We start from the raw sequence: 57,671 nt of genomic DNA on the forward strand, positions 1-57,671 counted from the left end.
TCCAATTTCAACACCAGGATTGACAATAACGCCAGCACCTAACCACACCCGGTCGCCAATCTTAATCGCCTGTGCATATTCCAGACCTCGCCCTCGCACCGCTGCATCAATCGGATGTGTCGCTGTAATCAAGCTTACACGTGGACCAAACATAACATCATCTCCAATGGATATCGGAGCAACATCCAAAAAGATACAATCTAAATTGGCATAAAAATTTTCACCAATCTTTGTATTAAAACCATAATCAACATAAAGCGGGGGATTGACATAAATCTGCTCACCAGTCTTGCCAAATAATTTCTTTTCTAGTTGAACGATCTTTTCTTTTTCAAGACTATGGAGTTGGTTAATTTCTTGTGCTAGAGCTCTTGATTTATCCGGACGATAAGCTGCTTCAATCTTTTCAGCACTATAGAGTTGCCCCGATATCATTTTGTGGTATTCACTCATCTTGTTGACCTCCCAAATTTCTATTCCACTTCATAAGCAAAAGCTTCCCAAGGTTTGAGTTCAATTTGTGAAATTTCTTGCCGTACTTTGTCATTTGTGATTACTGATTTGTAGGGGACAAAACCGGTGGTGAAGGGATTGACCTGATCTGATAAATTGACCACAACCAAGTATTTCTTGCCTTGATACTTACGTAAGTAAGCAAAAACTTCATCAGCAGAGTTCAATAACTCAAAGTCACCATAAATAATCCAGTCATTATGCTTACGTAAGTTAATTAGCGCCTTGTAAGTATTGAATACCGAGTCAGGGTTATTGATGGCATCTTCAGCATTAATATTCTGATAATTAGGATTGACTGCAAGCCAAGGCTTTCCTGTCGTGAAGCCCGCATGAGGCCGTACATTCCATTGCATGGGGGTTCTCGCATTATCACGACCAACACGACGGATAGCATCTAAAATTTCCGTCTCACTGTAGCCCTGCTCAAGACGCTCCACACGCATATTTCGAGATTCTACATCGTTCACTTCTTCAATTGTCTGAAAAGGGTAGTTCGTCATCCCCAATTCTTCTCCTTGATAAATATAAGGTGTCCCTTTCATCAAATGAAGTAAAATGGCAAAGGCCTTAGCAGAATGTACTCGGTATGTCTTATCATTTCCCCAAATAGATACAATTCGGGGCAAATCATGATTATTCCAAAACAGTGAATTCCAGCCTTTTTCAAGTCCTTGCCACTTTGCAAAAATTTCCTTTAGTAAGGGCACCGAAAAATTCTTTTTATCCCATTTTTCCCCTTCATCCAGATAAGTGTTTGTCACATGCTCAAATTGGAAAACCATCGAGAGCTCTTCGCGCTCGGGTGCCGAATAAAGCTCTGCTATCTCAGGCGTAGCTCCCCACGTTTCACCAACGGTCAGTAAATCTTTGTCACCAAAGGTTGCGCGATTCATCTCATGGAGGTACTCATGAAGTCTGGGGCCATTACCTGTTAACTCTTGGTCAATATCCTTTCCTATCAAATCAATGACATCCATACGAAAGCCACCAATCCCCTTATCAATCCAAAAATTCATCATGTCATACACTTCTTGATGGACTTTGGGATTCTCCCAATTAAGATCGGGTTGCCGTTTACTAAACAAATGCAAGTAATATTGACCCGTTCCTTCATCAAGTTGCCATGCTGACCCAGAAAAGATTGATTTTAAGCCGTTTGGTTTATCCCGCCATATATAATAATCACGATAAGGATTATTTTTTGATTGTCTTGCTTCAACAAACCAAGCGTGCTCATCAGAAGTATGGTTAACCACTAAATCCATAACAATTTCAATATCTCGTCGATGTGCCTCAGCTAATAGCTCATCCATATCAGCCATTGTGCCAAATTCTTCAGAAATTGCTTGATAATCAGAAATATCATAACCATTATCATCCATAGGTGATTGATAAACCGGACTCAGCCAAATCGCACCAATGCCCAGTTCTTGTAAATAGTCTAACTTAGAAATAATTCCTTGCAAATCTCCAATACCATCGCCATTAGCATCCATAAAAGAGCGTGGATAGATTTGGTAAACCACCGTTTTTTGCCACCATTTTTTATTCATCACTTTACTCCAATACTTGACTGACCAAACGGTCAGTTTCAAAAATACAGGCTGTCAGTAAAAATTTTACTGACAGCATCCTATTTATTTATAAACTACGAATCCAAAAGGCAAAATCGTTTCATCTTCCACTAAATTTGAGAAAATAATCTCATCCGCCTCAAATTTGACTGCATTTTCTCCAATATTAAAGCATCCTTTTAGTTCACCACGCTGGATTTCCACGACACCTTTTTTGCCATCCACTTCTTGCCAAACTACGGCTGCGTCGCTCAAAACTTCTTGATAAGCATGGCGTAGCGCGATGAGTTCTTTAAAGAACTCAAACATCTCCACATCTTGTTCTTCTTTTATCCAAGGCATACACTTCCGACATTCAGGATCCATTCCGCCTGTTAAAGCATACTCATCACCATAATAGATACAGGGTACTCCGGGCTGTAAGAAGGTGAACGTCTCTACCAATTTCATCAACGCTTTATTTTCGTTAGCAACAGTTAAAATGCGCGGCGTATCATGTGAATCTAAAACATTAAACATCACTTGATTGACTTGTTTTCTATAAAGTGTCAATTGAGTGTTAATATTCGATACCATCTGAGGTAAAGAAATTTTCTTGGTAATCAACCCATCTTTGATGGCATCCGTATAAGCATAGTTCATCACAGCAGTAAATTCATCACCAACCAGCCAAGGCTGTGCAGAATGCCAAACCTCTCCTAAAATGTAAAAATCTTTTTTAGCCGCATCACACGTTGCACGGAATTTTTTCCAAAAAGTATGGTCCACTTCATCTGCAACATCCAAACGCCAAGCGTCAATGTCAAATTCACGTATCCAATAATCCGCAATTTCCAAGAGGTAAGCTTCCACCTCAGGATTTGCTGTGTTTAATTTGGGCATGTGTGGCGTAAAAGCAAATGTATCATAAGTCGCATTTTCAGCGTTCTCAAAATCATCAGTTGGTGTATAAGTTGCAGGCCAACTATTCACATGGAACCAATCCGCATATTTGGACTTTTCTTGATGCTTTAGAACATCTTGCCATTGTGGTGAAGTATCACCGATATGATTAAAGACCGCGTCAAGCATCACTTTGATGCCACGCGCGTGAGCTTCTTCGACCAAATGCTTGAATAACGCTTTATCACCAAAGTTTTTATCTATAGCTAAATAGTCTTCTGTGTCATATTTATGATTGGAGTAGGCTTGAAAAATAGGAGTAAAATATATCCCGTTTACACCAAGTTCCGTCAAATGATCCAAATGATCAAGCACCCCTTGCAAATCCCCACCGTAAAAATCTTGCCGATCTGGCACATCTAATGCATTCCAGGCTTTTGTACCCTCAGGATCATTTTGAGTGTCCCCATTAGCAAACCGCTCAGGAAAAATCTGATACCAAACTGTTTCTTTAACCCACCCAGGTGTTTTAAAACGATCCGTCTCATGAAAATACGGCAAACGAAATGCTCCATATTTTTTGGTAATCAGCGTTTCATCATAGTCTAACAATCCTTGATCAGTATAAACCACCTTCTCACCATCTAACCCAGTCACTACGAAAAGATAATCGACACGTTTTGTTGCTACCGTGATTTCTGCTTCGAAAAAATCACTTCTATTAGTAGAAAGAACTTTTTTCATCTCTACTTGAGCACTTTTCCAAGTTTGGTGCTCTGGGTCTTCAACTCCCTCCCAAAGATAAGGATCGCCATAGAAAAGCTCAACTTTTTCAATATCATCTTTTTGAGCTTGAAGTCGGACCTGCATCGTATCACGCGTATAGAGATATGCAAATTCTGATTCGGGACGATGGTAAAGAGCTGCTTTGTTCATAAAATAGAACCTCCAAATTTTTTTGATGGCTGTACTAGTGTCATTTCCACCACATCTGGAGAACATAAATCTCACATTGGTATCATTTTATCATAACGCTTTCAAAAGCGCAATCGTTTGCATATTTTGTTGCGTTTTCTATTTTTTTACAAGTCTATTTCTTAATTTATTAGGAGAAAATAAGCTAGTTTATAAAGCAATACACTCCGTCATCAAAATGTAATATGATTTTTCTTGACAAAAAGCAAACGTTTGCGTAAAATAAGAATCATAGAAAATAAAACCGTTTTCATTAGGAGGAAACAAAATGAAATCTTGGAAAAAAGTAGCCTTGGGCGGAGCTTCTGTTCTCGCAGTCACAACGCTTGCAGCTTGTGGCAATTCTACAAGTGGTAGTAAAACCTCTTCAAGCTCTTCTGACATCAAAGGGACAGTCCGTGTCTATGTAGATACCCAGCAAAAAGCAACTTACGAATCTATCGCTAAAGGAATGTCAGCTAAATACCCTGACCTTACTGTAAAAGTTATCGCCAACGCTTCTGGCTCTGCCAATGCTAAAACAGATATCGCTAAAGATCCTTCTAAATATGCTGATGTCTTCGCTGTACCAAATGACCAATTGGGAGATATGGCTGATAAAGGATTCATCAGCCCAATTCAATCCAAAATGGCAAGTGAAGTCAAATCTGACAGCACCGATACAGCTTACGCGGGAATGTCTTATAAAGATAAACTTTATGCTTTCCCAGGTTCTACTGAAGCCCAAGTCCTTTTCTATAACAAATCTAAATTAACAGCTGATGATGTTAAAACATGGGATACAATGACTTCTAAAGCGGTTTTCGCTACTGATTTCACTAATGCTTATAACTTCTATCCTGTCTTCTTCACAGCTGGAACTACTCTTTTTGGAACTTCTGGTGAGGACGTATCTGGCACAGATGTCGCTTCTGAAAATGGCGTAAAGGCGATGCAATGGTTTGCAGATCAAAAATCCAATAAAAATGTTATGCAAACTTCTAACGCTTTGAACCAACTTCAATCCGGTAAAGCCTCAGCTATCGTTGATGGACCTTGGGACACTGCAAACATTAAGAAGATTTTAGGGGATAACTATGCTGTTGCTCCTTACCCAACTATTACTATTGGTGGTGAACAAAAACAATTACAAGCCTTCCAAGGTGTTAAAGGCTTTGCAATTAATTCTGAAACTAAAAACCAAGCCGCAGCCCAAACAGTTGCTCAATATTTGACAAGCGAAGATGCACAAATCAAACTCTTCAAAGCTTTAGGTAACGTCCCAACAAACAAGGATGCTCAAGAAAATGAAGCGGTGAAAAACGATGATGCAACGAAAGCAGTAATTACCATGTCTCAAAAAGGCTACTCTGTTGTAATGCCTAAGCTTCCACAAATGGCAACATTCTGGAACAACTCTGCTCCTTTGATTAATGGTGCATACACTGGATCAATCAAACCTGCTGATTTCTCTGCTCAACTGCAAAAATTCCAAGATAGTATCTCTAAATAAGAGATCCACTTATGTTAATACGTGAATAAGAGGTTGGGCTCCTTCAGCCTGACCTTTTAATTTATTAAAGGAAATATTATGACTAAAAGAAAAAAAAGAAGACTCACAGAGAGTTCTATTTCTCCAGAAGAAAAGTCCATAAGTATCCGCGAAGTTTTTTCTAAAGGAGACGCCGTAACAAAGCTAACTTTCTTTGTGATGGGCTTAAATCAAATCAGAAATAAACAGTGGGTAAAGGGATTTACATTTCTAATACTTGAAATTGCATTTATTGGTTGGCTCTTGTTTTCTGGGCTTAGCGCCTTTTCACTCTTGAGTAGTTTAGGTCCCAACAAAACTTTACGCGAAACGACAGATGCTAATGGTTTCCCTGTTATCGTGCAACCTGACCATTCAGTCCTCATTTTATTATGGGGGATCATCGCCTGTTTAATCGTCATTTTGTTCGTTTTGCTTTATTGGTTTAACTATCGCTCGAACAAACATCTTTATTACCTGAAACGTGAAGGAAAAGCTATCCCATCTAATAAAGAAGAACTTGCCTCTTTGCTTGACGAACGTTTATATGCGACGTTGATGGCTATACCATTATTAGGAATTTTAGCATTTACTGTTCTGCCAACTGTCTACATGATTTCAATGGCATTTACTAACTATGATCGTCTACATGCGACTGCCTTTTCTTGGACTGGGTTTCAAGCTTTTGGTAACGTGTTGACAGGCGACTTAGCAGGTACTTTCTTTCCAGTCCTAGGTTGGACTTTAGTATGGGCTGTAGTTGCCACCGCAACAACTTTTTTAGGTGGTGTTCTTCTAGCTTTACTGATTGAATCAACTGGAATCAAATTTAAAGGTTTTTGGCGGACAATTTTTGTTATTGTATTTGCTGTTCCACAATTTGTAACTTTGTTGATGATGGCGCAATTTTTAGATCAGCAGGGAGCTTTTAATGGCATATTAATGAATCTTCATCTCATTTCTCACCCTATTAATTTTATTGGTGCAGCGTCAGATCCAATGGTAGCTCGAATCACTGTTATTTTTGTTAATATGTGGATTGGTATACCCGTTTCGATGCTGGTGTCCACAGCCATTATCCAAAACCTTCCGCAAGATCAAATCGAAGCAGCACGTATCGATGGAGCAAATACATTTAACATTTTCCGCTCCATCACTTTTCCTCAAATCCTCTTTGTAATGACACCTGCTCTTATTCAACAGTTCATTGGTAACATTAATAATTTCAATGTGATTTACCTTTTAACTAAGGGCTGGCCAATGAATCCTGATTATCAGGGCGCAGGATCAACTGACTTACTTGTTACTTGGCTTTATAACTTGGTCTTCGGTCAAACACAGCGCTACAATGCGGCAGCCGTACTTGGTATCTTAATATTTATTGTTAATGCCTCTATTTCCCTTGTCGCATATCGCCGTACAAATGCATTTAAGGAGGGATAATTGAAATGAAATCATATAAAACTCAACGTCGCGTATCACTGACGCTTCGATATATCCTGCTTGGGCTTTTAGCATTAATCTGGATTTTCCCGATTATTTGGATTGTTCTTGCAAGTCTTACTCAAAATAACACTGGATTTGTCTCAACGATTATCCCTAAAAGTTTTACTTTGACTAATTATATCCAGCTTTTTCAAAATAAGAGTGGGAGTTTCCCATTTGTGGCTTGGATTGGTAACACCTTCCTTGTAGCCATCGTTTCAGCGACACTTTCTACTTTTATTACCATCATTATGTCTTATACCCTTTCACGTCTACGCTTTGCATTTCGTAAACCTTTCTTACAAATCGCTCTCGTTTTAGGGATGTTCCCTGGTTTCATGTCAATGATAGCCTTGTATTATATCTTGAAAGCCATTAATATGCTGAATATTGGTGGGCTGGTCTTAGTATATGTCGGTGGTGCTGGACTAGGATTTTATATTGCTAAAGGATTCTTCGATACTATTCCACACTCTATTGATGAGGCAGCAACGATTGATGGTGCAAACAAATGGCAAATCTTCACACACATCACTCTTCCGCTCTCTCGTCCCATCATTGTTTATACAGCTTTGATGGCCTTCATTGCACCCTGGACCGACTTCATCTTCTCAGGGATTATCTTAGGAAATAACCAAGCACATCCTGAAACGTTCACCATCGCCTACGGGCTTTATTCAATGGTCAACAGTCAAAAAGGGGCTGCTACTGCATTCTTCACACAATTTATCGCTGGTTGTGTCATCATTGCAATTCCAATTACAATCCTCTTTGTCATCATGCAAAAATTTTATGTCAATGGGATCACTGCTGGTGCAGACAAAGGCTAATAACCTAGTAATACATCATTACTTTTTCATTTGAGGGTATACTAAAAGTAAAAAAACTTACTGACCAGCTGGTCAGTAAGTTTTTTATTGTCCAAGAAGACTTTGTGCTTTGGTTCTGTATTTTGACATATCAATCAATAAACCTAGACCGCCATATTTATCATAAGCATTTGTCCAGTCATTGTCAGCTGGGATAGTCGTGGAATCAAGTCCACCTGCACTACTAAACAGAGTTCTTACGCCCGTTGTCAAAAAGAAGCTGTTGGGGATGTTTGTCATCGTTACAGCACGCGCCGTCCCTAAAGCGCTCGCACCAGTAAATAACATCAAAGGATTTTTAAGTTGCGACATCACTGTGGACATTACTTGTTGCTGGCGAGCTACCCGGCCCGCGTCTCCTTGATCATCGTGACGAAAACGCGCGTAATTGAGCAACGTCCGTCCGTCCATCTTTTGTTTGCCTTGTTTAATCATCATGAAGGTACCGCCTCCGTCAGGGTAGCCTAACTCAGCAGCTTGCTCAGCGGTCAACACCTTGTCAGAACTTGCCATCCCTTGCGTCTCTGACAAATCATCAGGCACAGGTACTTCATCCATTGTTTGGCCATTAATTGTAGAGAATTTTGCATCTATCTCCACTCCGTTTGGAAACAGTGAGTCGATAACCGTTGAAAAGCTTGAAAAATCAACGACCGCATAATATTGGATATTTATTCCAAAATTTTTCTTCAATGTATCACTTAATAAATTTATTCCCTGCCCATTATAATTTTCACCAATGGTAAAGGAGGCATTGATTTTGACATTCGGCTCACCAGTATCAGAGGTCACGCCAGGAACCAGAACGAGTGTATCCCGCATGAAACTCACAAGGCGTACTGTTTTTTTATCTTTACTAATGTGCAAAACCATGATCGAATCTGTATGAGCCACATCACTTGACTGGCCTGGGCGCTTATCTGCTCCAAGTACTAAAATGTTAGTAGAGCCATCAGAATTTTTGGTACCCGTAAAAGATTCATTTTTTATCGTTCCACCTTCTTGTTTCACACCACGGTTGTAACCATATACAAAGAACCCTGCCATGACAATAATAATCAGAATAATAAAAGCAAGTATGCCTCTTAGCCAACGTCTTTTCTTGCGAGGCTTATCCTTTTTAGGCTTTTTAGGCTTTTTAGGAAGCTTTATATTTGTATTTCTGGGTGAAGGTGATGCACTTGCATGATTTCTGGACGCTCTTCGAGAAGAGCCGCCCTCACTATTTGAGGCACCACTATAAGCGTAGTCAGGTTCTTGCCAATGTTCTTGTGAATCTTCATAAGCGTCTGCTTCAACTTCCTCTTGCATGTCATCGTCAGAATAACCATCATAACGTTTCAACTCATTGAGGAGCTCATAGTACTCTTGGCGCTCTCGGATACTGAGATAATCAATATTATGTCTCAAATATTCCAAGCGTTTATATTTTTTTTCATTCATTTCTTCACTATTATACCAAAGTTTGTATTTTACTGCAAAGCTGGCTCTCTTCTTGATTACTGACAGCTCTGTCAGTAAAAAAAAGACTTTAAATAAGTCTTTTTGCTCGCGTTTCAATGAAGGCGACAACGTCAGCAATTGACTTGCCCGTACTATCTAACAAAACAGCATCCTCAGCTTGTTTCAAGGGAGACACTTTGCGCGTACTATCCTTATGATCTCGAGCAGCAATCTCTGATTTTAAGCGCTCCAAGTCTGTTGGAATACCTTTAGATCGATTTTCTTTGTAACGACGTTCTGCCCGCTCTTCAACAGAGGCTACTAAGAAAATTTTAAGCTCAGCGTTTGGAAGAACAACTGTACCAATATCACGTCCATCCATAATGATCCCGCCTTCCTTAGCAATCCGCTGTTGCTCAGCTACTAGAAAACTACGAATTTCAGGCATGGCTGAAATTTTTGAAACTGCGTTCGTCACTTCATTAGTTCGAATCACATCCGTCACATTGCGCTCACCTAAGAACACTTCCTGCCCCTTCGGGCCATTCGCAAAAGAAATCGGATTTTCTTCAATAAAATTAATAATAACCTGTGGATCTTGTGTCTGTTCTTGCATGGCCACCAATGTCGCCACACGGTACATAGCGCCCGTATCTAAATAAATTAAATCAAGATCCCGCGCTACAATTTTAGCCACCGTTGATTTCCCACTTGAAGCAGGACCGTCTACAGCAATTTGGATTTTTTTCATCACTTTTAAATTTTCTACCTTATCTTTTAAATCTTTTTTCTGACAAACTTTAAAAAATTTACTGACCAAACTGTCAGTAAATTTTTATTTCAATTTGAGGACTTGTCCTGCGTGAATAGCACTACCATCAGCATTATATCCATCGGAAGAGATATTATTCAAGCTAGCAATCTGATCCCATGACAGCCCTGTTTTAGCAGCAATGGTGCTTGGGTAATCTCCTGCCACGATTGTGTAAGTCGTACCAGCTTCTGCGCTGCTTGACGAAGAGGAGGCAGGGGTACTACTTGATGAAGCTTCCGTTTGACTAGTCGCCGTCGATGAAGAGGATGAGGCAGGCGTGCTACTGCTTGACTGTGTTGCAGCCGTTGAAGTACTTGAAGATTGATGGAAATTTTTGGCGATTGCTTCATTACTTTGATTTTGGCTGTTCCAAAGAATAAACACAATTGCAAAACCAACAATAATAAACATTAATGCAACGAGAAAGGTCAGAAAACGCGTTGTCAAAGGACGTTTATGTTCATCTTTAGTACGGACTTTGCGTTTAAGTTCCGTAGGCTCTTCTTTCATTGCACGATAAATTTCGTTATTCCAGGGTTCTTTTGTTGCCACGACCTTTTCCTTTCATTTTTAGTCTTTTTTTATTATCATTCTTTATATGAAGATAAAAATAATTCCTGATAAATGCATTGCCTGTGGCTTATGCCATATTCATGCACCAGAGGCTTTTGACTATCATGATAATGGGATTGTAAAATTTTATGATACTCAAGACCAAGAAAAGACTTTTCCTGATGCTCCGTCGCTTCGCACAGCGGTCAAATCGTGTCCTACTGGAGCCCTCAAAATTGATAAAGACATCTAGATATTTTATCACTTTCTATTTTACCATAAGTTTTCAATTTCAAGGTATTTTTCAATAAAAAAACTTTTTTATTTATGAAAATTTGTGAAAAAAATTGTGAAAGCTTGACCTAAAGCTATCTATACAGTTTGTTTTATAAAAGGGTTTCCATAAGCGTGGAAACCCTTATTATTATTCTATGAAAACATTTGCAAATGTGGAATGAAAATAGTATAATGACTAGGTAATAATTTTTATTATAATCTTATATAGGAGGTTACTCACATTGAGTATCGGAATTGTTATTGCGAGCCATGGTGAATTCGCCGCAGGCATCAAACAATCTGGTTCTATGATTTTCGGAGAGCAAGAAAAAGTACAAGTAGTTACTTTTATGCCTAACGAAGGACCAACTGATTTGCATGCTAAAATCGAAGCTGCCATCGCAACATTTGATGCTGAAGATGAAGTTCTTGTCCTTGCTGACTTGTGGAGCGGTTCTCCATTTAACCAAGCAAGTGCAGTGATGGGTGAAAACCCTGATCGCAAGATTGCTATCATCACAGGCCTCAACCTGCCTATGCTTATTCAAGCCTACACAGAACGCATGATGGATGCATCTGCTGGCGTTGAACAAGTTGCGGCTAACATTATGAAAGAAGCGAAAGGTGGTATTAAAGTACTCCCTGAGGAACTTCAACCTGCAGAGGAAACTGCTGTTGCAGCCGCTCCTGCTGCTGTACAAGGCGCAATTCCTGAAGGAACTGTCATTGGCGATGGGAAAATTAAAATCAACCTTGCGCGTATTGACTCTCGTTTGCTTCACGGTCAAGTTGCGACTGCTTGGACTCCAGATTCAAAAGCCAACCGTATCATTGTAGTTTCTGACACTGTCTCAAAAGACGAATTGCGTAAGAAACTCATTGAACAAGCAGCTCCAACTGGTGTAAAAGCTAACGTTGTTCCAATCAAGAAAATGATTGAAGTAGCTAAAGATCCACGTTTTGGTGAAACTAGAGCACTTCTTCTTTTCGAAACTCCGCAAGACGCTCTTGCAACTATCGAAGGTGGCGTACCAATTGATACCTTGAACGTTGGTTCTATGGCTCACTCAACTGGTAAAACAATGCTCAACAAAGTTCTTTCTATGGACAAAGATGATGTTGCTACTTTTGAAAAATTGCGTGACCTCGGAGTTAAATTCGACGTACGTAAAGTTCCAGCTGATTCTAAAGCTGACCTCTTTGGCTTAATTAACAAAGCTGACGTACAATAATCAGAATATGAGCTTGTCTGATATTCCGATTATTATTTAAAATTGAATATTAGGCAGCCAAATTATTAAGGAGATATATTAAACATGGAATACGGTGTTTTATCTGTAATCTTGGTCATTATCGTTGCCTTCCTTGCTGGACTTGAAGGTATCCTTGACCAATGGCAATTCCACCAACCAATTATCGCCTGCTCGCTTATCGGTATCGTTACCGGTCACGCTTCTGCAGGGATTATCCTTGGTGGTTCGCTTCAATTGATCGCTCTTGGTTGGGCTAACGTTGGTGCCGCTGTCGCACCCGATGCTGCCCTTGCCTCTATTGCTTCATCTATCTTGATGGTTCAATCAAATAACTTTGACTTAAACCATATCATGGGTACAATCGTTCCTGCTGCTATCTTGCTTGCAACTGCTGGTCTTGTCTTGACTACTCTTGTACGTATGCTCTCAGTTGTGCTCGTTCACCAAGCTGACCGTGCTGCTGAAAATGGATCATACTCAGGTGTTGAAATGTGGCACTTTATCGCACTTATCTGTCAAGGTTTGCGTATTGCTATCCCTGCTGGACTTCTTTTGGTTATCTCACCACAAGTTATCCAAGATGCTTTGAACGCTATTCCTCCAGTTATCTCTGGTGGTCTTGCCGTTGGTGGTGGTATGGTTGTTGCCGTTGGTTATGCAATGGTTATCAACCTTATGGCTACACGTGAAGTATGGCCATTCTTCTTCCTTGGTTTCGCTATCGCCCCAATCTCAGAATTGACTTTGATTGCAACTGGTGTCCTCGGTGTTGTTATCGCTGTTGTTTACCTTAACCTCCAAGCTTCTGGTGGTTCTGGAAATGGCGCTGCAGCTTCATCAGGTGACCCAATCGGCGACATCTTGAACGACTACTAAGAAAGGAGGATCTAAAAAATGTCTGAAAATAAAATAACTCTTGATAAGAAAATCCGTCGTAGCGTTATGTGGCGTTCAATGTTCCTCCAAGGTTCTTGGAACTACGAACGTATGCAAAATGGTGGTTGGGCTTACTCGCTCATTCCAGCATTGAAAAAACTCTACCCTTCTGGCGAAGAAGCTAAAGAAGCTTTGAAACGTCACTTGGAATTCTTTAATACTCACCCATACGTTGCCGCTCCAATCATCGGTGTAACGCTTGCCCTTGAAGAAGAACGTGCTAACGGTGCTGAAATCGACGATGCCGCTATTCAAGGGGTTAAAGTTGGTATGATGGGTCCTCTTGCCGGTATCGGTGACCCTGTCTTCTGGTTCACAGTACGTCCTATCGTTGGTGCGATTGCAGCTTCATTGGCTACTGGTGGATCAATCATCGCTCCACTCTTCTTCTTCATCGTGTGGAATGCTATTCGTATCGCTTTCTTGTGGTACACTCAAGAATTTGGTTACAAATCAGGTTCTGCAATCACTAAAGACCTCGGTGGAGGACTCCTCCAAACCGTTACTAAAGGTGCTTCTATCCTTGGTATGTTTGTCCTTGGTGTGTTAATCCAACGTTGGGTAACCATTAACTTCAACGGTGCGAATGCAGTCGTTTCAAGAATTCCTTTGCAAAAAGGTGCTTATGTAGAATTCCCTAAAGGTAATGTATCTGGTACACAACTCCACGATATTCTTGGTCAAGTCGGCAGCAACCTTCCACTTGATTCTACAAAAGTCACTTACCTTCAAGACAACTTGAATCAATTGATTCCTGGTCTTGCTGGTTTGCTTATCACATTCCTTTGCATGTGGTTGCTTAAGAAAAAGGTTTCTCCAATCGTTATCATCTTCGGTCTCTTCATCGTGGGTATCCTCGGTCGTTGGGCACAAATCATGTAATCGATTAGCGATGTTTAAAGTCAATCTTCGGATTGGCTTTTTTGTTCATTCTTTTTCTGATGATTAAGGAAAATAAAGCGTTTTTATGCTATAATTAAATAGTTATTATGAGGTTTTCATCACTGCTAAGTTAGTGATAAAATACTATTTTTTTAATCTAAACTATGAAATGGAGTAACTTGCGTGGCTCAATCACTAAATACTAAAGCTGATTTTTCAACAGAAGGGATTGCTTACCTCGGTTTTGCTGAATATGGCAAAATCTTAATTGGCGATGTTGCCTTTGAATTTTATAATGATCGAAATGTAGAAAAAAATATGACCTTCCCTTGGTCTTCGATTTTACGTGTGGAGGGTGATGTTACAAAAACCCTCAAAGGACAAGTCAAGGTCGGTCGTCAATTTTCCATCGTACTTCAAAATGGCTCCAAGGTTCGCTTTTCTTCTAAAGAATCCGGAACTGTTTTACGCTGGATGCGCGATTATTTAGGAAATGAGAAGGTAGTGAAATCGCCAAGCTTTCTGGGAACATTTAAAAATGCCTTTAAGCGTAAAAGAAAGAAATGAGCAAGTCGTTAAAAAAACAGTAAAAATCAACGTTTTACTGTTTTTTTATTAACATAACTCTCTCTCATGATAAGATATCCTTTTGAGTGTCAATTAGCGATGGGGGCATGGAGATGACGAACAGCTACAAGTTTGAGTTTTCTTTGGAAAGCCAAACTTTTGTAACGTTTTGGCCCGATATTCCGCACGTCCCACAAATCTGGTAACTTTACTAAAGATAAAGCAGGACAAAAGGGTTACTAAAAAGTTTGGCAAGGCCAAATAAGTGATGACCGCTAGTAACATCACCCCTACATCAATCCCAAAAAGTGTACGGTCAATACTAATATGCCACTTATTTTCAAACAGACGTGCCAGTAAGATTGAACCGCCAAACGTTCCTTGAGAAAGGACCACAAGCCCCGCACCAAGTCCCGAAAGTAAACCATCTAGTAGCCCGACAACAACCAATGAAGGGATCTGAAAACCAGTGACACCAAGTGCTTCATAAACCATCATCCAACCACTCATGGCAAGCGCACCAGGAATTGTGAGCAAAAGTTCTCGCTTATTGAGAAGTTTCCAGCTCAGGAAAAAGAGTGGGATGTTTACTGCAAAAAATGTCAAAGCTGGATTAACTCCAAAGACAAATTGGATAAAAACTGAAAACCCTGCAATGCCATTGCTTGCCATCGCATTGGGTACAACAAAAAGCTGTATAGAGAGGATATAGAGCCCTACACCCAAAAGTAAAAGGACGAGATCTCTCATAAATTTCTTATCTATTTTTACACCTAATAGGGCCATGCTGCCTCCTTTAATTAAAATAACATTAAAATATTCTTCTATTATAATGATAACATTTTTTAGAGCATTTCTTAAATCATGTCCTCGTTGCCACGTTAATTTATTGATGAAAATGTATCCGTTTTTATGGTATAATAACTTAATGATTAGAAAAGAGGACATTGCTTTGATAACTCATCCGACGGAGCATTTTTATGAAACAAAAGGGACGGCGTATTTAGGTTCTGTAGAAAATGGTACTTTGAAAATTAGTGATGAAGGAGTCACTTTTACTTATAAAAATCCTCGGCGTGGGCAACCTCTTGTTTTTTCGTGGGAAGATATTTTACAAGCAGAGGTTGATGTAAAAATGAATGGAAAATTAGGTCAACAATTTGCATTAATCCTACGTACTCAGGCAAAGGTTCGTTTTGGTTCTAAGGAAGCAGGTCATCTCGTAAAAATGATTTCAGAACGTATTGGCAAAGAAAATGTGGTGCGTGCGCCAAGTATTCTTGATCCCTTGCGCCGTGCCATCCGTAAATCTTGAAAAAAATACTGACGCAATGGTCAGTATTTTTACAAGGTGAATATTGCTTTGTAAGCCAACTTTTTTACTGATAATTTTTTGACAAATGCCTTCTTAAAATGGTAAAATGGGCTTAAGGAGCTGGTCTTGTAAGGTTTTTTAAGAGAACTTGTGGTGCTGCGAACAAGTAAAACTGATCGATGACTTTCTACTTCTTTCTGATTTTCTCATGAAAGTGAGAGCGCTTGGCTAGCGTTACAAGCTACCAAAGTTCTACTCTACTGCTGACTTCTCAGTCAGTAAAGTGAGGTAGATAATTTAGGTGGAACCGTGCAATGACAGCGCCCTAATTCTTCGGAAATAGGGCGTTTTTTTGTGATTACACGGTCAGAATATGCTAAAAATTTGTAATTGAAAAAGGAGAGCTTATGCTTGATATTAAAAAAATTCGTGCTGATTTTGACGGTGTTGCTGCAAAATTAGCCACTCGTGGTGTTGAAAAAGAAAAACTTGAAAAACTTCATGACTTAGACATTAAACGTCGTGAACTCATTGTAAAATCTGAGGCTTTGAAAGCTGAACGTAATAGCGTTTCTGATGAAATTTCACAAGTAAAACGTGCAAAAGGTGATGCCAGCGCACAAATTGCTGCAATGCAAAAAGTTTCTGCTGAAATCAAAGCCATTGATGCTGAACTTGCTGAAATCGAAGAAAACTTGAATGAAATCATTATCATGTTGCCAAATCTTCCTCATGAAAGTACACCAATTGGTGCTGATGAAGAGGATAACGTTGAGGTTCGTCGTGTTGGTCAAACTCCAACTTTCAATTTTGAACCTAAAGCTCACTGGGATTTGGGTGAAGATTTAGGAATTTTGGATTGGGAACGTGGTGGTAAAGTCACTGGTTCACGCTTCCTATTCTACAAAGGTGCTGGCGCAAGACTTGAACGTGCCCTTTATAACTTCATGCTTGATGAGCACGGTAAAGAAGGTTATACTGAAATGATTACTCCTTATATGGTTAATCAAGAGTCAATGTTTGGAACGGGTCAATATCCGAAGTTTAAAGAAGACACTTTTGAATTGAAAGATGACCGTGGTTTTGTTTTAATTCCAACTGCTGAAGTTCCTTTGACTAACTACTATCGTGGGGAAATTTTGGATGGCGCAGAATTGCCAATCAAATTCACAGCAATGAGTCCTTCTTTCCGTTCTGAAGCTGGTTCTGCTGGTCGTGATACGCGTGGTTTGATTCGTTTGCACCAATTCCATAAAGTTGAAATGGTTAAATTTACTAAACCTGACCAATCTTATGATGAACTTGAAAAAATGACAGCAAACGCTGAAAATATTCTTAAAAAATTGGGTCTTGCTTACCGTGTTGTGGCTTTGTCAACTGGTGACATGGGCTTCTCTGCGGCTAAAACTTATGATTTAGAAGTTTGGATTCCTGCGCAAAATACTTACCGTGAAATTTCTTCATGTTCAAACTGTGAAGATTTCCAAGCCCGTCGTGCCCAAATTCGTTATCGTGACGAAGAGGGTAAAGTTCAACTTGTTCACACTTTGAATGGTTCTGGACTTGCTGTTGGACGTACTGTGGCTGCTATTCTTGAAAATTATCAAAATGAAGATGGTTCAATCACTGTTCCTGAAGTGCTTCGTCCTTATATGGGTGGACTTGAAGTAATTAAATAACTAATAAAAAAGATACTGACAGAGCGGTCAGTATTTTTTTGTGAATGAATGACACAGTTCTTTGAGGTAAGGTAAGCTGACAAAGCCGTCAGTAAATGCTATAATAGGTTCAATTTAGGAGTGGAGGTTTGGATGACTAAAATTTTTCCCCATAAACTTAAAAAAGGTGATGAAATTCGCGTGATTTCCCCAAGTTCTTCTCTTTTGCGAACTGGCCGTTTCGAAGATAAACTTAAAGCAAAAACACGACTTGAAAAGCTTGGCTATAAGGTCACTTTTGGTGCCCATATTTTAGAAAATGATTTACTCTCTTCAAGTTCAATTGCTTCACGTGTCAGTGACTTTCATGCGGCATTTGCTGATCCCAATGTCAAGGCAGTGCTTTGTACTATCGGCGGTTTTAACAGCAATGAATTGCTGCCTTATATTGACTGGGAAATTGTGCGACAAAACCCTAAAATTTTCTGTGGATTTTCGGACATTACAGTCCTTCATCAGGCCATTTTTTCTAAAACGGGTTTGGTCACTTACTATGGTCCAGGCTATATTGCCTTCTTGATGGATGAATTACAAGATTTCCAAACGGCGGAGTGGTTAAAAGCAGTCGCAGGTCCGTCGACTTATTCTTTAAGTGCCAGTGAGGTTTATACCAGCGATGCTTGGTATGATCCAACGCAAGCACGACATCCGCTCCCAGCAAGTTGGAAAATATACAATCACGGTACGGCTTCAGGAACAATCTTGGGTGGCAATCTCAATACCTTGATGCTCGTGACAGGAACTTCTGCACAAGTCAAGCTTACAAGTCCGATTGCCTTTTTAGAAAATGCTGAAGAGGAAGATTTTTATGCTTGGGACCGTGAACTTGCTCATTTCCTACAAGTTTATCCTGATATTGCAGGATTAGTCATTGGCCGTTTTCCCAAAGAAGAGGGGATGACTGAGGAGATTTTGTGGTTTATTCTCGATAAATATCCCCTTTTACAGCACATCCCCGTCATTTATGATGTTGACTTTGGTCACAGCCAACCTATTTTTACTTTTCCTTTAGGGGGTGAAATTCAACTCACGACCAAACCTTTAAAACTAGAAATCCTGAAAGGATAAGCATTTATACGGAGTTTACTATGACAGAAATTTATTTTATTCGCCACTCATTACGCGACTCAGCAGCCTATGACGATATGGACGTTCCTCTTACCGATGAAGGGGAAAAAAGAGCCCTGGTCTTAGCAGAGGCTTTTGAACCAGTTGCGCTTGATCAGATCTATTCAAGTCCTTTTTTGCGCTCTGTTCGAACCGTCCAGCCTCTAGCCGAGGCTAAAGCACTTGAAATACAGCTTCTAAGCGCGCTACGAGAAAGAAACGTCGGTCCATGGATTGATGATTTTTGGAGTTTTGCCCAAATGCAGTGGCAAGATTTTGACTATAAACTGGAGCAAGGAGAATCTTTGCGTGAGGTTCAAGAACGAAATATTCAGGCAGTGCAGCAGATTCTTAAAAATGCTAGCGGTCAAAAAGTAGCGGTCGGAACACATGGAACCTCCCTCTCGACCATCCTTAATTATTATCAACCGGACTTTCAATTTAATGATTTTAAAGTTTTAGCAGGAAAGATGCCCTATGTTATCAAAATGAATTTTGATGGACACCGCTATCTCTCACATGAGGAAATTCCGATTGATTATGAATAAAAAAGTTACTGACAGCTTGGTCAGTAACTTTTTTACTTAAAGTTCGATGATATTTCCAGAATTAAGATAAACAATCCATTCGCAAAGATTGACAGCGTAGCCCGTAATTCGCTCTAAGTAAACTAAAGTTAAAAGATACTCTTTTCCTGTCGTCACTGTTTCAGAATTCTCTTTCATTCCTTCAAGCACTTTTTCTTGAATTTCGTGGCTCATGCTTTTAATAACATTTTGCTGTTCTGCCACTTCATGCGCACGTAAATCATCGCCTTGAATATAAGCATTCAAAGAGGCGTCAACGATGGATTTAACTTTTTCTCCAAGCAAACTAATATCTTCTTCAACGATGTGAATCCGTTCCTCACCCTTCAAAGAAATTGTCGCTTTGGCAATCGAAGCAACATGGTCACCCATGCGTTCGATATCTGATGAGGCTTTGAGCACCGTAATAATAGTTCTCAAATCACTAGATACAGGTTGTTGGAGCGCGATCATTTCTAGAGATTGGTTCTCAAGACTTTTTTCTTGTTCATTGATGGCATGATCACCTTCAATAACTTGTTCAGCCAAATCACGGTCGTGACTTACGAAGGCTCGAACTGCTTTATTTAATTGAGCAGAAACTTGCGTGCCCATCGAGTAAAATTGATTGTGAAGTTTATTAAGATCTTCTTCAAATTGTGTACGCAACATTAAACACTCCTCTAATTTTTTATTGAAAATTTATTCTGTTATTATAGCATATTTCCCACTGCTGAGGGGAAATAGCTAAGTTTTACATGTTTTGTGGCCAGTTGATTAACCAAATTTACCTGAAATATAATCAGAAGTTTCTTGTTTTTCTGGATTAAGGAAGATGCTCTTGGTATCATTATATTCCACCAAATTTCCGTCTAGCATAAAGGCCGTACGATCAGAAATCCGTGAGGCTTGTTGCATACTGTGCGTCACTATGGCGATGGTATAGTCTTCTTTTAACTCTAACATCGTTTCCTCTACACGAGCAGCTGAGATCGGGTCTAAGGCCGATGTCGGCTCGTCCATCAGGATAATTTCAGGATTGACGGCAAGGACACGTGCGATACAAACCCTTTGTTGCTGACCACCTGATAAGCCTAGTGCTGAACTGTGCAAAATATCTTTGACCTCATCCCAGATGTTTGCCGCTTTGAGCGAATTTTCTACCACTTCATCAAGCAAGGCTTTATCTTTGACGCCTTTTAATCTTAGGCCATATACGACATTTTCATAGATTGAAAAGGGGAAGGGATTGGGTTGTTGGAACACCATTCCAATTTCTTTACGTAGATCAACCGTATCGATTTTCGGACTATAGATATTTTTCCCTTTATAATCAATCGCACCTGTGATCGTCACTGTTGGGATCAAATCATTCATTCGGTTGATTGAACGTAAAAGTGTAGATTTCCCACAGCCGGATGGACCAATCAGTGCGGTGATTTCATTTTTATAAAATGTCATGTTAATGGTATTCAGCGCCTTTTTCTTACCATAATAGAGTGAAAGGTCACTGACTGTTAAAACTGCTTCTTTTTCCATATTTTCCCTTTTTATCAGTTACTGACCAACTGGTCAGTCATCTTCTTTTCTTATGTCAGCGGGCTTTAGGGCAAAACCCTTAGCACGGGCAAAGTCGAACTTTAGTTCTAGCCAAAATGCCCTGACACATAGTCTTCAGTTGATTTTAGGCTAGGTTGTGTAAAGATTGTACTTGTCTTATCATATTCAATCAAATCACCAGAGTAGAAAAAGGCGGTGTTATCAGAGGCACGTGAAGCCTGTGCCATATTGTGAGTGACGATGATAATCGTATAATTCTTTTTCAATTCCATCATTGTTTCTTCAATCTGCATTGTTGAAATCGGATCAAGAGCTGATGCGGGTTCATCCATCAAGATAATTTCTGGTTTTACAGATAGAGCACGAGCGATACAAAGCCGTTGTGCTTGTCCTCCAGACATTGCCAGCGCAGATTTATTAAGATTGTCTTTCACTTGGTCCCACAAAGCAGCCTGCTTCAAAGAAGTTTCGACAATTTCATCTAATTTCTTCTTATCCTTAACTCCTTCACGACGATGGATAAAAGCGATGTTTTCATAGATAGATTTTGGGAAGGGATTAGGTCGTTGAAAAACCATTCCGATTTGCTTACGGACTTCAAATACGTTTACTTTAGCGTCATTAATATTGACCCCTTCATAATTAATTTCACCTGTCACACGTGCACCATCAATTGTATCATTCATCCGATTGAGCGCACGCAAATAGGTAGATTTACCAGATCCCGAAGGTCCAATCAATGCCGTAATTTCATTTTTTGGAAAAGCCATGGTAACCCCATGGATTGCTTCTTTTGTGCCATTATAGAATACGCGTAAATCAGTGGTAGATAATGCAATTTCTTCTTGCTCAGGCACCATTATTTTGCGCTGAGTCCAGTCATAAGTTGTTGCCATAATATTCCTTTTAACTAAAAGTTCAGCGGTTTTTCTTATCACTTTTATAAGTGACAAAGCCGCCTATTCTATTTACCGTCATTAATTTGATGAGGTTAATTTCTTGTGGATTCGATTACCAAGGAAACGTGCGCCTAAGTTGAAAAGTAAGACAAAGATAATCAATACCGCAGATGCACCTGCAGAGATTTGCTGAGCAGTCGCAATCGTTCCCTCTGTGTTCAAAGCCCAGATATGTACAGCCAAGGTTTCCGCTGGTCTAAAAAGTGAGAGAGGAGAGGTTAAACTCATTGGATTCCAGTTGGCCCAATTGATTGGAAGGTTCGTCTGACCCGCAGTATAGATTAACGCAGCGGCTTCACCAAATACCCGTCCAGAAGATAAGATTACTCCTGTAATAATCCCTGGTACGGCGGCCGGTAAGATAACTTGAGTAGCCGTTTCCCAGCGGGACATTCCAAGCGCCAAGCCCCCTTCACGTTGAGACGTTGGAATTGCGCGTAATGACTCTTCCACATTACGTGTCATCAAAGGAAGATTAAAGACCGTCAAGGCCAAAGCTCCAGACAGAACGGAAAAGCCAAGGTCAAATTGAAGTACAAAGATTAACATCCCAAAAAGCCCTACTACGATAGAAGGTAAAGACGAAAGCACTTCAATCGCAGAACGCACCACACCAGTCAACCAGTGTTTTTGATTGGCGTATTCAGAAAGATAAATACCAGCACCCAGTGACAAAGGAATGGAAATAATTAGTGTCACAATCAAAAGATAGATCGAATTGAAAAGCTGTACAGCGATCCCTCCCCCTGTTAAAGGATTAGAAGCTGTCGTGATAAATTTCCATGAAATATGAGGAATCCCTTTAGCTAAGATATAAATCAGCAAAAAGGCTAGAATAGCAACGATAATGCCAGAAAGGACGTAGAGCACGCCAGTGGCAATCTTGTCAGAGCGTTTAGCGTTCATTATTTCAGACTTCCTTTCTTAGCAATTGCACGCATTGCGAGGTTAAAGATAAGCGACATGATCAGGAGCAACAAGGCTAATGACCATAGGGCATTAAGTTGGATACCCGGTGTTGCATTTGGAATACCTGACGTCAAGATTGAAGTCAACGTTGATGCTGGGGAAATCAAATCCTTAGGCATGGTCACCGCATTACCAACCACCATCTGAATCGCTAAAGCTTCACCAAAAGCTCGAGCCATCCCAAAGATAACGGCCGTCAAGATTCCAGGGGCGGCAGCACGTAAAAGCACTCGCCAAATTGTTTGCCAGCGCGTTGCTCCAAGCCCAAGAGAAGCTTCTTTGTAGTAACCCGGCACAGATTTAAGCGCATCAACAGTCATTGAAGTGACTGTTGGTAAGATCATAACAAAGAGAACAAAAACACCAGAAAGGAGTCCTAAACCAGTCCCCCCAAAGATACCACGGATAAAAGGAACGACCACCGTTAAACCAATAAATCCATAGACTACTGATGGAATCCCAACCAAAAGTTCAATAACAGGCTGCAAGATTTTCTTTCCGTATTTCGGTGAAATCTCTGTCATATAGATCCCCGCACCAATAGCAAATGGTGTCGCAACAAGCGCTGCAAGAATCGTTACAATCAGCGAACCTGTAAACATTGGCAGCGCACCTACAGCTGGCTTACCATCGGGACCAAGATTTCCTGGTGACCAATCTGTACCAAAAAGGAAGCGCAATGGATTAACCCCATCTGAATAAAAAGTGGACAAACCTTTTTGAGCCACAAATACTAAGATAGCGCCAACTACAAAAACGATGAGAGCGATACACAAGAATGTCAAACTCTTACCAAATTTTTCGAGTTTAGAATTTTTATTGCTTGAGAGCAATTTTTCTTTGATTTTTGAATTTTCCATAGGGACCTAACTATATTTATTCATTTTGCATTTTGCTTGACAAATGCCGTTTTTTTATTTTGAAAAAAAGGCAATCGGACACAAATTAAAGCTGACTTGCGCCAGTTTTAACTGTTCGAACTTACTGACAGCTTGGTCAGTAAAGTTTACTTAATTTTAGTAACATTTCCATCAGCGTCTCGATCAACTTTCATTTCAGACACGCGAATATAACCTAACTCTTCAAGCGTTTTTTTATCATTTTGAACATACTCAATGAATTTATTTTCAATCGTATTGTCCTTTGATTTATTGGTGTACATGTGCTCGTAAGACCAAATCTTCCAAGCATTTGTTTTAACATTATCGTAAGTAGGTTTAACCCCATCAACCGTGACTGCTTTTACTCCAGGTTTTTCGGTATAACTGAAAGCAACATACGAGATGGCGCCAGGAGTTTGTCCAACCAATTGCACAACAGAACCAGAGGCATCTTGTGTAGGACCATTTACTTCTGTCGCTCCATTCAAACCATACTTGTCAAAGTTAACTCGTGTACCCGATCCAGCAGCACGTCCAATGACCGTAATTTTTTGGTCTTGTCCACCTACTTCTTTCCAGTTGGTAATTTTGCCACTGAAAATATCAATCATTTGCTCTTGAGTCAAATTTGAAACTTTAATATTTTTGTTAATAATCGGAGCAAAGCCAATTACAGCAACTTTGTGATCAATAATTTTATCTGCATCAATCCCTGATTTTTCTTCAGCAAAGATGTCAGAGTTCCCAATTTGAAAAGAACCTGCCACAACTTGAGCTAATCCAACACCGGATCCTCCGCCTTGCACCATAATAATGTCATCAGGATTTTGTTTCATATAGGCCATCGAGGCATGCTCAACCATCGGCTGAAGTGCGGTAGAACCTCCCGCCGTCACTTGCTTGTTTCCGGCACCACAGGCGGTCAAAACAAACAAGCCCAAACTTGCCATCAAAGCGATAAAAATTTTCTTCTTCATGCCTTAATTATACCATAATGAAGGGACAATTTAAGAAAAATCACAGGTTTTCTATGTAAATGTTTTGTAAATAACAGCGTAAAATGCTCAACTTCACAAGGGGTTGAGCATCATCAGCCGACTTCGATGAGGGAAATCATGAAATCTAAATTTTATAAGTTTTTACAGCACCTTTTTATCAGTTTTCCTGTTGCCTTACTGACAGGCTGGTCAGCTGTACTGGCGGCTCTTTTTTGAAATTTTCTTATCTTAAATAACTTATCAAGCGGTCAGTACTAAAAAAATTAATTTATGAAGAAGAATTTTAATATCACTTCCGTTGAACAAAGTAAGAACCGTCAGCACAACCGACCACTTGGTTGGCTGCAGCTATAAAGTAACAACGCCTACATTTCTTTTTATTTTTGGGTAATGTTCCCCTCTGCATCGCGCTCTACTTTCATATCACTGATGGGGATGTAACCTAATTTTTTGATGTCTTTTTCATTATTGGCTACATATTTGATGAAAGCTTTATCAGCGGCTGTTTCTTTTTTACTGTTAGTGTACATATGCTCATAGGACCAAACTTTGTAATCATTGGTTACGACATTTTTTTCTGTGGGTGCCACGCCATCAATCGAAACGGATTTGATTTCTTTGCTCGTCTCAACGTAGGAGAGTGCGACATAAGAGATGGCACCAGGAGTTTGTCCAACCATTTGTACAACAGATCCGGAAGCATCTTGTGTAGGACCTTTAACTTCTGTCGCTCCACCTAGTGCAAATTGATCAAAGTTAACCCGTGTACCAGAGCCTTCTGTACGACCGATGACGGTAATTTTTTGATCTGACCCGCCCACTTCTTTCCAGTTTGTTACTTTACCTGTAAAGACGTCTTGCAGTTGTTGAGAGGTCAAATTTTTCACATCTAATTTCGCATTTACTATTGGTGCAAAGCCGACAACAGCGACTTTATGATCGGTGATTGCCGAGGCATCAATCCCTGATTTTTCTTCTGCGAAAATATCAGAGTTCCCAATTTGGAAGGAACCTGCCGCAACTTGCGTCAACCCTACACCTGAACCACCGCCCTGGACAGTGACTTGTACGCTAGGATTTTTTGCCATAAACTCTGTAGAAGATTGTTGTGCTAAAGGTTGTAGCGCTGTCGAGCCTCCGGCAATGATTTTACCTGACAAGTTCTTGCTTGACGAAGAACTTGATGAAGCATCATTTGAGCCGCAAGCCGCAAGTGTCAAGAGTGCTCCAGCAGCGATCATACCAACAAGAAATTTCTTTTTCATAAAAGAGGTCTCCAATAATTTTTCTAATGAATTGTTAAGCACTTTTGCTTACAAAACTATTTTATCACTGAAAACCTTTCTTGCTTGTAAACACTTCGTAAATACTAAGTAAATGCTATGTAAATTCTATAATATTTGCTGTTTTGTTCACTTCAGTACGATAATAAAAGTTACTGACCCACTGGTCAGTAACTTTTTAACGATTATAGGCCTTTAATTGGCGTGCAATATCTCGATTTTGTTCTTTACGTTTAAGACTTTCTCGTTTATCATAGTCTTTTTTACCCCGCGCTAGCCCCATCAAAACTTTGGCAAAGCCGTTTTTAAGATAAACTTTTAAAGGAATTAAAGTTACACCAGAACCTGAAAGTTCTTTTTCAATCTTATTGATTTCGGCTTTTTTTAATAATAATTTACGAGTACGTAGCTCATCAACATTAAAGATATTTCCCTGTTCAAAAGGAGAAATATGGACATTTGAAAGCCAAACTTCTCCATTTCTCACCCGTGCAAAGCCGTCTTTAAGCTGAATTTTTGCCTGACGAACCGACTTGATTTCCGTCCCCGTAAGCACCATCCCCGCTTCAAAAGTTTCATAAATTTCATAATCATGCCGCGCTTTTTTATTTTGAGCTAACGGCTTATCTACTGTATTTTTTACCATATCTATTATTCTCCCTGAATCTCTTAATTCTATTTTACCACAAAGTCTCAAGCAATCAGAAGAAGATTAAGCTATTTTTAATTTGCTCTCTCCAAGAAACCCACTATTTCATCTGCTAAAAGAAGGTAGGCTGCTTCAGTGAAATGTAAACCATCAGCTCTTAACAATTCCTTTGTATTTTCATGATTAATCATCACTTGATAGAAATCAAGTAACTGAATTCCTTTCAAATTTGCTAAATCAAGCATTGCTTTCCTAAAGAGCTGTACCTCAGAAAGTCGACTATAATGCATCGGTGCATCATCGTTATAAAACGGAGGGGTAACAAGCACCGTCTTTTGCTTTCCAAGCTCGCTGACGATTCTTAATAGGTTTTCCTGAAATTCCCAAGGTCTTATAAGATGATACGGTGAAGCATCATTTGCTCCAAAAAATACAAAGTTTAAATCCGCCGCTTCTTCCACGACGTACTTTAGACGTAGCAAAGCCCCATAAGTATCATCTCCATTCATTCCGTGAAGCACAACTTCAACACCTGATTTTTTCTTTTCAATTAACCTTGCAATAATATTTGACGAACCTCCTTCATCCATTCCAAAACCATTGGTAATTGAATCTCCAAAAATTGTAATCTTCATTTTAGGCATCTCTTTCAAGTATTTTCATCATTTTACCATAAATATTTATTGACCCATATCCAGAAAATAAAAAAATATCGTAGAAAATCTACGATATTTATTTTTTTAAGCTAATTTTTCAGCAACTGCGGCCAAAAGTTCAGGAATTCCTGCTGCTTTTGAACCACCAGCCATGGCCATATCTGGTTTTCCACCACCACGACCATCAACAAAAGGTGCTAATTCTTTAACTAAATTACCTGCTTTTACATCTGATGACTTAGAAGCCACTAAAAGACTTACTTTTTCACCAATTTTAGCAACTAAAACAAGAACATCTGAAAGTTCTTTTTGTTTCCAAATATCTGCCAAATTACGCAAACCATTAGCGTCAGGAACAGTTACTTCACTGGCGATAAAGTTGAGAGAACCAGCTGTTTGCACATTTTTGAAAATTTCATCTGATTGACTTGCTGCAAGTTTTCCAGCCAAAGCATCATTTTCTTTTTGAGCTGTTTTAAGCTCATCTTGTAAGCTAGTAACTTTTGCTAAAACTTGTGAAGTTTGCGGCGCTTTAAGCATTGTTGCTACTTCATTCAAAGTATTTTCAGCATCTTTAAAGGCTTCATAAGCTTTTTGACCTGTTACAGCAATAATCCGACGAACACCAGAACCAATTCCTTCTTCTTTAACAATCTTGAATAAACCAATTTCAGAAGTTGTTTGTGTATGTGTTCCACCACAAAGTTCGATAGAGTAGTCGCCAATTTTTACAACGCGAACGTTTTTCCCATATTTCTCACCAAAGAGGGCCATCGCTCCCATTTCTTTGGCTGTAGCAATATCAGTTTCAACTGTTTCAACTTTTAATGATTGCCAAATTACTTCATTAACTTGACGTTCAATCTCAGTCAATTCTTCTTTAGTCACTTGTGCAAAGTGCGTAAAGTCAAAACGTAAGAATTCAACCTCATTAAGTGAACCAGCTTGTAGTGCATGATTCCCAACAATATTATGCAAAGCAGCATGAAGTAAGTGAGTCGCTGTGTGATTTTTCACAACAGCAGCTCGGCGTTCTTGGTCAATCTCTAAAGTATAGCTTTCGCCAACTTTAAGTGGTGAAACTGTTTCAACGGAATGAAGATTTTGGCCATGAGGCGCATGTTGTACATCTAATACATTAGCCACAACTTGACCCTCAGCATCTTTAATGACACCATGGTCAGCCACTTGACCACCCATTTCAGCATAAAAAGGAGTCACATCAAAAACAAGTTGAGCTTTCCCAGAAACTTCATCAACAATTTCATCGTCTTGTATAGCTACAAGTAATTTTCCTTGCGCAGTCTTATCTTCATAAAGGAATTCTGATTCTACTTCGATAGATGACAAGGTTTCATTTTGAGCGCCCATTGAACCCCCTTTGACAACAGCAGCACGTGCACGCTCTTGTTGAGCTTTCATGGCTACTTTGAATCCTTCATGGTCAATTTTGAATCCTTCATCTTCTGCCAATTCTTCTGTCAATTCCACAGGGAAACCATAAGTATCGTAGAGGCGGAAAATATCTGCCCCGTCAAGTCTATCTTTTCCTTCAGCTTTAAGATTTACCAAAAGTTCATCAATCAATTTTTGACCCGCATCAATCGTGCGGTTGAACGTTTCTTCTTCACGATCAATGATTTGCATGATGAAATCTTGTTTTTCAAGCACTTCTGGATAATAGGATTGCATGATTTTCCCAACAGTCGGAACGAGTGAAGCCAAGAATTTCCCTTGAATTCCCAATTTTTTACCATGCATAACCGCGCGACGAAGTAAGCGACGTAAAACATAACCACGTCCTTCATTTCCTGGCAAAGCACCATCACCAATAGCAAACGAGAGTGAGCGAATATGGTCAGCAATCACTTTGAAACTCATATTTTCGCTGTCTGGACTATACGTTTTTCCAGATAGTTTTTCAATTTCACGAATGATTGGTAAGAATAAGTCTGTATCAAAGTTTGTTTTTCCGCCTTGAATAATGCAAACCATTCGTTCAAGTCCCATTCCCGTATCAATATTTTTTTGTGGCAATTCAGGATATTCTGAACGCGGGATTGATGGATCTGCATTAAATTGGGAAAGCACAATGTTCCAGATTTCAATATAACGGTCATTTTCAATATCTTCAGCCAATAATTTTAAGCCCACATGTTCTGGGTCATAAACTTCTCCACGGTCAAAGAAAATTTCTGTATCTGGACCAGAAGGACCAGCACCAATTTCCCAAAAGTTGTCTTCAATTGGCACAAGATGTGTTGGATCTACCCCAACTTCAACCCAACGATTATAAGTATCCTTATCAGCTGGGTAATAAGTGATGTAAAGTTTTTCTGCGGGGAATTCAAACCATTCAGAACTTGTCAATAATTCCCAAGCAAAAGCAATTGCTTCTTTACGGAAATAATCACCAATTGAGAAGTTACCTAGCATTTCAAACATGGTATGGTGACGTGCTGTTTTACCGACATTTTCAATATCGTTAGTTCGAATCGCTTTTTGAGCGTTGGTAATCCGTGGATTTTCTGGAACGACTGACCCGTCAAAATATTTTTTGAGTGTTGCTACCCCAGAGTTAATCCAAAGCAAAGTTGGATCATTGACAGGGACAAGACTTTGTGAAGGTTCAATGGCATGACCTTTTGATTTAAAAAAGTCAAGAAACATTTGGCGAACTTCTGCGGAAGTCATGGTTTTCATTATTTTTCTCCTTTTATGAAAGTTTAAAATTGAGGTTAAACTTTTCTCACAATCTTTGTTAATACATTCACAATAAAACAATAAAATTCCACCGTAAACAAAGGGGCGTATACAGTTATACCGCGGTACCACCCTTATTCACGATAGAATTTCTATCATCTTAGTTCGGTTGTTAAAGCAGTTATCGCTGCTTTTAAGCACAACATTGACCTACCCATTTTCACCACTCTGAGCTCTCTTTAAAGTCAATTTTTATTCTCTAAATTATTTAGAGGATGAAGAAGTTGATGAAGTTTGTGTAAATTGAGAGAAGAGTGTTGAGAATGCTTCTTCTTTCACTGTTACATTGTATTTCTTCAAGTATTTAGCAATGACACTACTTACGTAAGTTGTGTCTTGTTCTTTTTCTGATTTGATAACAGACTGAAGTTCTTTCTTGTACTTATTCATGTCTTTTCCTTTATCAGAAGTTTTTACCATTTCAACAATATAATAAGAACTTGCACCAGTTGAAGAATTTGTTGCTTCGATTACATTTGAAAACTCACCATTTTTAAGTTTAAAGGCAGCGGTTTGAACTTCACTTGGTACAGTTGTAGAAGTAGAATTAAACGTTACCTTGCTAGATGCATTTGTTTTCTCAAAGCTTGCTTTACCAGCATCATCTTTCTTAGCAGCTGCTAAAGCTTTGTCTGCAGCGTCTTTTGACGTTTCTGCTACAACATAAGCAGTTACGTCTGGATGGTAAGTTTTCCACGCTGCTTCAAGATTGGCTTTTGTATATTGTGTTGACTTGATTTCATGGTCAATTGCAGCTTGCTCTAACATTTGAGTACGCATGTAAGGAGTAAAGCTAGCTTCTGTCAAACCTTGTTGTTGAAGCACTGAAGAAAATTGATCTCCATATTGAGTTTTAATCTCTTTAACTTGCTTACTGACGTCCTTGTCAGTGACTTCTTTTCCAAAATCTTTTGCAAAAATCTTATCAAAAGTCATGTTTTGGAGCAAGGTTGTTGTAGGCATAGATGGAAATTGTTTTGCTTCTTTATACAAATCAGAAACACGTATGGTATCACCCTTCATTGTAATGATATCCTTACTTGCAGAATCATCGTTTGAGCATCCAGACAAGGTAACAAGTGCTGCGCCGGCAAAAACTGTTGCCATAACTAATCCGAGTTTTTTGAGTTTCAAAATATTCTCCTTCGAATAATGTTCTTATAAACATACTGGTTAAAATAGCGGTATATTTCTAACTTGTTGTAATTATAACATAAAAAGTTAAATAAAACTTTAATTATGCAAATTCAACCACATCATCCTTTTGGATTTCTCTGACGGTATCGTCAGTAACTTATTCTGCGCGCTTAATCATTAACAACCCATCCCCTAAGGGTAAAACGCTTGTCAGGTATTTTGGATTATCGAAAACTTCATCAAATAACCGTCTCAGCCCTCTCTCGAGCGCCCGTTGATTCCTTTTTATTTCCATAATTGGAATTAAAATCTCTCCTGCTTGGAAAATGTCATCCATCAAAATGACCCCATTTGGAGCAAGGAGCTCCATTGCTCTAGGAAGAAACTCTACGTATTTTGATTTGGCAGAGTCCATAAAAATAATATCAAAAGCTCCTGACAGCTCTGTCAGTACTTCTTGTGCGTCACCCTCTTTTAAAATAATTTGTTGACGATGGTCATATTTAGACAGGTTTTCTTTTGCAAGTTCAATCATTTCCAGATTTCGATCGATGGTAACAATCTCAGCTTCTGGTGACGCTTGGGCCATCACTAAAGCCGAAAAACCTATCGCTGTTCCAATTTCAAGAATTCTCTTAGGACGCAACAAACTTAAAAGCATTTGAAAATACAGTACCGTTTCGTGAGGAATTACCGGAATATTATTATTTTTAGCAAATGAAAGTACCTCTGTAATCTCTCCTGAAAGTTGTGTTTGACTTTCACGCATCCATTTCACCAGCTCTGGTTTTACAACAGGACGATGCATCATAGGATTACTTGTGCGTTTATAGGTGTCAACCATACTTATAAATGTACTCCTTTTTCTACTAATTTTTCTAGTTCAGTTAAACGACGTTCGAATAAATCAAAAGCTGCGGTTAGATATTCTCCTGAAGCCATATTAACGCCGGCCTTTGAGATGACATCAAGGGGATAAGCAGATGACCCTGCTTTCAAATAATCAATATATTTTTCACGATCTCCATCATTACCGTGCACAACTTTTTCTGCTAAGTAACTTGCAGCTGCAAATCCCGTTGCATATTGAAAAACGTAAAAATCATAGTAAAAGTGCGGAATTCTAGCCCACTCATACTGTATTTCTTTATTTTCATCAGCTAAAAGACCGTAATATTTCTCATTAAGTTCTGCGTAACAACGGTTAAGATATTCACTCGTAAGCACTTCTCCCCTTGCATCTTGTTCATGAATAAGTTGCTCAAACTCTGCAAACTGACTTTGACGAAATACTGTTCCTTTAAAACTATCTAGCCAGTGGTTAAGTAAAGCAAAACGTTCTTTATCGTCTTCGCTTTCTTTCAATAGAGTCTCTGTTAAAATATTTTCATTAGTAGTTGATGCTATCTCCGCAAGAAAGATTGGATATTCTCCGTATACATAAGGTTGATTTTCTCGAGTAAAAGTACTGTGCATTGAATGGCCCATTTCATGAACTAAGGTGAACAAATCATCTAATGTTTCTTGCCAATTCAATAACATAAAAGCCTTGGTATCATAAGAACCTCCAGAATAAGCACCTGAACGCTTTCCGATATTTTCTTCGACATCAATCCATCGTTCTTTGAAGGCACTTTCTACCCGTCTACGATATTCGTTACCAAAAATCGCTAGAACTTCTTTTGCCTTTTCTACCCCTTCCTTGTAATTAAATTTATAGTCCAATTTGGACAGCGGTGTATAAACATCATACATTTTAAGGTCTGGTAGTTGCAGAACGGTTTGACGGAGTTTCATATATCGATGCAGTAGTGGAAGAGCTTGATTTATCTCTTCAATCAGAATATCATATACGCGCTCAGGGATAAAATCACGCGCTAAAGCAGCTTCACGTGCAGAATGATAACCTCTAATTTGAGCATTAAAATTATGAACTTTCACGTTTGTTTGTAGTGTTTTTGCATAGGTGTGTTGAAATTGTTCATAATGGCTGTATAGTGCCTGGTAAGCGGCTTTACGAACTGATCTATCTTTGCTCTCCATTAAAGTAATGAAGTTGCCATGTGTTAATTGAACTTGTTCACCCTCTTCGTTTTTCACCTTAGGAAAGGTAATGTCAGCATTATCAAAGATTTCGAAAGTTTCTGAAGCACTCCCAAAAATTTCACTCGCAGAAGCCAACAATTTTTCTTCCTTAGGGCTAAGAATATGTTGTTTTTTAGCAAATAGGCGTTCAAACATATGTTGATAAGCTTGTAAAGCTGGTGCTATCCCCATCATTTCATCCAATTGACTGGGTTGTAAAGTCAAAAATTCAGGTTCGTAAAAAGCGAAGGCTTCCCCAAACTTCGCATATAAATTTGATGCCTTGGATTGATATTCTTGATATTTCGCTACACGTGTATCCTGATCATTCTTCATAGAGGCATAAACATATAGTTTCTCAACCTTTTGAGACAATTCTAGCATAACTTCTGTTATCTTTAAAAGACTCTGTGCCGAATCAAGCAAATGTCCCGAAAAGCGTTCCCCAGAATTTTCGACACTCTGTTTCACATGTTCTAATTCTTTTTCCCAAGCTTCGTCAGTCGCAAAAATGGTGGATAAGTCCCATGTATGCGCTTCTTGAATTTCACTTCTTTCTTTAGCCATCGTCACTTCTCCTTTTAGCCGCAGGATACTCGTTAATTAATAAGAAAGGACTCAATCTCTCCCCTATTTTTAGTTGCCAAGTTTTCCTTATTTTTGTTTCTTCATTATAGCATAGAACCGCGGTGGATAGAGTATCTCAATTTTCTTCTTTTGGAACACATCCAGAAAATTTTGATAATAGCTTACAGGAATTTTAGAGAGTTGTTCAAATGAGGATCCTGTTAGGTTATCCATAAAAGGAACAAGAAGATTTAATCCAGGTGGGGCAATGTAAGGACGCATAAAGTCCAGATCTAAGATATTTTTACCTTTCTGATAGTATAACGATTGGAGATGTAACCATTTCGGGGATTTGTGGAAAAGCTGCTTGTGGATAAAGTGTTGCAATTGATTATCCGGGTAAACAGCCATTTTTAAAAGCTCTTGCTGAACAAATGGAGTTCTCAAGCAGTCCAAAAGCGGTTTTTCTTTAAACAAAAAGGAATGTGTCACATAAAACAACCGTCCCCTTAAGTCTTCATGAATCAGGGACTGTAGTCTTAACACACGTTTAGTTAGATCCAATTCCCAGTAATGAAAACCGTGATTTTCGGAATAACAAAGCAGTTGTTTTTTCAATTCTGTTAAACGATTACCTAACCATAAATCTCTCCCCATTAACCACACCACCTTAAAACCATGTAAGCGATAATTCATTGTACGCTCATGCAGCCGTTTCAAGGAGAGGGGGGAACATTGAATTTCTAGGGCAACTTTCCCATTAATTAATAGATCTGGGGTTTGCCTAAGCTCTGGTAAGTAATGTTCAATTTCCACTGATTCTGTTTCTTTCAGCCATTCATAAAGTTCTTTTTTGAGCATCAGATGTTGCTCTGACTCATTTTCGTTCCCTAACGTACATGTTTTCAACTGCTTATGCGCAAAATGGGGTAATTTGATGGAGCCATTTTTAAAAACCACCTCACTATGACAGAATGGACAAAAATATTGTTTACTTCGTGAGGCGGGAAGGGTTTCTAGCAAGTTAATCAGGCAATTTTTTTCATCTACGGCAGTCAGCATATTATTGTATACGTAAAAAAGGAGACTTTGTCACAAAAAAAGTCACTGACAGCTCTGTCAGCAACTTATTTTCACTAATTGATGTTAATTTGGTAGAGGATTGCTGTGAAGATAGAAAGAAAGGCAAAGAAAACTACAATAAGACTCACCCAAATGATATGCTTTTTCTTCTCATAATTCATTACCGCAATAAATTCACGAAGAAAGGCAGGAACCCGATAGTACATGGCGGTCTTTCCTCCTCGTCCCCCTTGGGCATTCAGACCTAACTTGGCAGCAAAGAGTGCTGCCCGGAAAACGTGATAATCTGAGGTGAAAAATATAAATTTTGTTTGAATCAAACGAGAAGAAAAGACAAGATTCTCATAGGTTGTGCGTGACTGATCCTCAACCATCGTGCGCTCGTATGGGAACCCCAATTCCTCTACAGCATAGCGTTGCATTGCTAAACCCTCAGGAATTTTTTCATCTTCTCCTTGACCTCCTGAAAATACGAGTATTGTCTCTTCATCACGCACAGCTTTTACTGCAGCCTTTATCCGATTTCCTAAAAGCTTACCCACGTTTTCACCTTGAATAAGTCCAGCCCCTAGCACCACATAATAAGGAGCCTTTTCCTTACGAACCCGCCTTCCATAGACCCAACTTGACAAAAAGAAAATACCAAATTGCCAAGCAAGATAAACAGAGAGTGCAGGATAAACCATACTCAAAATTTTCAACCAAGTCCAGCTGTCAGGCAATCTTCCCATAGACAAATAAATCCAGTCAATAATTAAAAAGGCAAACACGACAATTGGCAGCAAGAGGTTACTGATGGATTTAGATTCACGGCGCCACATTTTTACTGTTAAGACAACAATACTAATCGGAACCACAATACCAATCACAAAAGGTAAAAAAAGCAAAACAAATACTTCAAAGGCTAGTAAGCTAAGTAGGACGCTTTGATGCAGCTCTGTTAAGACCAAACCACTCCCAATAATCCCATTGACCGTAATCCACAAACTGATTAGATAAAAAAAAGAGAGTCGCCCTAAGCGAAGGGTTCTAATATCTCTTAATTGTCGCATTTCCCACCAAAACAGAAAAGTTATCCCGGCAAAAAATAAGGTTAAAATTACCCCAATAATAAATAATCCATAATCTTCCATGAGCTTATTCTATCATATTTTCTAGCTGCTTCAAACTAGCCAGCCTCTTCCTTTTTAAAAATCTCAAACTGTGAATAACTCAGATAGAAATATATTTTTCTCGATATAAAAAAACTTATCCCATTTGGATAAGTTTTTGAGGTTATAAAACAGCAAGTACGGCGAAATTAATAATAAACAATATCGCAACCACCCAAATAACAGGTTTGACTTCTTTTACTTTACCCGTAAAGAGTTTTACAAAGATGTAAGTAATGAATCCTGCTGCAATCCCATAAGAGATTGAGTAAGCAAGTCCCATAAATACTGAGGCAAAGAAAGCAGGAATTGCTTCAGTCAAATCACCCCATTTAATTTCTTTAAATGATCCAAGCATCATCATCCCAACAATAATCAAGATTGGTGCCGTTGCTTGTGTTGGAACAATTGCAAGTAGTGGTAAGAATAAACTTGAGATAGCAAACATAATCGCTGTTACAACAGAGGCAAGACCAGTACGTCCTCCTGCTCCGATACCGGCTGCAGATTCAACATAAACGGTTGTGTTTGATGTTCCGAAAATGGCTCCGATTGGAGTAGCAATCATATCAGCAAACAAAGCTTTATCCATTTTAGAAGAGAAACCATGGCTTGTTTCCATATCTTTCAGATCTTCATCCGTAAAGATTCCTGTCGCACGTCCTGTTCCAATGAAGGTACCAATTGGATCAAAAACAGAGGTCAATGAAAAGGCAAGGATAGTCATCAATACTTCTATATAACGTGAAGAATCAGAAAAGAGTGTTCCAAAACCTTTAGGGCCAAAAGCAGCTCCAAATGTTGTTCCCATCTGATTTATCGCTGTACCCAAGTTGTTTTCTGCAAACAAAGTGTGAACATCTACTTTAACTACACCAGTAAGAAGGGCTAATATCGTCGTAATCAAAATAGACAGTAAGATCCCCGCTTTCCACTTCCGGATAACAAAGAACATGGTAACGACTATACCAACTAAGGCAATAAGAACAGCCGGATCATTGAAAGTCACAAGTTCCGGTACAATTGAGGAATTAGCAGTAATTGTTCCATGATTGTTCACATAAGTCCCTGGATCTGCAAGAAAACGGAGCAAACCAGCATTTTTAATTCCGATATAGGCGATGAAGATCCCAATCCCACCACCAATTGCGTGCTGGAGACTTTCTGGAATACCTAGGATAATGGCCTTCCGAATGGAAGTAAAAGTGATAATGATATTGATCACACCACAGATGAAGACCATCGCCAATGCTTCTTGCCAGGTATAACCCAGAGAAAGGACAACGGTATAGGCAAAGAAGGCATTTAACCCCATACCTGGAGCGAGCGCATAAGGGACGTTCGCAATTAGCGCAATGGCCAATGTCCCAACAATTGAAGCTAAAATTGTCGCCAAGAATACTGCTTGGACAGGCATACCCGTTGTACTTAATACTTGTGGGTTGACAAAGAGGATGTAGCTCATAGCAAAGAAGGTTGTCACCCCTGCCATTATCTCACGGCCAACTGTAGTGCCGTTTTCTTCAAGTTTAAAGAACTTGTTCACAAATAATTTCTCCTTTTTAGGGGTAAGATTTTACCCCTTTTGATAAAAAGTTGGACATCGTTCAACAACATCCGTCATAAAATTTAAAAAGATTATATTATTATTCTAATCAGTTTTAGTTAAGGAAACAAGATTTAACTCAGTCTTTTTCTCAAAAAAGTGCTCATCGTTCGGAAATATCGAACTTGTTTTAGGATTCAGTGGTTATTGTTCGCTGTATTTTAAGAAGGACTGAGGTATCCAAGTATGTTATAATAGTTAAATTGAGAGAATACGATGTGAAAGGGCGTTTCGATGAAAAATGTTAAGGAAAGAAAACTTATTGCTATAGACCTTGATGGGACAACTTTACAATCAGACGGACGGACAATAAGTCGGTATACAAAATATGTTTTTAAACGAGTAGAAGCTTTAGGTCATATTATTTGCATTACAACGGGTAGACCTTTTCGGATGTCGCTTGAGGTTTATCGCGAACTGGAATTAAAAAGCCCAGTCATTAACTTTAATGGAGCACTCATTTCCATGCCCAATGATCGTAACTGGCCTTATACCAAAGCTCATTATATTGACCGCTCCTTTATCTTTGATCTTCTGCGTCACCAACAAAATTTCAATCTTAATTTTTTCGCGGTTGAATACCGTAGAAAATTTTTCTTAAACACCTTCAAAAATGTTGAACCCCAGCTTTTTGGTGTGGAACGTTTTCAACCTTATAATCGTCTAAGGGCTGACCGAGTGACTGACAACCCACACGCAGTTCTGCTTTCAACACGACAAAAAGATAAACTAGCGCTTGCTGCTGAAATGAAACGGCATTATAATGGCAAGATTGATGTCGGAGTCTGGGGTGGCCCGAACGGTATTCTTGAAGTTGTCCCTAAAGGAATCAGCAAAGCATCTGGCCTGAAATATTTACTCAAAATTTTAGATATTTCAGTGGAAAACCTGATTGCTTTCGGTGATGAACATAATGATATCGAAATGTTCAAACTCGCCCCCAATGCTTTTGCCATGAAAAATGCTTCGGCTCGCTTAACGCCATATGCCACCGAAATTTTACCATGGACGAATGATGAGGATGGAGTGGCACGCCAACTCGAAAAACTCTTCCTCATGCCAGAACAAAACACTCCTCTATGAGACTCAAACATCACTTCAGGCTTCATCTTCAAAAGAACTGACCTTTTCTTGTCAGTTCTTTTTTCTAGTCATGTGAACGGGTCTACCTACTAGCAAAAAAGAAACATGACTCACTAGTAACTTCCCTCTCTTAAAAGGCTCCTTTTCATAGCATTAAAAAAACCTAAGCTTTTGCTCAGGTTTCTTATTTTTAATCACGATTGTTTCCACCTGCAATACCGAAAATGCGAAGTAAGAAAAGGAACATATTGAGGAAGTCAAGGTAGAGTGCCAAGGCCATAGAGATAGCCCAACCATCACTCACTTGTCCATTATTATGATTGTAGACTTGGGTAATTTTTTGATTATCCCAAGCAATTAAACCAGCGAAAATCACTACCCCAGCAATGCTCGTCACGAACATTAAAGCAGTCCCACCAACAAAAAAGTTCAAAAACATAGCAACGATAAGCCCCCAAACAGCAACTCCCAGAGCTTTACCCATTGCAGAGAGGTTACGTTTTGTTAGACGTCCATAGAGCGAAAGTCCAAAGAACATGGCCGCCGCTGTAACAAAAGCTAAAGTAATACTTGTTGCTGTGTACATAAGCAAAGTAAAGCTAATCAAAAATCCCATAAATGCTGCATAACCGATAAAGATGGGTAGTGCCATTTTAGAATTCTTCATCGCTAAGCTTTGCAGCGAAACAACCATCACAAGCGGGATAATCCAAAGCACTAAGAAGAATAAGCTTCCACTTTGGAGAATTGCAGTCATGTTATCTAGAAAAAATGTTATCATTATCCAAGAAACCAGCGCAGAAACGAGCACTCCTACTCCCATCAGCGCATAAATCTTGCTGAAAAAGGCGTTCAAGCCATCTCTTTGTTGGTCAAAGATAATATCGTTATCATTCATATTTTGCATTAAATTTGGCCTCCTATTTTTAATTTAATTCTAAGTTTATTCTATCAAAAAATTGTCGCCTTGTCATCCGACTTAAGGCTGATTTTTCCCTTAACTCAAAACGCAACTCATACTTCTTTTGGTGTGATGGTCGTTAAGGCTTTGTGATAAACCTTGATTTCAAGTGGAAGTGGATCACTTTTGTCTCCATCAATTCGTGAATAAGGGATATCTTTCTTACGCTGTGAGCGTGTCGCCATCTTCAAATGTGCGGTGTCAAAATGATTCATTTCTGTGAAATTTTCAAATTGACCTTTTCTTAACTTACGGAGATGTAAGAGAATCTTCAAAAGATTAATTTCTTTCAAAGAATAAACACGCATGAGTCCATCATCAACTTTAGCTTCAGGCGAGAGGGCTTGCATCCCACCAATCGTGTTTGTCATGGTGATCAGTAATAATTTTGTCTTAAGATGCTCTGTCTTACCATTATATGTGACTTCAATATGATACGTTTTATTATAACGCAAAACTTTATAGGCATCTTTGAGATAAGCTAATGGTCCAAATTTTTTCTTTTCAGACGTCCGAACATTTGCTGCGATATCAGCAAGTATTCCTAAAGTCAGACTTGACATCATATAGTCTTCATTCACTTTTGCAATATCAATCTTCCGAACTTCCCCCTCTTTTAGATTTTCAAGGGCTTCTTCTAATTTTTGCGGAATCTGAAGAGATTTGGACAAATTATTTACTGTACCATTGGGAACAATTCCAAGCAGACTCTTGCCTCCTCCTTCGAAAACACCGCCGCAAATTTTATTGATGGTACCGTCCCCTCCTAAGGCTATAACCAAATTTGTTTCTTCTTCACTGGCTTTTTTAGCCAGTGCCACTGCCTCTTTAGGACTCTCTGGATTGACAAATTCAAGTTCAAATTCTTTATTATCATCCCGTTCAAAGAAGTCTTTAATAGTTTGCAATACTTTTTCTTGATCATTATTTCCTGACTTTTTATTGTAGAAAACTTTTACTTTTTTCATACGAGACTCCTTACATTTGACACCTTTTTTCCTAAAAATAATGCCAGCTCTTCCTTCTATATTATAACATAGCCTCTAAAAAATACACTTTCGCCTGTTTTTGTCTTTTTTTATCCTTCATAAGTTACTGACAGCAGGGTCAGTAAAATAAAAAGAGCCTGTCAATAACTGACAAGCTCCTCTAATATACATTTTTAAAAAATTTTAATCCAAGCTGAAAGAAGGTAAACGTTTGAAATGTTTACGTTTGTTCCATTTGTATTTAAGATTGGCTGACCCTTCTAAGGTTGCCACATATTTATCTACTGCTGTCACAATCCAACTTTCTTTATAGCGTGGCGGATTGATTGTTGCACCGAACATATGTTTGATAATGATATCTTTTTCAAGCTCTGACAAAGTGGTCAGCTTGCGCGCATTACGGTAGGCGATATGCGGGTGGACATAAGCATGACTTTTAGCAAATTTTGTTTCGCGCCAGTCATAGTAGAAAAGGTCATGCAAAAGACCTGCTCTCGCTGTCGCTTTAGCATTAAGGCCTCGTTTTTTTGCAATAACATAGCTCACATAGCTTACTCTCAAGCAGTGTTGCAAGCGGGTAGAAGTGTAGTGATGTGTGATTTCATCAAGTTTTTTTAGTTCATCCATTTCCAATAGATGACCTACATAACTCATATATTCTGCATCGTTGAACCACGGTTTTTCATCTAAATTCATGATTCGATTATAACACTAAATTTCCTATTGTCAATACAATATGCCCTTTTTTTTAATTAAAATTTTCTTTTATAACCCTTAGTTTGTTAAATTAAACTCTTATGATTACTCCTCCCCTAGCCTAAAAGTTGATTTCCCATATTTATTTGTTTATTATTTTCAAGGTCATTTCCCACTATTTTTTCAAAAAAATAGACCAGTAATAGTTTACAAAAAAGTATTTTTCCTGTATAATTGATAGGTATTAGAAAAATCTTGGAGGGTGTAGTGTGCCCACCTGGGACATTAAATCAACCACTTTTCTATGAAAAGTAATAAAGGAGATAAAAAATGGCTAACATCAAATCTGCAATCAAACGTGCTGAATTGAATAAAATCGCAAACGAACGTAACGCTCAACAAAAATCTGCAATGCGTACTGCTATCAAAAAATTTGAAGTAGCACCTTCAGAAGAGCTTTTCAAAGTTGCATCTTCATCAATCGATAAAGCTGCATCAAAAGGCCTTATTCATGCTAACAAAGCTGCACGTGATAAATCACGTCTTGCTGCTAAACTTGGCTAATTAAAATTTCTGTCAGCTCTGACAGATTTTTTTTTACAAAAAAACCTTCCTTTGGAAGGCTTTTTTATTTAAAAATAGCGAAATCTTGTGCAGTCAAGCCAATAAGTGGATCAATACTACCGGCTAAAATGGCGCGTTCGCTTAAGCCCTCCGTAGGATTTGCAACCTCATTTTCATCTTCAAAGAGCGAAATTTCTTGAGTGTCACTGATGGGATCATCAGTACGTTTTTGCGTAAAAGTTTGTGCGCCAGTTATGCTAGAGTCCTTTTGGAGGTCAGCAGACGAATCACCCTCCTTATCCATTAATTCGGTAGTGATTGGTTGGCTTGACTTCTCAGAAATTTCAGTGAAGCGTTCAATCAAATAGGTTTGACGATTAGCTCCTTCACGTGCAACAGCTTGTGCAAAAGCTTGTTGTTCCCCAAGTAAAATTAAACTCTGTTTAGCCCTAGTGATGGCAGTATAGAGAAGATTACGTTCTAACATTCTTGAATAGGAACGAACCATCGGTACAATTACCGTAGAAAATTCTGAGCCTTGGGATTTATGAATGGACATGGCGTAAGCCAAAGTGATTTTGTACCATTCTGCACGAGGATAGGACAATTCTTGCCCGTCAAAATCCATGACAAGCTCATCTTGCTTACTTTCTGTGTATTTAGCTGGGATCAACTCAGTGATCTTACCCAAATCTCCATTGAAAACATTGGCCTGCGCATCGTTGACAAGATGTAATACTTTATCTCCTTCACGAAAATGCAATTCTCCAAGGTTAAACTCTAAGCGTTCTTCTAAAGGATTAAAAAGATTTTGCAAGAGAACATTCATCGCGTTGATTCCCGCCAACCCTTTATACATCGGAGCTAAGACTTGTAACTCAAAAGGGTCATTCCCTTTTTTTTGCCAAGCTGAAGCGATTTGCTCGACCATTTTTGGTACAAGATTGGCTCCAACTTCAAAGTAAGATCGATCTGTTTTTTTCATTGTAAAGTCAGTGGGCAAATGACCATCTTTGATGTGATGTGCCAAGTCGGTGATGGTCGAATCATCCCCTTGTCGAAAAATTTTATCCAACTTAATTGAAGGGAGAGCTTCGATTTTCAACAAATCTGCAAAAACTTGCCCAGGACCCACTGAAGGAAGCTGATCACTATCCCCTACTAACAAGACCTTCATCGAACCCGGTATCGCTTGAAAAAGTTTATGAGCAAGCCACGTATCGACCATTGAAAATTCATCTACAATCAATAAAGCACCAGATAATTCATTTCCCATTGCTTCTTCTGACTCATCCTGTCCTAAACCAAGATGACGGTGAATAGTCGCAGCGGGTAAGCCTGTTAATTCATTCATGCGCCGAGAGGCTCGCCCTGTTGGTGCTGCTAACAATATCGGAAAAATATCATCATTGTAGTGCATCGGATCTAGATCAAGCTGATGAACACGGGCGTAAGTTTCAATGAACCCATTAATAATTGTCGTTTTACCTGTACCGGGGCCTCCTGTGAGGATGAAAAATTGCTCATTCATTGCGCCTAGGATAGCTTGCTTCTGCAAGGAATCATACGTTATTCCGAGGTCCTTTTCAACCTCTGACACCACTGTCAGTAATTTTTCTTCTGAGACTTGGTCCCCATGCCGTCTTGTCAGCGCCGTCAAAGATTGACGGATACCATCTTCCGCAAAGTAAAGGGAATTTTCAAAAATTTTGGTTCCCTCTTGTTGTACCTTCCCATCAATAATTAATTCATTAATCGCCTCAGCAACCTTTACCGGATCGACCTCCCGATTTCTCGATTCTTCAAGCAATTCGACCGTTTGTTCCAATAAATTTTTGGCTTCGATATAAGTATCACCAGTCGTTGCTGAGTGAGTATTTACCATGTGTATAAGTGCTGCGCGAAAACGGTTTGCACTATCTGCTTCAATGCCTAGCCGTTTTGCAATGCCATCTGCTGTTTTGAACCCCACCCCTTTAACATCTTCTACCAGTTGATAGGGGTTTTCTTCAATCGTCGCAAGTGTTTTATCCTTATAAAGCTCGTAAATTTGGAAAGTTACTTTACTAGGCAGACCATACTCGGCGAGTTTTGCCAAGATTTTTTCCATGCCATGATTTTCTCGTAATCGTTTCACAAATGAATTTTTGCGTGCTAAAGACAAGATACCATCCAATTGCTCAGGCGCTTCTAAAATCTGATCCACAGTATTTTCTGGAAAAGTTTCAACGATTTTCTCAGCTGTTTTTCTACCAATGCCAGGAAATTTATCTGAAGAAAAATATTTGATAAGGCCAGCTCCAGAAGTGGGGAGGGCTTTTTCGTACTGACTGACCTGTAATTGTTCACCATATTTTGGATGTTGAGTCAACTGACCATAAAAAGTGTAGGCATCTCCTTCTACCACATCACCGATAGTACCATTTACCACAATTTCAAGGTCATCGTAGTTTGCATTTGTTTCTTCAATTTCTACTAGTAAGACTTTGTAAAAATTACTTGGATTAGAAAAAAAGATTGCCTCGATTGTCCCCGTCACATAAGTTTTTTCGGTCATAACTTTTCATCCCAAACTTTTAATTCAAAACCATCCGCCACATTTTCTAAAACGGTTATTGTATTATTGGCGAGGCCCCCCACAGCCCGAAGTTCGGAAATGCTATAACCTGCTAAATGGCGCATTCCTGCTGTACCAGATGCCCCGTGTCCTACAAGTAAAACATTTTCAGCATCAGATTGGAGAAGCTCCTCAGCGAGTGAATCAAAACGTCTCAAAACCGACGCAACAGATTCTGCTCCAAAAGCAGATCCATCAAACTGGTCCAGCTGAAATCGTGAATCATGCATTGCTTTAGGATATTTAGCGATAGCATCTTGAATATACCAGCCTTCCAACTCGCCAAAATTCCACTCTGACAAACGTTGATCAGAGCTAACAGGAGCATCAGTTAACAAATGAGCCGTCGTCAATGCGCGAGGTTGAGGGCTAGATAAAACTTGATCAAATTTGATGACAGACAGATGTTTACGGACACGTGCTATCGCTTCATAAGACTCTGGCAATAATGGTGAATCTCCTTTTTGTCCCTGTAAACGTCGTGCCAAGTTCCACTCCGTCCTACCATGTCGTACAAAATAAATTTTCACTTCTTACACCTCATCTACTGCATATACTAAATAATCCCCTAATACTCGTACTTGTACCCCTAAGGTCACAAGTTCTTCAATAGCAAAGGAGATTTTGGATCGATTTTCTTTATTATTGACGACATCAATCACAAAGAAATATTGTCCCAATTGTGTTTTCAAAGGACGTGATTCAATTTTTGTCATATCAATATCACGCCAGGCAAATACTGAAATTGCTTTATGCAAGGCCCCCGGTAAGTTATGGGGTAAAGTCAAAGCTAAACTGACTTTTTGGCCTTGCACAGGTAAATCAAATCTCTGCTTATCTTTTCCTAATAACCAAAATCTCGTAGTGTTTTGTGCGCTATCTTGGATATTTTCAGCTAATATTTCTAAGTCAAACATCTCAGCTGCTTGATAATTAGCTACCGCAGCAATTGGTCGCTCTGGATGTTGCTGGACAAACTCTGCTGCTGCTGAAGTCGATGGCATCACCTGTACTTGGGCATAGGGATAATGTGCGCGAAGATAGTTTCTTGTTTGAGCTAAGGCCTGCGGATGCGAATAAATCAGCTCAAGAGGTTGTTCCGAGGCGTGTCCCAATAAATTTTGAGAAATGGGTAGGGTAAACTCTCCCACTACATCTGCTTTAGAATCATGAAAAAGCTTATCAATACTCATAGTGACAGAGCCTTCTGTAGAGTTTTCAATAGGAATCAATGCAAAATCACAGCAGGCTTGCTCATATGCTTCAATAACTTCTATAATCGAATCATAGGCGCACCGCTTATCCGTGGGGAAGGCGTATTCTGCAACAACTGAACAAAATGAGCCGCGCGGCCCCAAATAAGCTACTTTCATTTATTCATTCCTCCACTTATTTTGTATCTCAGCTACTATTTCTTCTGGGGACTTTTGGGCAACTTCAACCACTAAATCAGCAACCGCCTCATAATATTTTTGGCGTTGTTCAAACAAATCTTTTGCTTTAGTTTTATCTTGAGCTAAAGGTCGATTCGTCAGGTCATCATTGATAATTCTCTGCCAGAGTGTATCAAAATCTGAGGTTAAATAAACGACTTGTGAGTGGGCTGCCAAGGCTGTTCTATTTTTTTCATTTTCAACGATTCCACCACCAGTGGCGATAATCCAATCTTTTTCGATCACTTCTTGAAAAATTTCATTTTCCACTTTACGGAATTCTAGTTCGCTAAATTCTGCAAAAAAATCAGCGATAGGCATTCCAATACGTAATTCAATCAATTGATCTAAATCTACCACCTCTTTTCCTAAACGTTTAGCAATGGTAGATTTTCCAGCACCCATAAAACCTATTAAGATGATACTCATTTTAGCCTTTTCCTTTAGATTTCTTATTGTGACTTCTTCATCAAGTGATTCAGATCTTCAAAGAATTGAGGATAACTGGTTTTGATTGCTTCAGCGCGTTCCAATTCCATTTCCCCTTCTTCTACCAAGAGGGCTGCAATGGCTGCCATCATTCCGATGCGATGGTCCCCCAAAGTATTGATGGCACGCTGAGGAGCATGTAACTTTGTTTTTCCCTCAATGATCATTCCATCATCAGTTGGCGTAATCTTTGCACCCATCGCATTTAATACATCAGCCACCACTGCAATACGATCCGTTTCTTTCACTTTTAACTCAGCAGCATCTCGAATAATCGTTTGCCCATTCGCTTGGGTAGCTAGTAAGGCAATGATAGGGAGTTCATCAATTAAGCGAGGAATCAAATCACCCGAAATCTCCGTTCCTTGGAGGCTGCTTGTACGCACAGTTACGGTGGCTGATTTTGCTGTCTCATCAACTTCAGAAATTTCTAGCAGCCCTTGCATAGCTGTAATGACTTCCAAAATTCCTGTTCTCGTCTCATTAATCCCCACATTTTTTAAGGTTACCTTAGAATGTTCGACAATTAAAGCGGCAACCAACCAAAAAGCGGCCGAGCTGATATCTCCAGGCACTGTCACTTCCTGTCCCTTAAGCTCTTGCTGTCCTGGAATATAAATTGTTTTTCCTATGACTTTGATTTCTCCACCAAACTGAGCTAACATTTCTTCTGTGTGAGATCGGGTATGCTCTTTCTCAACAATTATTGAGTCCCCTTCAGCTTGTAATGCTGCAAAAATAAGCGCTGATTTTACTTGAGCAGAGGCTACTGGTAGAGTATACTCTATCTTCTGGAGACGGGAGCGTCCTTGAATCGTCATTGGAAGTTTAACCCGTGACGTTTCCCCTGTAATGCTCGCCCCCATCAATCGCAATGGAATTGCCACACGATCCATCGGACGTTTAGATAAGCTATCATCCCCCAGTAGGGTAGTCTCAAAAGGCAAGCCAGCTAGGATACCTGATAATAGACGAGTTGATGTCCCAGAATTGCCCATGTCTAATGCTTTTTGGGGTTTCTTTAGTCCTTTAAAGCCTTGACCTAAAACACGTATATCCTGTTCGTCATCTTCAATCTGCACACCCATCGCTCTGAAAGCTTCTATCGTAGAATATACGTCTTCACCACGCAAAATATCATGAATCAGAGTTTCACCATGAGCAATTGCCCCAAACATAATACTACGATGGGAAATTGATTTATCGCCAGGGACACTCAGCACCCCATTTAATCCTTTTGAATGTATTGTTAATTTCATTTTATATCCTAAACGTTTTTAGTATTTATTATAACATAAAAGGGCGCTAAGCACCCTTACTGCTAATAGGTCCATCTTGTGAAGCGCTCACGCTCTGACTTCAAAATCTGTCGCTAACTGTATGATTTGATAAGCACGCTCCAAATCTGTTTCCGTTTTAAAGCTAATTTGAAGTTGACCATGCGTATCTTCACGATTTTCCTCATTTATTTTAATATTTGTGATAGAAAAATCTTGGAGTAAGGCGAGAATACGCAGAACTACACCTTTTTCATCGGGGATAGCTACAAATAAATCATAAAAGTTCGGAATCGCTCCGCGATGGATTTCCATGTTTTGTCGGATGGATTTGCCTTCGTCAAAAAAATGCTTCAACCCTTTTTCATCTTGTGCTTTTATTTTGACACTTAAAGCGTCCAATTGTTCTTTGAAGGTTTCTATTCGCTCTATAATAACATCTGGATTTGATAAAAGTATTCCTGTCCACATCGTGCTATCGGCTTCTGCAATTCGAGTCATGTCTCGAAAACCACCAGCCCCTAATTGTCTAACCAGGGGATGAGTTACGGCATATTCTTCTGCTTGAAGTACTAAACTCGAAGCAAGGACATGAGGAAAATGAGAAACCTGTCCCGTGACCTGATCGTGTTCTTTAGGATTAACGATAATGAACTTTGCTCCTAAACCTTTTAATAAATCTCGGAGTGCTACGTTTTCTTCCGTCAAGACATAATAGGCATTTTCAAAAAGATGCACATCCGCTGCTCTTACACCTGATTTATGTGAACCAGCCATTGGATGCCCTCCGACAAAAATTATTTTTTTGGACTCAAATAACTCTTGTGCGAGTTGAATTATCGACTGTTTAGTTGAACCTGTATCGGTAATTAAAACTTGCTCTTTTAGTTCAAGCTCGGCCAATTCACGCAGCGTCTCTAGGGTCGCTTCAAGGGGGAGGGCGATGAGGATGATATCAGCTTGTTCAGCTGAACAAAGGTTAGGTGCTGCATGATCAATAATCGTTTGCTCTAAAGCAATCGTTTGAACTTCTGGTCGATCATAGCCCCATATTTCATAGTGTGGATGTGCACGCTTAATACCAAGGGCTATGGAGCCTCCAATTAAGCCCAAACCAATAATCAGTATTTTCTTCATCTTTTTATTCTTTCGTTATAGTAACAGTAGTTCCTTGACCAATGTCTGAATGGATAGTAATTTGAAATTCTAACTTGTCTAAGATTAATTTTGATAAATAGAGGCCTAAGCCTGTTGATTTCTGCTGAATCCGACCATTAAAACCTGTAAAGCCATGTTCAAAAAGTCGGGGGATATCTTCTTTGAGGATACCGATACCCGTATCTCTAATCTCAAGTTTTCCTGGCTCTATCTGAATAAAAATCCCACCAGAGTTGGTATACTTGACCGCATTATTCAAAAGTTGTTCAATAGCTAATGTCAACCAACGTTGATCAGAGGTCACCACCCACTCTCCTTCAATGTTTAGGCTAAGTTCCTTTTGGATAAAAAAAGTGCTGTACTTTTTTATAAGTTCTCGCATAATGTCGGCCATACTTACCTTATCAAAGCGGAAATCCGTAGCTAAATTATTAATACGTTGATATTCAAGCAACATCTTAAGGTAATTTTCAAGCGAAAAAACCTGATTTTTTAATTCTTTGGGATCGACTTCTGTTTGAGTCATCAGATCAATTGCGGAAAGTGGAATTTTCATTTGATGGGACCAAACACGGATAATATCTTCTAACTCTCGTTCTGCTAAGTTCTGCTGATCGAGTTTTTTTTGTAAGGTTTGATTATCTTGGACAACAGAACAAATGGCTTGTTGGACTCCTTTCCATCGAAAATAAGAAGAAATAAGATAGATAACAAAGATAATCAGAGCAAATAAACTACTGTTGAAAAATGCCATCATCGGTAAGCGCCAAAGCCAAAAATTGACGATATAGATTGCCAGCATGAGCAAAAACACACCAATTTGGGGGATTTTTGCTTTTAAAAATTTAAACCAAAGCATAGCCACATCCTCGTTTTGTCATAATGTGTTGATCAAAGCCAATTTCAGAAAGTTTTTTACGCAGGCGAGTCATTTTTACATTCAGCGTATTGGTATCAATGAACTCATCTGTTTGCCAAAGCTCTTGCAATATTTTTTCTTTCGTAACGACTTGTCCATTTGCACGAAAAAGTAAGGTTAAAATCTTGTTTTCAGAACTGGTCAACTCTACTTCTAACTGTTCGCTCTCCTCTTTTAAAATCAGTGTATTTTCAGTTAGAAAATAATCTGCAAACTCTAATTTTTCAGCACCAGCGAAGGCATAAGTTCTGCGAAGGAGGGCTTTAATTTTAGCAGTGAGAATCTCTAGGGAAAATGGTTTAGTGACAAAATCATCAGCCCCTTGATTCATTGCTGTAATTTGATTCATGTCATCCGAGGAAGAGGAAATAAAAATAATGGGGATTTGTGAAACTTTGCGAAGCTCATTTGTCCAATAAAAGCCACTGTAAAACGGAAGCCCAATATCCATCAAAACAAGATCAGCATTGAATTCCAAAATTTCCTGCTTTACTGCTCTAAAATTAGCCACACTCCGAACTTGGAATTCATTTTTTAGTGCGGAAGTGATGGCTTTGACGATAATTTGGTCATCTTCTACAATAAATATTTTTGCCATGATCTAGTCTTCCTTTCTTAGATTTATTTGTGAAATTATCTGTGTTCCACTAATGCGTTCATACCAGAGTCTTCTTGTTTTTGAAAAACTTGCTACAAGTAAATCAAATAAAGGAAGAATCATCAGCGCAAGAAAAAGTAGAATGAGGAGGTAATTCTGTGCTAACTGCTCATGCGGAATCGTACCTGAACGTTCCAAAAAATACCCTTCTAAGCCAACCGGTATAAAACTGACACAAAACAACATTTGTCTTATCAAAACTCGAAAACGATTTTTTCCATCAATCTTAATTTTGAGCACCATTTGTCCTAGGGTCACTTTGAAAAGAATTGGGATGAGAAGGAGAAGGACTGCTTGTGCCACATAAGGTTGAGGTAAAAATATTCCAACAATCGAGATGAGAAAAACGTCCACCAATAATGCCGTAAAGCGTCTCAAAAGACTGACTCTAGATGAAGGGAAATAGGTTGCTTCTAAATCGGGCAAAAAGCGGCTAAAAAGGACAGCAAAACCAAAGCCAACCAAGCTCCCTAACGTGTTAATCATCAAATCGTCAACATCAAATAAGCGATAAGGACGCGGGTAAAGACCGAGCAAAGCTGAACGTTGCAATAACTCAAAGGATAATGTCAAAAGAAAGCTTAATATCAAGGTTTGTTTGAATGTTCTTTTAAATAAATAGCGAAGATAAAGCCCAAATGGGAGCGTCAGTAATAAATTAAAAAAGGGCTGAATAAACGTGAAGTTTTTAAGTCCTGCAAGCCATGTTGAAGGATCATCCCATCTAAATGGACTATATAACATAAACTGTTTGACAAACTCGAAAGGGATTAAATTTTGCTTAGGCCCCGTCATCTGCACTACTTCTTCTACGGGCGGAAGCGGAAAAATCGTCATGGCATAGGCGCAAATAAGATATAAAACGAAAGAAAAATTAACAAAAAAGCGCCAAGAATTGACGTGACCATAGCGTCGATACTGGATAATCAGATAAGGGATAAGGGCAAGTAATAAAAAAACAAAAAAAAGGAGTACTCCAATTTGGATGGAGTGAAGATAGATAGACATGGGTTCCTCTCAAGTAAGCGAATTAGAATCTAAGACCCACAACCAAATAAAAAAATTTTCTGGAAAGGTGGTCTTTTGTTACTATCATTATAACAAAAACTCGTCCCTTCCTCCTTTTTCTACTTTCATAAAAGCAAACAAAAAACTGACAGAACTGTCAGAGCTTACGTCAATTGTTTTAACAACTTTTCGATAAGTTCAGTGGTCCGTCAGTTAATTTTTAGCGTTCAACGATATGATAATAAACACGACTCGTTGCTTTGTAAATCAGATAGTAGATTGCTGCTAACAAGGCAATCGTTGCAAGTCCAATCATGAAAATCAAACTGCGATTAGTAATCCCAAAGAGCATGACTATTTTTTCAATCATCAGATAAGCCCCAGCATAGTGCAAAATCGTAATTACAAGTGGGAGGAAGAAAATCATACGTACTTGCGATTTAATTGTTTTTTGAACTTCATCCTTAGATAGTCCAACTTCTTGTAAAATCTTGAACGAGCGTTTATCTTGTGCTCCTTCAGAGAGCTGTTTATAGTAGATGATTAAAGCTGCACCAAGAATAAAGCTCATTCCCAAAACGAAACCAACAAAGACAAATCCGCCAATTTGTGCGCGTTGATCTTGTAAAGCTTCACTCCGGTAAGAAAGACTCAGATTATTATCAGCTCCAAACGTTTGTTTAAAAGCCTTATTCATTGCTTTTTTATCCGCAGCAGGGAGATCAAAAAGTGTTAAAGTCATCGGCGATTGGCTATAACCTTGATCTTTATTAATCACATTGTTATAGTTATCCAAAGCCTTTTCTAAGGCTTGGTTATTTGCAAAAATAATCATCATTGAGTTGGTCAAGCTCACATCTTCTGGAAAGTTCTTCACATCTTTTAGAATATCTTTAACTTGATAATCTTTGCCATACCAGTGAACTGTCTTTAACCCAGTAGCTAATGAGCCATCTTTACTGGCTGACGAGCCTGTCAGTAAAATTTCTTGATCGTCCAAAGCTGGTAAGTCTTTATTTCCGATTGCCTCCAAGCTATCGCGCGTGGTCAACGTCACTGTATAATTATTTTTATCAATCATACTTCCCAATTCATTCGAAGTGATAAATTGATCGTTGGAGGAAGCTTTACGTTGCGCAGACAAACTGGACGCCATGTAAATGCTTGATAAGTGACTAATTTTGATCCCATGAGCTGTAGCCATTTTTTGTGTCGTTTGGCGCAATTGATCTGGCGTTTCTTGGGTATCAACTGAGAAAATTTGCGCTTCACGAGGGTATTGGGTCTGTACGACATTTTCCGTACCAATGAAAACTCCCAAACTCACCACAACCGTCACAATCGTCATGGAAAGTAAAATAGTAATATTTCCCAATCCAACTGCATTGGCTTTCATGCGATAAAGCATTGAGCTTGTGGTAATAAAATTATGGGGTTTGTAATAACTGGCTCTTTTTTTCTTTCGTTTGAGGTACCAGACAGTAAAACTTACATAGAAGAAATAAGTTCCAAAGATGACCAGCAAGACAGCAATGAAGAAATTAGTCAGAGCAGAAATCGGATTATCCACACTCAAGGCGATATAGTATCCAATCGCAAGAAGAATCACAGCAAGCCCTGCTAAAAAGATATTGGCTTTAGGTTCCTTTTCCCCTTTGGACTCTTCACGGAGTAAGTCAAGGCTTGAAGAGCGCCAAATGATCCACATCCCAATAAACATTAAAATAATGAAAAAGATGAGATAAAGGGCAGCCACCAATAAAATAGAACTAGGATTGATTTCGAGATTGAAATAATTTCCCCCAATCATATTAACAAAAATAAGATAAAGGAATTTAGAAAAGGCAATCCCACAGATGGATCCCACAACGACTGTAATCAAATAACTCAATAACAATTCGAGAAAGGCGACACCTGCGATCCGTGTTTTGCCAAAACCGAGTATATCGTAAAGCCCAAATTCACGAGAACGTTGAAGTTGTAAGAAACGATAACTATAAATTAATATCAAGACTGAAAAGATTGCGAGTACAACTAAAGCAAAACTCATCACTTCAGAGAGTGCAGCACCGCCGCGAAGTTTATCGATAGAAGGCGAGAGTGCGATAGATGCTGTGACAAAAATCATCACAAACATCGTGATACAAGCCATTAAAAAAGGAGCAAAACTTTTAAAACCCTTTTTCAGATTTCTTGTGGCAAGCTTGAAACTAAGCATTTGCCGTCACCTCCTCATCATCTTGCGCACCAAGAAATGCGGTCATAGAGAGTGTAATTTCTTTGGCAAATTCTGTAGAAGATTTGTCCCCTCGATAAAGCTGATGATAAAGCACACCATCTTTGATGAATAACACGCGTTTGGCATGGCTAGCTGCTAGGCTAGAGTGAGTTACCATAATAATGGTTTGACCAGCATCGTTGATTTCTTCAAAAAGATTGAGTAAGTCTTCTGAATTTTTATAGTCGAGCGCAGCAGTTGGCTCATCTGCAAGAATTAAGTCCGGTTGGCTAATTAATGCACGCGCTACGGCAACCCGTTGTTTTTGTCCCCCTGAGAGCTCAAACGGTTGTTTGTCCAACAAATTTTCAATATTTAATTTTGGGGCAAGTTGGGCCAATCGTTCTTTCATAAGCTTGACATTAGCTTTAGAAAGCACTAGCGGTAGATAGATATTATCCCGAACGCTCAATGTATCTAATAAGTTAAAGTCTTGAAAGACAAAGCCCAAGTGGTCTCTGCGAAAGGCAGAGATTTCTTTATCTTTAATAGCTGTTATGTCTTCTTGGTTCAATAAGACTTGACCTGAGGTAGGTTTCTCAAGTGTCGAGAGAATATTTAGAAGTGTGGTTTTCCCTGAACCAGATTCACCCATAATAGCGATGTATTCCCCCTCTTCGACCCCAAAATCGATATCGACAAGCGCAGTCGTTTCTTCTTTTGAAAATCGTGTTTTAAAAATTTTTTTGAGATGTTTAACTTCGAGTAACATAAATCTTCCTTTTCTAGTTGTGTGTTTCTTTCATATCTTCAAGTTTCATCAGGCGTTTCTTAACGGCTCTCATCGTATAAAGTAAGCAGCCTCCCATTAGTGAAGCAAGAATGATGGTAAGGGTCATCAAAGCGATGTTAATTTGCAAAAATGTCATGAGGGTTCCTCCTATTTTCGGATTTAAGTCTTACGGAAAGTTCTGATTTACTGACCGCTTGGTCAGTAACTGATGAAGACTTTAGGGATTTTGAGCGGTAATCTTGGCGAGTGCTTTTTCTGGTACGTCAGCTTTTTTTACTTCTTCCCAGCTTGTCACGCCTTTACGGTTATTGTAGGTGATTTCTAAATAAGCTTGGTGGCGCAAATTATGTGTGGCAGTAAAATCTAAGTGCTTTGCTTTACCTGCTTTTTGATAAGCAACGGTTTTATATTCATAATCAGTATAGCTTTTTCCGCTATCATCTTTAGATTTTACTTTCTCACCATCTTGAGTAACCTGCATATAGTAGTTTTCACCACCATAGCTTATATGATACCAAGTATAAGCTCCTCCTACAACGACAAGCAATAATGCAACTAAACCAATTAAAATTTTCTTCATGTTATTTTCCTTTATCCTTTTTGTTGATAAATTCATTTTAACAAGAAAGACAATAATTAAAACTTACAAATTCGTAAGTTATTTTTTTAAAGCCAAACATTTGAGTCGCTAAAAAAACGAGTAAACAAAAAACCTCTTTGCGTCCAAGAGGTTTTGAAAAGTTTTTTTACTTTTATTTTATCGTTTAATAAGCTTGTAGATGTTTTTTATAGCGCTGTAAGTCTTCTTTTAGTTTAGAAAAAGAGTCCGCATTGAACTGTTGACAGAGTTCCTGAGCAAGCACTGTGGCGATCACATTCTCCATCACTACACCCGCAGCAGGAAGTGCTGTAGGATCAGAGCGTTCGACACTCGCTTTATAAGGTTCATGCGTTTCCTTATCAACAGACATCAAAGGTTTATAAAGGGTTGGAATGGGTTTCATCACCCCCCGGATGATCAATTGTTCCCCGTTCGTCATTCCCCCTTCAAAACCACCTAACTGATTAGTCGAGCGCGCATAGCCTTGCTCTTTAGACCAAATGATTTCATCCATGACCTGACTGCCGGGACGTTTTCCAGCTTCAAACCCTAAACCAAATTCTACTCCCTTAAAGGCATTAATCGATACGACAGCCCCCGCGATTTTGGCATCTAATTTTCGATCATACTGAACATAAGAGCCTAGACCAGCGGGGACGCCTTCTACACGAGTCTCAATGATACCACCAATGGTATCGCCCGCCTTTTTGATCTGATCAATATAAGTGCGCAACTCCTCCGCTTGACGCTCATCATAGATAGATAAGTCACTGGCACCAGCTTTTTCTCGGATTTCTGACACGCTCAGCTGACTCGGACTATCAATTGGTTTTCCCCCAAAGTTGACAATATGATTAGCAACTTCGATACCAAGTTCGTGCAACAGTTTTTTGGCTACAGCCCCAACCGCTACACGCATCGTTGTTTCTCGGGCGGAAGAGCGCTCTAATACATTGCGCAAATCTTCAAAATCGTACTTCATCCCCCCTACAAGATCTGCATGACCAGGACGTGGTTTTGTGAGACGACGCTGAGATTTGATTTTATCCTCTACATCTTCTACTGCCATAATTTTTTCCCAATTTTTGAAATCGCGGTTTACCACGCTCAAAGTGATAGGGCTCCCCATCGTTAAACCATGACGCACACCAGAGGTGATTTCGACTTGGTCTGACTCTATCTTCATTCTTCCACCACGCCCGTAGCCACCTTGGCGGCGTTTGAGTTCGTAATTAATATCAGCTGCAGTGAGGGGTAAGCCTGCAGGGATTCCCTCAATAATGGCTGTCAGTTTTGGTCCGTGTGACTCTCCTGCTGTAAAATAGCGCATAGTTGTTCCTCCAATAGTTGATTTAGTCTTCGCCTATTTTAAAGTTTTTTTTCTTCAAAAAGGGAAATGATGTCCGTAAGTTTGTCGATTTTTTGCGATGTTTTGGCTTCTAAGAAATTGATGGATTGAATTCCGCTGTTCATTGCGACTTCTACATCTAGCTTGCGATCTCCAATATAATATGTTGCTTTAGGATCTAAAGCGTATTTATTCAATAAATAATGAATTCCTGCCGGATGAGGTTTGCGTTCAAATCCATTTTGACTAGTGATGACTTCTGTAAAATAATTTAAGATATCAAGTGCTTCTAGTAATACATAAGCATTTTGTCCTTTATGGGTATAGATAAAACTAGGAATGTGGCGTCCTTGAGCCCATTCAAGCACTTCCCTTGCTCCTGGCATTAGCTTGACTTCCTTATTAAGCATCACGCAAGCCTGATTGAATTCATCCTTGAGTAGGCCTTCATCAACAGGTTGAGCTTTCAGTAGCTCATTGACCGAACGCTCCTTAATAAATCGATAAATTTCTTCACGCTCAAAAGGCAAATCATGTTTTTCAAAGGTGGTTTCAAGCGCTTTTATAAAAACGCCATAAGAATCAATCAATGTCCCATCTAAATCCCAAATAAAAGTCACCATTTTAGACCTCCATCAATTGTTGATAAATTGGCATAAGTTGATTGAGAGTGGCCATCATTTCTGAAAAGATGACCTCACTAGACTGGTCTTCGAAACGCTCAGCAGGCCATACCCTTCCAAGTTCGAATTCAGCTTTTTTAACTTTTCCTAGACGTTCTACTGCTGCTGACCAGTCTGTCAGCGGGAAGAATTCAGCTTTCGTGTGATCTTTAGAGAGCACAAAGTCTTTTGGGACAATATCTCTGAGTGAAGGATCCGCCAAACGCTCAGCATAGCGCTGTTGATTTTTAGGCTGATCAATAATAGACAGATAGAGAAAAACATAATCTTGCCAGATACCCAGTTGAAAATGAGCTTCCATTTTATAACCACGAGGCTTCGTTGAAAGAGCACACCAGGTATTTTCGGGTGGATTTGTCGTACGACGCAGGTGCTTTGCAATGTGCAAGTAAAAATTTTCCGTTGGAAAGTTTACTGACAGCTCTGTCAGTAACTTATTTCCTAATTGAGCAAAATCCGGTTGGATTATTGAGCGAATAGCTGCCATACGAGGTGTCAATCCCGCGACTTCAAAAACTTCAAATGATTTTTTTGTGAACATAGTTATTGTTGTAATCCTCAATCACTTTTAAGTGGTTCTTATTAAAGA

57 protein-coding genes (2 of these 57 running past the window's edge) are annotated in these 57,671 nt (G+C 39.1%); 14 read left to right on the forward strand and 43 right to left on the reverse strand.

Annotation, left to right across the window (positions count from 1 at the left end):
* The 3 genes from JW886_RS07990 to JW886_RS08000 all read right to left on the reverse strand — a co-directional run.
* Positions 1–453: the 5' portion of a sugar O-acetyltransferase gene (locus JW886_RS07990; RefSeq protein WP_205871807.1), read on the reverse strand. The gene continues 153 nt to the left of window position 1, outside the view; only the first 453 of its 606 coding nucleotides appear in the window; its start codon is at positions 451–453; its stop codon lies beyond the left edge, outside the window.
* A gap of 20 nt (positions 454–473) precedes the next feature.
* On the reverse strand, positions 474–2,069 hold the full coding sequence (locus tag JW886_RS07995; RefSeq protein ID WP_205871808.1) for a glycoside hydrolase family 13 protein: 1,596 nt from the start codon (positions 2,067–2,069) through the stop codon (positions 474–476).
* 84 nt (positions 2,070–2,153) lie between these two features.
* Positions 2,154–3,908, reverse strand: coding sequence for a glycoside hydrolase family 13 protein (locus JW886_RS08000; RefSeq protein ID WP_200407361.1), 1,755 nt, complete (start codon positions 3,906–3,908; stop codon positions 2,154–2,156).
* Between the two features lie 307 nt (positions 3,909–4,215).
* On the opposite strand from JW886_RS08000, the gene JW886_RS08005 reads away from it, so the two are divergent.
* The 3 genes from JW886_RS08005 (at position 4,216) to JW886_RS08015 (ending at position 7,772) form a co-directional block, all read left to right on the forward strand.
* Complete coding sequence (locus JW886_RS08005; RefSeq protein WP_075526172.1) at positions 4,216–5,439, forward strand: extracellular solute-binding protein; 1,224 nt, start codon at positions 4,216–4,218, stop codon at positions 5,437–5,439.
* A gap of 78 nt (positions 5,440–5,517) precedes the next feature.
* Complete coding sequence (locus JW886_RS08010; RefSeq protein ID WP_075526173.1) at positions 5,518–6,900, forward strand: carbohydrate ABC transporter permease; 1,383 nt, start codon at positions 5,518–5,520, stop codon at positions 6,898–6,900.
* Positions 6,901–6,905: 5 nt separating this feature from the next.
* A complete protein-coding gene (locus JW886_RS08015; protein ID WP_075526243.1) occupies positions 6,906–7,772 on the forward strand; it encodes a sugar ABC transporter permease in 867 nt (288 codons plus the stop codon).
* A gap of 84 nt (positions 7,773–7,856) precedes the next feature.
* On the opposite strand, the gene JW886_RS08020 is transcribed toward JW886_RS08015, so the two are convergent.
* The 3 genes from JW886_RS08020 to JW886_RS08030 all read right to left on the reverse strand — a co-directional run bounded on the left by JW886_RS08020 (position 7,857) and on the right by JW886_RS08030 (position 10,620).
* A complete protein-coding gene (locus JW886_RS08020; protein ID WP_205871809.1) occupies positions 7,857–9,254 on the reverse strand; it encodes an LCP family protein in 1,398 nt (465 codons plus the stop codon).
* Positions 9,255–9,342: 88 nt separating this feature from the next.
* Complete coding sequence (cmk, locus tag JW886_RS08025) at positions 9,343–10,005, reverse strand: (d)CMP kinase (protein ID WP_075526245.1); 663 nt, start codon at positions 10,003–10,005, stop codon at positions 9,343–9,345.
* Between the two features lie 84 nt (positions 10,006–10,089).
* Positions 10,090–10,620, reverse strand: a complete 531-nt coding sequence (locus tag JW886_RS08030; RefSeq protein WP_075526174.1) for an SAG1386/EF1546 family surface-associated protein — start codon at positions 10,618–10,620, stop codon at positions 10,090–10,092.
* A 46-nt stretch (positions 10,621–10,666) separates the two neighbouring features.
* Here JW886_RS08030 and JW886_RS08035 point away from each other — a divergent pair, with 46 nt between their 5' ends.
* The 5 genes from JW886_RS08035 to JW886_RS08055 all read left to right on the forward strand — a co-directional run bounded on the left by JW886_RS08035 (position 10,667) and on the right by JW886_RS08055 (position 14,534).
* Complete coding sequence (locus tag JW886_RS08035; RefSeq protein ID WP_075526175.1) at positions 10,667–10,873, forward strand: ferredoxin; 207 nt, start codon at positions 10,667–10,669, stop codon at positions 10,871–10,873.
* Between the two features lie 265 nt (positions 10,874–11,138).
* Positions 11,139–12,128, forward strand: a complete 990-nt coding sequence (locus JW886_RS08040) for a PTS sugar transporter subunit IIB (RefSeq protein WP_075526176.1) — start codon at positions 11,139–11,141, stop codon at positions 12,126–12,128.
* An 84-nt stretch (positions 12,129–12,212) separates the two neighbouring features.
* Complete coding sequence (locus JW886_RS08045) at positions 12,213–13,025, forward strand: PTS mannose/fructose/sorbose transporter subunit IIC (RefSeq protein WP_075526177.1); 813 nt, start codon at positions 12,213–12,215, stop codon at positions 13,023–13,025.
* An 18-nt stretch (positions 13,026–13,043) separates the two neighbouring features.
* The gene (locus JW886_RS08050) at positions 13,044–13,967 is read left to right on the forward strand and encodes a PTS system mannose/fructose/sorbose family transporter subunit IID (RefSeq protein WP_075526178.1); all 924 of its coding nucleotides are present in this window, start codon (positions 13,044–13,046) and stop codon (positions 13,965–13,967) included.
* Positions 13,968–14,150: 183 nt separating this feature from the next.
* The gene (locus JW886_RS08055) at positions 14,151–14,534 is read left to right on the forward strand and encodes a DUF956 family protein (protein WP_205871810.1); all 384 of its coding nucleotides are present in this window, start codon (positions 14,151–14,153) and stop codon (positions 14,532–14,534) included.
* Positions 14,535–14,627: 93 nt separating this feature from the next.
* Here the strand turns inward: JW886_RS08055 and JW886_RS08060 are convergent, their stop codons facing one another.
* Complete coding sequence (locus JW886_RS08060; protein ID WP_205272119.1) at positions 14,628–15,320, reverse strand: YitT family protein; 693 nt, start codon at positions 15,318–15,320, stop codon at positions 14,628–14,630.
* Between the two features lie 142 nt (positions 15,321–15,462).
* Between JW886_RS08060 and JW886_RS08065 the strand changes: the two genes are divergently transcribed.
* The 4 genes from JW886_RS08065 (at position 15,463) to JW886_RS08080 (ending at position 19,222) form a co-directional block, all read left to right on the forward strand.
* Complete coding sequence (locus JW886_RS08065; RefSeq protein ID WP_205871811.1) at positions 15,463–15,849, forward strand: DUF956 family protein; 387 nt, start codon at positions 15,463–15,465, stop codon at positions 15,847–15,849.
* A 407-nt stretch (positions 15,850–16,256) separates the two neighbouring features.
* Positions 16,257–17,528 carry a serine--tRNA ligase gene (gene serS, locus JW886_RS08070; protein ID WP_205871812.1) on the forward strand — a complete coding sequence of 424 codons (1,272 nt, stop codon included), beginning with the start codon at positions 16,257–16,259 and terminating at the stop codon, positions 17,526–17,528.
* Between the two features lie 132 nt (positions 17,529–17,660).
* Positions 17,661–18,635: a S66 family peptidase gene (locus JW886_RS08075; RefSeq protein ID WP_205871813.1), complete on the forward strand. Its 975-nt coding sequence runs from the start codon at positions 17,661–17,663 to the stop codon at positions 18,633–18,635.
* A 20-nt stretch (positions 18,636–18,655) separates the two neighbouring features.
* A complete protein-coding gene (locus tag JW886_RS08080) occupies positions 18,656–19,222 on the forward strand; it encodes a histidine phosphatase family protein (RefSeq protein WP_205871814.1) in 567 nt (188 codons plus the stop codon).
* A 36-nt stretch (positions 19,223–19,258) separates the two neighbouring features.
* Here JW886_RS08080 and phoU read toward each other — a convergent pair whose 3' ends face one another.
* The 16 genes from phoU to JW886_RS08160 form a co-directional block, all read right to left on the reverse strand.
* Complete coding sequence (phoU, locus tag JW886_RS08085) at positions 19,259–19,912, reverse strand: phosphate signaling complex protein PhoU (RefSeq protein ID WP_075526185.1); 654 nt, start codon at positions 19,910–19,912, stop codon at positions 19,259–19,261.
* A 105-nt stretch (positions 19,913–20,017) separates the two neighbouring features.
* Positions 20,018–20,779 (reverse strand): phosphate ABC transporter ATP-binding protein PstB, encoded by a 762-nt coding sequence (gene pstB / locus JW886_RS08090; protein ID WP_200407368.1) that lies wholly within the window; start codon positions 20,777–20,779, stop codon positions 20,018–20,020.
* 107 nt (positions 20,780–20,886) lie between these two features.
* Entirely contained in the window at positions 20,887–21,696 is an 810-nt protein-coding gene (gene pstB, locus JW886_RS08095; protein ID WP_075526187.1) for a phosphate ABC transporter ATP-binding protein PstB, read from the reverse strand.
* Positions 21,697–21,777: 81 nt separating this feature from the next.
* The gene (gene pstA, locus JW886_RS08100) at positions 21,778–22,665 is read right to left on the reverse strand and encodes a phosphate ABC transporter permease PstA (protein WP_075526188.1); all 888 of its coding nucleotides are present in this window, start codon (positions 22,663–22,665) and stop codon (positions 21,778–21,780) included.
* On the reverse strand, positions 22,665–23,588 hold the full coding sequence (gene pstC, locus JW886_RS08105; RefSeq protein WP_075526189.1) for a phosphate ABC transporter permease subunit PstC: 924 nt from the start codon (positions 23,586–23,588) through the stop codon (positions 22,665–22,667). Before pstC ends, pstA begins: the two co-directional genes overlap by 1 nt.
* 146 nt (positions 23,589–23,734) lie before the next feature.
* On the reverse strand, positions 23,735–24,586 hold the full coding sequence (locus JW886_RS08110) for a phosphate ABC transporter substrate-binding protein (RefSeq protein WP_075526190.1): 852 nt from the start codon (positions 24,584–24,586) through the stop codon (positions 23,735–23,737).
* Between the two features lie 398 nt (positions 24,587–24,984).
* Entirely contained in the window at positions 24,985–25,872 is an 888-nt protein-coding gene (locus tag JW886_RS08115; RefSeq protein WP_075526191.1) for a phosphate ABC transporter substrate-binding protein, read from the reverse strand.
* A 196-nt stretch (positions 25,873–26,068) separates the two neighbouring features.
* Positions 26,069–26,536 (reverse strand): SsrA-binding protein SmpB, encoded by a 468-nt coding sequence (gene smpB / locus JW886_RS08120; RefSeq protein WP_075526192.1) that lies wholly within the window; start codon positions 26,534–26,536, stop codon positions 26,069–26,071.
* Between the two features lie 77 nt (positions 26,537–26,613).
* Positions 26,614–27,174 carry a GDSL-type esterase/lipase family protein gene (locus JW886_RS08125; RefSeq protein ID WP_205871815.1) on the reverse strand — a complete coding sequence of 187 codons (561 nt, stop codon included), beginning with the start codon at positions 27,172–27,174 and terminating at the stop codon, positions 26,614–26,616.
* 105 nt (positions 27,175–27,279) lie between these two features.
* Positions 27,280–29,898, reverse strand: a complete 2,619-nt coding sequence (gene alaS / locus JW886_RS08130; RefSeq protein WP_205871816.1) for an alanine--tRNA ligase — start codon at positions 29,896–29,898, stop codon at positions 27,280–27,282.
* Positions 29,899–30,162: 264 nt separating this feature from the next.
* A complete protein-coding gene (locus JW886_RS08135) occupies positions 30,163–31,092 on the reverse strand; it encodes a peptidyl-prolyl cis-trans isomerase (protein WP_200407373.1) in 930 nt (309 codons plus the stop codon).
* A 160-nt stretch (positions 31,093–31,252) separates the two neighbouring features.
* Positions 31,253–31,939, reverse strand: a complete 687-nt coding sequence (locus JW886_RS08140; protein WP_205871817.1) for an O-methyltransferase — start codon at positions 31,937–31,939, stop codon at positions 31,253–31,255.
* Positions 31,940–31,941: 2 nt separating this feature from the next.
* A complete protein-coding gene (gene pepF / locus JW886_RS08145; protein WP_205871818.1) occupies positions 31,942–33,747 on the reverse strand; it encodes an oligoendopeptidase F in 1,806 nt (601 codons plus the stop codon).
* An 87-nt stretch (positions 33,748–33,834) separates the two neighbouring features.
* Positions 33,835–34,809 carry a competence protein CoiA gene (locus JW886_RS08150; protein WP_205871819.1) on the reverse strand — a complete coding sequence of 325 codons (975 nt, stop codon included), beginning with the start codon at positions 34,807–34,809 and terminating at the stop codon, positions 33,835–33,837.
* Between the two features lie 74 nt (positions 34,810–34,883).
* Entirely contained in the window at positions 34,884–35,963 is a 1,080-nt protein-coding gene (locus JW886_RS08155) for a YdcF family protein (protein WP_205871820.1), read from the reverse strand.
* Positions 35,964–36,105: 142 nt separating this feature from the next.
* Positions 36,106–37,527, reverse strand: coding sequence for an NCS2 family permease (locus JW886_RS08160; RefSeq protein WP_200407378.1), 1,422 nt, complete (start codon positions 37,525–37,527; stop codon positions 36,106–36,108).
* Between the two features lie 294 nt (positions 37,528–37,821).
* On the opposite strand from JW886_RS08160, the gene JW886_RS08165 reads away from it, so the two are divergent.
* A complete protein-coding gene (locus tag JW886_RS08165; RefSeq protein ID WP_075526200.1) occupies positions 37,822–38,670 on the forward strand; it encodes a Cof-type HAD-IIB family hydrolase in 849 nt (282 codons plus the stop codon).
* A 190-nt stretch (positions 38,671–38,860) separates the two neighbouring features.
* Here JW886_RS08165 and JW886_RS08170 read toward each other — a convergent pair whose 3' ends face one another.
* The 3 genes from JW886_RS08170 to JW886_RS08180 form a co-directional block, all read right to left on the reverse strand.
* On the reverse strand, positions 38,861–39,577 hold the full coding sequence (locus JW886_RS08170; protein WP_082272354.1) for a Bax inhibitor-1/YccA family protein: 717 nt from the start codon (positions 39,575–39,577) through the stop codon (positions 38,861–38,863).
* Between the two features lie 107 nt (positions 39,578–39,684).
* The gene (locus JW886_RS08175; protein WP_075526201.1) at positions 39,685–40,599 is read right to left on the reverse strand and encodes a diacylglycerol/lipid kinase family protein; all 915 of its coding nucleotides are present in this window, start codon (positions 40,597–40,599) and stop codon (positions 39,685–39,687) included.
* 204 nt (positions 40,600–40,803) lie between these two features.
* Entirely contained in the window at positions 40,804–41,316 is a 513-nt protein-coding gene (locus JW886_RS08180) for an HD domain-containing protein (protein ID WP_075526202.1), read from the reverse strand.
* Between the two features lie 330 nt (positions 41,317–41,646).
* Between JW886_RS08180 and rpsT the strand changes: the two genes are divergently transcribed.
* The gene (rpsT, locus tag JW886_RS08185; protein ID WP_075526203.1) at positions 41,647–41,880 is read left to right on the forward strand and encodes a 30S ribosomal protein S20; all 234 of its coding nucleotides are present in this window, start codon (positions 41,647–41,649) and stop codon (positions 41,878–41,880) included.
* A gap of 64 nt (positions 41,881–41,944) precedes the next feature.
* Here the strand turns inward: rpsT and recD2 are convergent, their stop codons facing one another.
* The 17 genes from recD2 to JW886_RS08270 form a co-directional block, all read right to left on the reverse strand.
* Entirely contained in the window at positions 41,945–44,437 is a 2,493-nt protein-coding gene (gene recD2, locus JW886_RS08190) for an SF1B family DNA helicase RecD2 (RefSeq protein ID WP_205871822.1), read from the reverse strand.
* Entirely contained in the window at positions 44,434–45,027 is a 594-nt protein-coding gene (locus JW886_RS08195; protein ID WP_205871823.1) for a histidine phosphatase family protein, read from the reverse strand. The genes recD2 and JW886_RS08195 overlap by 4 nt, the downstream gene beginning before the upstream one ends.
* Positions 45,028–45,030: 3 nt before the next feature.
* Positions 45,031–45,870: a prephenate dehydratase gene (pheA, locus tag JW886_RS08200; RefSeq protein WP_205871825.1), complete on the reverse strand. Its 840-nt coding sequence runs from the start codon at positions 45,868–45,870 to the stop codon at positions 45,031–45,033.
* The gene (locus JW886_RS08205; protein ID WP_205871826.1) at positions 45,871–46,359 is read right to left on the reverse strand and encodes a shikimate kinase; all 489 of its coding nucleotides are present in this window, start codon (positions 46,357–46,359) and stop codon (positions 45,871–45,873) included.
* A gap of 23 nt (positions 46,360–46,382) precedes the next feature.
* On the reverse strand, positions 46,383–47,678 hold the full coding sequence (gene aroA, locus JW886_RS08210; protein ID WP_205871827.1) for a 3-phosphoshikimate 1-carboxyvinyltransferase: 1,296 nt from the start codon (positions 47,676–47,678) through the stop codon (positions 46,383–46,385).
* 87 nt (positions 47,679–47,765) lie between these two features.
* Entirely contained in the window at positions 47,766–48,833 is a 1,068-nt protein-coding gene (locus JW886_RS08215; RefSeq protein WP_075526209.1) for a prephenate dehydrogenase, read from the reverse strand.
* A 4-nt stretch (positions 48,834–48,837) separates the two neighbouring features.
* Positions 48,838–49,713, reverse strand: a complete 876-nt coding sequence (locus JW886_RS08220) for a sensor histidine kinase (RefSeq protein WP_075526210.1) — start codon at positions 49,711–49,713, stop codon at positions 48,838–48,840.
* On the reverse strand, positions 49,700–50,371 hold the full coding sequence (locus JW886_RS08225) for a response regulator transcription factor (protein WP_075526211.1): 672 nt from the start codon (positions 50,369–50,371) through the stop codon (positions 49,700–49,702). Before JW886_RS08225 ends, JW886_RS08220 begins: the two co-directional genes overlap by 14 nt.
* A 3-nt stretch (positions 50,372–50,374) precedes the next feature.
* Positions 50,375–51,439: a VanZ family protein gene (locus JW886_RS08230; protein ID WP_205871828.1), complete on the reverse strand. Its 1,065-nt coding sequence runs from the start codon at positions 51,437–51,439 to the stop codon at positions 50,375–50,377.
* 220 nt (positions 51,440–51,659) lie between these two features.
* On the reverse strand, positions 51,660–53,657 hold the full coding sequence (locus tag JW886_RS08235; RefSeq protein WP_205871830.1) for an FtsX-like permease family protein: 1,998 nt from the start codon (positions 53,655–53,657) through the stop codon (positions 51,660–51,662).
* Positions 53,650–54,429 (reverse strand): ABC transporter ATP-binding protein, encoded by a 780-nt coding sequence (locus tag JW886_RS08240; protein ID WP_200407390.1) that lies wholly within the window; start codon positions 54,427–54,429, stop codon positions 53,650–53,652. Before JW886_RS08240 ends, JW886_RS08235 begins: the two co-directional genes overlap by 8 nt.
* A gap of 13 nt (positions 54,430–54,442) precedes the next feature.
* Positions 54,443–54,586, reverse strand: coding sequence for a hypothetical protein (locus JW886_RS08245; RefSeq protein ID WP_196756733.1), 144 nt, complete (start codon positions 54,584–54,586; stop codon positions 54,443–54,445).
* Between the two features lie 81 nt (positions 54,587–54,667).
* A complete protein-coding gene (locus JW886_RS08250) occupies positions 54,668–55,030 on the reverse strand; it encodes a YxeA family protein (RefSeq protein ID WP_200407391.1) in 363 nt (120 codons plus the stop codon).
* A 184-nt stretch (positions 55,031–55,214) separates the two neighbouring features.
* Positions 55,215–56,381 (reverse strand): chorismate synthase, encoded by a 1,167-nt coding sequence (aroC, locus tag JW886_RS08255; protein ID WP_075526216.1) that lies wholly within the window; start codon positions 56,379–56,381, stop codon positions 55,215–55,217.
* Between the two features lie 38 nt (positions 56,382–56,419).
* Positions 56,420–57,022: an HAD-IA family hydrolase gene (locus JW886_RS08260; RefSeq protein WP_205871831.1), complete on the reverse strand. Its 603-nt coding sequence runs from the start codon at positions 57,020–57,022 to the stop codon at positions 56,420–56,422.
* A 1-nt stretch (position 57,023) separates the two neighbouring features.
* On the reverse strand, positions 57,024–57,623 hold the full coding sequence (locus JW886_RS08265; protein WP_205871833.1) for a DUF1054 domain-containing protein: 600 nt from the start codon (positions 57,621–57,623) through the stop codon (positions 57,024–57,026).
* A protein-coding gene (locus tag JW886_RS08270) for an NUDIX hydrolase (RefSeq protein ID WP_075526219.1) crosses the window boundary here: on the reverse strand, positions 57,601–57,671 show its 3' end. 403 nt of this gene lie beyond the right edge of the window; the window shows 71 of its 474 coding nt (coding positions 404–474); the start codon falls outside the window, past its right edge; its stop codon occupies positions 57,601–57,603. Before JW886_RS08270 ends, JW886_RS08265 begins: the two co-directional genes overlap by 23 nt.

Origin of the sequence: Lactococcus taiwanensis, assembly GCF_017068355.1 — a bacterium.
In the GTDB taxonomy this organism is placed as follows: Bacteria; Bacillota; Bacilli; order Lactobacillales; family Streptococcaceae; genus Lactococcus; species Lactococcus taiwanensis.

Excerpts from the sequence above, each read along its gene's own strand:
- JW886_RS07995 (WP_205871808.1), bottom strand. The coding sequence starts at position 2,069 with ATGAATAAAAAATGGTGGCAAAAAACGGTGGTTTACCAAATCTATCCA.
- JW886_RS08000 (WP_200407361.1), bottom strand. The coding sequence starts at position 3,908 with ATGAACAAAGCAGCTCTTTACCATCGTCCCGAATCAGAATTTGCATAT.
- JW886_RS08005 (WP_075526172.1), top strand. The coding sequence starts at position 4,216 with ATGAAATCTTGGAAAAAAGTAGCCTTGGGCGGAGCTTCTGTTCTCGCA.
- JW886_RS08010 (WP_075526173.1), top strand. The coding sequence starts at position 5,518 with ATGACTAAAAGAAAAAAAAGAAGACTCACAGAGAGTTCTATTTCTCCA.
- JW886_RS08015 (WP_075526243.1), top strand. The coding sequence starts at position 6,906 with ATGAAATCATATAAAACTCAACGTCGCGTATCACTGACGCTTCGATAT.
- JW886_RS08020 (WP_205871809.1), bottom strand. The coding sequence starts at position 9,254 with ATGAATGAAAAAAAATATAAACGCTTGGAATATTTGAGACATAATATT.
- cmk (WP_075526245.1), bottom strand. The coding sequence starts at position 10,005 with ATGAAAAAAATCCAAATTGCTGTAGACGGTCCTGCTTCAAGTGGGAAA.
- JW886_RS08035 (WP_075526175.1), top strand. The coding sequence starts at position 10,667 with ATGAAGATAAAAATAATTCCTGATAAATGCATTGCCTGTGGCTTATGC.
- JW886_RS08045 (WP_075526177.1), top strand. The coding sequence starts at position 12,213 with ATGGAATACGGTGTTTTATCTGTAATCTTGGTCATTATCGTTGCCTTC.
- JW886_RS08050 (WP_075526178.1), top strand. The coding sequence starts at position 13,044 with ATGTCTGAAAATAAAATAACTCTTGATAAGAAAATCCGTCGTAGCGTT.
- JW886_RS08060 (WP_205272119.1), bottom strand. The coding sequence starts at position 15,320 with ATGGCCCTATTAGGTGTAAAAATAGATAAGAAATTTATGAGAGATCTC.
- JW886_RS08065 (WP_205871811.1), top strand. The coding sequence starts at position 15,463 with ATGATTAGAAAAGAGGACATTGCTTTGATAACTCATCCGACGGAGCAT.
- serS (WP_205871812.1), top strand. The coding sequence starts at position 16,257 with ATGCTTGATATTAAAAAAATTCGTGCTGATTTTGACGGTGTTGCTGCA.
- JW886_RS08075 (WP_205871813.1), top strand. The coding sequence starts at position 17,661 with ATGACTAAAATTTTTCCCCATAAACTTAAAAAAGGTGATGAAATTCGC.
- JW886_RS08080 (WP_205871814.1), top strand. The coding sequence starts at position 18,656 with ATGACAGAAATTTATTTTATTCGCCACTCATTACGCGACTCAGCAGCC.
- phoU (WP_075526185.1), bottom strand. The coding sequence starts at position 19,912 with ATGTTGCGTACACAATTTGAAGAAGATCTTAATAAACTTCACAATCAA.
- pstB (WP_200407368.1), bottom strand. The coding sequence starts at position 20,779 with ATGGAAAAAGAAGCAGTTTTAACAGTCAGTGACCTTTCACTCTATTAT.
- pstB (WP_075526187.1), bottom strand. The coding sequence starts at position 21,696 with ATGGCAACAACTTATGACTGGACTCAGCGCAAAATAATGGTGCCTGAG.
- pstA (WP_075526188.1), bottom strand. The coding sequence starts at position 22,665 with ATGAACGCTAAACGCTCTGACAAGATTGCCACTGGCGTGCTCTACGTC.
- pstC (WP_075526189.1), bottom strand. The coding sequence starts at position 23,588 with ATGGAAAATTCAAAAATCAAAGAAAAATTGCTCTCAAGCAATAAAAAT.
- JW886_RS08110 (WP_075526190.1), bottom strand. The coding sequence starts at position 24,586 with ATGAAGAAGAAAATTTTTATCGCTTTGATGGCAAGTTTGGGCTTGTTT.
- JW886_RS08115 (WP_075526191.1), bottom strand. The coding sequence starts at position 25,872 with ATGAAAAAGAAATTTCTTGTTGGTATGATCGCTGCTGGAGCACTCTTG.
- smpB (WP_075526192.1), bottom strand. The coding sequence starts at position 26,536 with ATGGTAAAAAATACAGTAGATAAGCCGTTAGCTCAAAATAAAAAAGCG.
- JW886_RS08125 (WP_205871815.1), bottom strand. The coding sequence starts at position 27,174 with ATGAAGATTACAATTTTTGGAGATTCAATTACCAATGGTTTTGGAATG.
- alaS (WP_205871816.1), bottom strand. The coding sequence starts at position 29,898 with ATGAAAACCATGACTTCCGCAGAAGTTCGCCAAATGTTTCTTGACTTT.
- JW886_RS08140 (WP_205871817.1), bottom strand. The coding sequence starts at position 31,939 with ATGGTTGACACCTATAAACGCACAAGTAATCCTATGATGCATCGTCCT.
- pepF (WP_205871818.1), bottom strand. The coding sequence starts at position 33,747 with ATGGCTAAAGAAAGAAGTGAAATTCAAGAAGCGCATACATGGGACTTA.
- JW886_RS08150 (WP_205871819.1), bottom strand. The coding sequence starts at position 34,809 with ATGCTGACTGCCGTAGATGAAAAAAATTGCCTGATTAACTTGCTAGAA.
- JW886_RS08155 (WP_205871820.1), bottom strand. The coding sequence starts at position 35,963 with ATGGAAGATTATGGATTATTTATTATTGGGGTAATTTTAACCTTATTT.
- JW886_RS08165 (WP_075526200.1), top strand. The coding sequence starts at position 37,822 with ATGAAAAATGTTAAGGAAAGAAAACTTATTGCTATAGACCTTGATGGG.
- JW886_RS08170 (WP_082272354.1), bottom strand. The coding sequence starts at position 39,577 with ATGCAAAATATGAATGATAACGATATTATCTTTGACCAACAAAGAGAT.
- JW886_RS08175 (WP_075526201.1), bottom strand. The coding sequence starts at position 40,599 with ATGAAAAAAGTAAAAGTTTTCTACAATAAAAAGTCAGGAAATAATGAT.
- JW886_RS08180 (WP_075526202.1), bottom strand. The coding sequence starts at position 41,316 with ATGAATTTAGATGAAAAACCGTGGTTCAACGATGCAGAATATATGAGT.
- rpsT (WP_075526203.1), top strand. The coding sequence starts at position 41,647 with ATGGCTAACATCAAATCTGCAATCAAACGTGCTGAATTGAATAAAATC.
- recD2 (WP_205871822.1), bottom strand. The coding sequence starts at position 44,437 with ATGACCGAAAAAACTTATGTGACGGGGACAATCGAGGCAATCTTTTTT.
- pheA (WP_205871825.1), bottom strand. The coding sequence starts at position 45,870 with ATGAAAGTAGCTTATTTGGGGCCGCGCGGCTCATTTTGTTCAGTTGTT.
- JW886_RS08205 (WP_205871826.1), bottom strand. The coding sequence starts at position 46,359 with ATGAGTATCATCTTAATAGGTTTTATGGGTGCTGGAAAATCTACCATT.
- aroA (WP_205871827.1), bottom strand. The coding sequence starts at position 47,678 with ATGAAATTAACAATACATTCAAAAGGATTAAATGGGGTGCTGAGTGTC.
- JW886_RS08215 (WP_075526209.1), bottom strand. The coding sequence starts at position 48,833 with ATGAAGAAAATACTGATTATTGGTTTGGGCTTAATTGGAGGCTCCATA.
- JW886_RS08220 (WP_075526210.1), bottom strand. The coding sequence starts at position 49,713 with ATGCTTTGGTTTAAATTTTTAAAAGCAAAAATCCCCCAAATTGGTGTG.
- JW886_RS08225 (WP_075526211.1), bottom strand. The coding sequence starts at position 50,371 with ATGGCAAAAATATTTATTGTAGAAGATGACCAAATTATCGTCAAAGCC.
- JW886_RS08230 (WP_205871828.1), bottom strand. The coding sequence starts at position 51,439 with ATGTCTATCTATCTTCACTCCATCCAAATTGGAGTACTCCTTTTTTTT.
- JW886_RS08235 (WP_205871830.1), bottom strand. The coding sequence starts at position 53,657 with ATGCTTAGTTTCAAGCTTGCCACAAGAAATCTGAAAAAGGGTTTTAAA.
- JW886_RS08240 (WP_200407390.1), bottom strand. The coding sequence starts at position 54,429 with ATGTTACTCGAAGTTAAACATCTCAAAAAAATTTTTAAAACACGATTT.
- JW886_RS08245 (WP_196756733.1), bottom strand. The coding sequence starts at position 54,586 with ATGACATTTTTGCAAATTAACATCGCTTTGATGACCCTTACCATCATT.
- JW886_RS08250 (WP_200407391.1), bottom strand. The coding sequence starts at position 55,030 with ATGAAGAAAATTTTAATTGGTTTAGTTGCATTATTGCTTGTCGTTGTA.
- aroC (WP_075526216.1), bottom strand. The coding sequence starts at position 56,381 with ATGCGCTATTTTACAGCAGGAGAGTCACACGGACCAAAACTGACAGCC.
- JW886_RS08260 (WP_205871831.1), bottom strand. The coding sequence starts at position 57,022 with ATGGTGACTTTTATTTGGGATTTAGATGGGACATTGATTGATTCTTAT.
- JW886_RS08265 (WP_205871833.1), bottom strand. The coding sequence starts at position 57,623 with ATGTTCACAAAAAAATCATTTGAAGTTTTTGAAGTCGCGGGATTGACA.